Below are 57,671 nucleotides of genomic sequence, written 5' to 3'. Positions count from 1 at the left end.
CGCGGCCGGGCACGTCGGAGGTCCGCGGATCACCGCCGGGACGGCACGGGGTCGCCGCGGTCGCGTAACGTCGACCTTGCGCCGGAATCCCGAGACCGCGCGCAGAAGGATTACACGCGTGCCCGAAGAATGCATCCACGGTCTGGACATCGCTCTCTGCGACGTCTGCTCCCCCGCCAAGCTCCCCGAGCCGCAGGGCCGCACCCGGGCTCCGGTGCGCGTGCCCGGCACGTCCCGCGCGGCCACCGCTCGCGCCGCCGCCCGCGGCACCGCCCGCGAGAAGCCGCTCCCGCAGGTGGACATCACCGCGCAGCGCATCTACCACGTGACCCACCTCGACAACCTCGAGGCGATCGTCGCCGCCGGCGCCGTCCTGGCCGACCAGAACCTCGAGGGCCGCCCCGCGGTCGACGTCAGCGCCGAGACCACCCGCGAGCACCGCCGCGCGGTCCAGGTCAAGGACGGCGTCAGCGTGGCCGGCTACGTCCCGTTCTTCCTCTCCCCCGACGCCGCCCTCTGGGCCGACCTCCGCGGCGACCGCGTGCTGCCGCACTGGTCGCCCCGCGCGCACACCACCACGGCGTCGCAGTTCGTCGTCCTGGTCGGCTCGCTGTCCTCCGCCCCCGTGCTGAGCGACGGCGACGCGTCCCACGTGCTCACCCGCTTCACCGAGGGCGACGCCCTCGTGCGCACCTTCGCGCGGCTCCTCGTCGACGAGCCGGCGCTGCGCAGCGCCGAGGCGCTCGTGCCGGACCGCTTCCCGATCGAGGAGATCGCCGTCGTCGGCGTGCCGTCGGTCACCATGAAGAACAAGGTCAAGGCGATGTTCGAGAACAGCGGGGCCTCTCCCCGCGTCGCGGTCTACCCGCCCTGGTTCCACCCGGTCGCCGAAGAGGAGTGACGCTGCGGACTCGGAGTGACGCGGCGGAGTGACGCGGCGGAGCCGGCCGGGGCGGTCGGCTCCTACGCCCCGTCGAGCAGATCGAGCCGGTCGGCGAGGTAGCGCTCGAGCGGCATGAGGCCCTGCTCGCCCAGGCCGGGTGCCCAGCGGACCACCACCCGGTCGCCCCGGAGCGACAGCGGCTCCTGACCGTCGGCGAGGCTGTCGGCGTCGATCGCCAGGCGGCGCCAGCCGTGGTTGACGATCTCGCCCTCCTGGAAGGGCCCGTCGAAGGCTGCCTTGCGGATCTCCCGACGCGCCTCCTGCGACTCCGACTGGTTGTTGGCGTGCAGCGGTGCGACGGAGCGGGTGACCGAGCCGGTCGCGAAGACGTCGCCGTCGTGCCCGAGCAGCAGGACGCCGAGTCGCCAGGCCCGGGTGACCGGGGCCATCACGGGCGCGCGGCGGAAGCCGAGGATCGCGCGCGGCCGGCGGAGCTCGGCGAGGGCCTGATCGGGCACACCGCGGAGCTCGAGCTCGACGACGGTCTGTGCGAGCAGCTCCTGCAGCGCGGCGGCGGCGCTCGTCGCCTCGTCCGATGCCGTCATCGACCCGCGCTCCCGTCCGCTCCCCTGCACGCGACCGCGTCCGGCCGACTCCACCAGCCTAGGACGGCTGACGACGGGGGCGAGCCGGGGCGCGGAGACGCCGACGGCGCGCCCGCCCCGGAGGGTGGACGCGCCGTCGGGGCGGATCAGATCGCCGAGGCGAGGACCTCGTCGAGCTTCGCGGAGGCCTCCTCGTCGGTGGCCTTCAGCGCGAGCGAGAGCTCCGAGACCAGGATCTGGCGGGCCTTCAGCAGCATGCGCTTCTCGCCGGCCGAGACTCCGCCGGCCTGCTCGCGGCGCCACAGGTCGCGGACGACCTCGCTGACGCGGTAGACGCTGCCGCTCGCCATCTTCTCCTGGTTGGCCTTGAACCGGCGCGACCAGTTGCTGGCCTCCTCGGCCACGTCGCTGCGGAGCACGTCGTAGACGGCCTGCACGCCGGCGTCGTCGATGATCTCGCGGACCCCCACGAGCTCGGCGTTCTCGACGGGCAGGGTGATCGTGAGCTCGCTGGTGTGCACGTTCATCGTCATGAACGTCTTCTCGACGCCCTTGACCGAGCGCTTCTCGAGCCCGGTGATCGTCACCGCTCCGTGGTGCGGGTAGACCAGGGTCTCGCCGACCTCGAATGTCATCATGTCGTGCCTTTCATCGTGGGGCGTGGTGGGAGGGAGGAGGAGTCCGGGGCCCGCAGCGGCGCGTCGGCCAGCCAGGGCGGGAGGAGTGCGACGAGCTGCTCGACGAGCTCCTCGTCGGTGCCGTCGAGGCCGCCGGCGAGCCAGGCGCCGACCACGGCGAGCACGCCGCCGGCCGCGAAGGTCGCCGTCAGCTCGGGATCGACGCCGGCGGGGGCGTCGACGCGGGCGAGCACCTCGCGGTGCAGAGCGAGCACGGTGTCGAGCACGGCGTCGTCCGAGGCGACCCGGGCCGAGGCGCGGGCGCGGAGCCGGGCGTGGAAGGCGTGCCGGTCGACGAGTCGGTCGACGAGACGGACGTAGCCGCGTCGGAGCGCGCGGGCGCCGGTGCGGTCCGCGGGGTCGGGAGCGGCGACGTCCGCGACGACGAGGTCCTCGCGGAGGAGGGCGGAGGCGACGGCCGCCGCGTCCTCGAAGTGCGAGTAGAACGAGCTGCGGCTGATGCCCGCCTCGCGGACGATGTCGCTGACCGCGATGCCCTCGGCACGGCCGCCGTCGGTCTGCATGACGAGCCGCTCGACCGCGTCGAAGACCCGGCGGCGGGTGCGGCGCGTGCGCGGATCGGCCGACGCGGACCCCGCGGTGACGGGTGCCTCCACTCCGTGCGGAGAGGCGGCTCGAGCGGAAGACATCTCCGGCAGTCTACCACTTCCCGGACAGGTGTTCGGAAAGCCCGGAGAACTGGTGCGGCGGTCGGCTCCGGCTCGCGAGAAGCGGTTCGGCACGCGGGATCCGGTGGATCCGACGTGCCCGACGCGTTTCTGCGTGCCGGAGGCGTGAGCGGCTGCTCGCGCCATCACCTTCGGCACTCGGAACCGGCGTGGGCACGCAGAATCGAGCAGTTCCGACGTGCCGGACGTGATTCGGCGAGCCGGACGTGATTCGGCGAGCCGGACGTGCGCCCGGCCGCTCTCCGGGCCACCTCCGGCTCGCGAAACCGGCTTCGGCACGCGGGAACGAGCTGGTCCGACGTGCCGGACGTGATTCCGCGAGCCGAACGGGTACGCGGCCACTCGCCGCACCACCTCCGGCTCGCGAAACCGGCTTCGGCACGAGGGAACGAGCCGATCCGACGTGCCGGACGTCATTCTGCGAGCCGAACGGGCAGTCGGCTGCTCCGCGCGCCACCTCCGCCTCGCGAAACCGGCTTCGGCACGCGGGAACGAGCGGTTCCGGCGTGCCGGGAGCGATTCCGCGAGCCGGAGGTGCGCGGAATGGGCCGCGGCAGAACGGCGGAGTCCGAGACCGCGGTCAGCTCGCGGCGGTGCGGGTCGCGGCGAGGCGGCCGAGGCGGGTGCGCGCGGCGCGCTCGCTGGGCGAGACGCGGCCGAGGTAGAACTCGAGGGAGCGCATCAGCAGGCGGGTCGCGGTGATCGCGGGCCACCACGGGCGGCGGAGGCCGAGGAGGCGGCGCACCTCGGGCGACAGGGAGGCGGTGGCACCGGCGAAGAGCAGCGGGTAGATCACGCCGGCCTCCCCGGGGAGCTTCACCGTCCGGAGGAACTCGACCGCCTCGTGCACGCGCTCGTCGGGACGCAGCTCGCCCGCGAACCCGGCCAGCTGCTCGCGCAGCTCGGCGACGCTCTCGGGCGGGTTCTCGACCCCGAGCAGGCGGCCCGATGCGGCCCACTCGCGGACGTAGGCGTCGGCGCCGCCCGGGATCGGGCCGCCCCACAGCTGGTGCGCGCCGAGGAAGGCGTCGGTGAAGGCGTCGTGCACCCACAGCAGCAGCCGCGGATCCTGGGCCGAGTAGTGCCGCTCGACGTCGGCGGCGTCCTGGTAGGTGCCGACGATCCGCTCGTGCACGCCGGTCACCCAGCGGGCGGCTCCGGAGGTGGTGGCGGTGTCGCCGAAGCTGGTGGTGAGCACCCAGCGCACGGTGTTGTCGAGGCGGCCCATCGGGTCCTCGCGGTAGCGGGAGTGGTCGTGCACGCCGGCCATCGCGCCCGCGTGCAGCGTCTGCATCAGCAGCGCGCGGACGCCGGCGACCATCGTCGGCATCGCGCCGTTCACGGCCCAGACGGCGCTGCCGGGGCCGAAGAGGCCCGCGTCGTCGCCCGTCTCGAGGGCGGCGACCCAGTCGGGGCGGGGGCGGGGACGGCGTCGACTCATCCATCGAGTCTGCGCTCGGATCCTGGGTGCGACCGTCTCTTCCCTCACTCCGCCAGGGGTGCTACAGCGCATGAGGCGCCCGGGCCGCTGGGGTCGTCCGAGGTCCTCGGATGACGCCAGGAGGTGCCGGCCCGCCTCACTCCCCCAGCAGCTCCCGCAGGTCGTCGGCGGTGAGCGCCTGCGCGAACAGCTCGCCCTCGTCGAGCACGGCGGTGCTCAGCCGAGCCTTCCGCTCCTTCAGCCGGACGATCTTCTCCTCGATCGTGTCCTTCGCCACCAGCCGGTAGACGTTGACCCGGCGCTCCTGGCCGATCCGGTGCGCGCGGTCCACCGCCTGGGCCTCGGCTGCCGGATTCCACCAGGGGTCGAGGATGAAGACGTGGTCGGCCTCGGTCAGCGTGAGCCCGGTCCCGCCCGCCTTCAGGCTGATCAGGAACACCGGCGCGGCTCCGGAGCGGAACTCCTCGATCACCGCACCCCGATCGCGGGTGGAGCCGTCGAGCTGCACGAACGGGATCCCCCGCCGCCGCAGCCGCTCGGCCGCCCGCTCGAGGTACGAGGTGAAGGTGCTGAAGACGAGCGCCCGGCGCCCCTCGGCCAGCACGTCGTCGAGCTGCTCGATCAGCGCGTCGAGCTTGGCCGAGGGCACGTGCCGGTACGCGGGATCGACCAGCGAGGCGTCGAGGGCGAGCAGCCGGAGCAGCGTGAGCGAGCGGAACACGGTGAAGCGCTGGCGGTCGAGGTCGTCGACCAGCCCGAGGAGCTTCCGCCGCTCGCGCTGCAGGTAGCCGTCGTAGAGCACGCGGTGACTCGGGGCGAGGGTGACCTCGAGGGTCTGCTCCTGCTTCTCGGGCAGCTCGGGCGCCACCGCCTCCTTCGTCCGGCGCAGCAGGAACGGGCGGATCCGTCGGCGCAGCCGGTCGAGGCGCCGCCGCGCACCCTCGGAGTGCGAGACCGTGCGCCCCGCCGACAGGTCCGGCGAGACGATGCCGACCGGCTCGTCCGCGTGCAGGATCGGGCGGGTGAACTCCTCGCGGAAGCGGCGGAGCGACGGCAGGAGACCGGGCGCGGTCAGCGCGAGGACCGCCCACAGCTCGTCGAGCGAGTTCTCGAGCGGCGTGCCGGTGAGCGCGAGGGTGATCGGCGCGCCGACGCCGCGGGCGGCCCGGTGCGCCTGCGAGGACGGGTTCTTCACGAACTGCGCCTCGTCGAGGACGAGCGCCGACCACTCCCGCTCGGCCCACTGCTCGCCGGCCAGGCGGAGCACCGCGTAGCTGGTGACCACGACGTCGAGATCGCCGGGACGGGCGGCGAGGGTGTCGCCGCGCCCGTCCCGGGTGCTGGTCACCGCCGCGACCCGGAGCGACGGGGCGAATCGGGCCGCCTCCGAGAGCCAGCCGGGCAGCACCGAGGTCGGCGCGACCACGAGGAACGGCGCCGCGCGGACTCCGGCGGCGCGCGCCTCCTCCACCGCCTGCAGCATCATCGCGAGGGTCTGCAGCGTCTTGCCCAGCCCCATGTCGTCGGCGAGGATCCCGCCGAGACCGTGCCGGCGGCGGTGCACGAGCCAGGAGTAGCCCTCGCGCTGATACGAGCGCAGCTCGCCCGAGAGGCCGGCCGGCGGCTCGACGTCGACCGGCGCTCCGGCCGCCAGAGCGTTCTCGAGCACGTCCTTCCAGGCGTCGGAGGCGGTGCTCGCGTCGGCGAGCTCGTCCAGCTCCTCCCAGAGCGCGGTCTGGTGCCGGCCGATCCGCGGGCCGGTCTCCCACTCCTCCAGCTCGTCGGCGCGCTGCAGCAGCTCGCGGAGCCGGTCGAGGCCGGGATGCGCGAGCGAGAGGTAGGAGTGGTCGACGAGCCGGATCCGGTCGCCGCCGTTCGCGAGCGCGCGGAACAGCGGGCCGAAGGGGACGCTCGCGTCGCCGATCGTGACGACGACGCCGAGGTCGAACCAGTCGGCGCTCTCGGTGTCGGCCGCGGTCAGCGTGAGCGTGAGCGGTCCGTTCAGCAGACGGTAGTCGGGCTGCTTCCCCTCGCGCTCGATCCGCACGCCGCCGACGCCCTCGAGGAGCGGCAGCTGCTCGACGACGAAGACCGCCGCCGCCGCGCCGCGCAGGACCGCGGGCCGGTCGACGTCGGGGACCACGTCCGACTGCGCGGCGGCCAGGACGGTCCGGGCACGGCGGAGGATCGAGTCCTCGAACGCGTCGTCGCCGGCTCCGTCGAGCTCGCGCGCCCGGTCGGCGCTCCGCCGCCAGTGGAAGCCGACCCGGACGACGCGGCGCGGCTCGAACGAGACCGTGCAGACCAGCCGCGGCGGCTCGGGCTCGTCGAGCTCCAAGCCGGCGTCCGCGCCCCGCACGGCGACGCGGCCTCGCAGGGTCGGCAGGTGCTCCGCCAGGAACTCGCCGACGTCCTCCGCCGGGACGCTCGTCGGCTCGGGATGGCGGAGCAGCCGCAGCTCCTCGTCGTCGAGCGGCTGCGGGGTCGGCGCGAGCAGCAGCGCGGTCGGGTCGCCGGACTCCACCAGGTAGACGCCGTGTCGAGCGATGGGCCTGGCGGCCTCGAGCGGGCGCTCGCCGACGTCGAGCCGGAGGACGGGGGTGAGCTCCAGGGCGCCCGCCAGCTCGGACGCGACCAGGGCGACGTGCGCCGAGGCGGAGCGCGCGAGAGCACCCGTGCCGGTGGTCAGCAGCGGGATGCGCAGGCCCTCCGCCTGCTCGAGCAGCCGCCAGAGCAGGGGGCTCTCGTAGTCGTCGAGGTGGATCCAGTCCGGGTCCTGGCCGAGATGCACAGTGCGGGTCGCCCGGTGCAGCGCCGCGAACTCGGCGAACCAGCGCTGATGCGCCGGATCGAGCGAGAGCCGGTGGGTCTGGAAGTTCAGCGACTTCCAGGTGAGAGTCGAGCGGTTCCAGGCGCCGCCGCGGCCCGGCACGACCGGGCGGGTGGCGAGGCGGTGGTCGTCGCGCTCGGCGGGGTCGTAGGTCGCCGCGGTGACGCGCTCGCTCGTCGGCGCGCGCCACGGGTCGTCGGCGCGCCGGACGAGGCGGCGCAGCTCGAACTGCAGGCCGATCGGCGTGAGGGTCGGAGTCGGCTCTCCAGGGTCGCCGCCGCTGAGCTCGCCCACGCGGGCGCGCCAGGAGGCGGCGGACTTCTCGGGAGGCATCGCCCCATGCTGTCACGCCGGTCCGACACCGATCCGCGGTCGGTGCGGCGCCGGTCCCCGCGCCGGCCCGGGTCAGCGGCAGAATCGGAGGATGAGCAGCAACGACTCCCCCGAGCCCACCGTCCTCGCGATCGGCAGCGACGAGCTCCGCGTGGCGCTGACGACCGCGGGCGCCGAGATGACCTCCCTCCGCGACACCGAGAACCGCGAGTACCTCTGGCAGGCCGGCCCCGAGTGGCGCCGGCACGCTCCCGTGCTCTTCCCGATCATCGGGCGGCTGCCGGGCGACACCCTGCACCACGACGGCCGCGACCACCCGATGGGCCAGCACGGCTTCGCGCGCGACCGCGTCTTCGAGCTGGCCGGCGTCGGCGGCGACGAGGCCGTCTTCCGGCTGCGCAGCGACGACGCGACCCGCGCGGTGTTCCCCTTCGACTGGTCGCTGCTGATCGCCTATGCGGTGACCGGATCGACGCTGCGGATCACGCAGACCGTCGAGAACCGCGGCACGGAGCCGCTCGGCGCCTCGGTCGGCAACCACCCGGCGTTCGCTCTGCCGCTTCCCGGGGCCACCGGTGAGCACCGGATCCGCTTCGCGCAGCCCGAGCCGGAGGGCTTCCGCCGCGCTCCCGAGAACCTCCTCGTCGCCGAGCGCCACCCAGCACCGCTCGAGGACGGCGTGCTCACGGTGGACGACGCGCACTTCGAGGAGGGCGTGCTGATCTTCGACGAGCCGCGCCGGCGCACGCTGACGCTCGAGGCCGACGGCGCGCGCTCGATCGCGGTCGACACCGGCGACTTCGACGTCGTCGGAGTCTGGAAGCCGGTCGGCGCGCCGTTCGTCTGCATCGAGCCGTGGCGGAGCGTGCCGACGCCGGAGGGCTGGGACGGCGACATCGTCGACAAGCCGCGGCAGTTCGTGCTCGCCCCGGGCGAGCAGCGCGCCTTCTCCTACAGCATCACGCTCAGCTGAGGCTCCTCGCGCTGCAGCTGCGCGTCGAGGAGCTCGAAGCGGCGGATGATCAGGCCCTCGCGGGTCGCCCACGGGCAGATCACGAGCGTCTCGACGTGCAGCGCCTCCATGGCCGCCTCGGCGACGAGCGCACCGGCCAGCAGCTGCGGGGCGCGGAGCGTGGAGACGCCGGGCAGCGCCGAGCGGTCGGCCGCGCTGATCGCGGCGAGGCGGGAGGACCACAGCCGCAGGTCGACGAGGTGCAGCTCGCGGCGGGCGAGCGGGCCGGCGGCGCTGGGAGCGGCGCCGGCGATCCGGGCCAGCGAGCGGAAGGTCTTCGAGGTGCCCGCGACGAGGTCGGGCGTGCCGAGGGCGAGGAAGGCGCGGACGGGCTCGGCGAGCACCTCGCGGGCGTGCCGGCGGGCGGCCTTGACACTCGTCGCGGAGGCGGGGTCGCCGTCGAGGAGGTCGCGGGTGACGCGGCCGGCACCGAGCGGCACCGAGACGGCGAGCTCGGGCACCTCGTCGACGCCCATCGACAGCTCGAAGGAGCCGCCGCCGACGTCGAGGTCGAGGATCGAGCCGGCGCCCCAGCCGAACCAGCGGCGCACGGCGAGGAAGGTCGCGGACGCCTCGGCCTCGCCGCCGAGCTCCTGGAGGTGCACGCCGGTCTCGGTGCGGACGCGCTCGAGCACCGCGGCGCCATTGCCTGCCTCGCGGATCGCGGAGGTGGCGAAGGCGAGCAGGTCCTCCGCGCGGTGGCGGCGGGCGACCTCGTGCGCCTCCGCGACGAAGGAGATCAGCTCGCGCTGCCCCTCCTCCGTGATGTCGCCCGCGGCGTCGAGGTAGGCGACCAGCGCGAGGCTGCGCTTGTGCGACCGGTACGGCACGGGCCGCGCCCCGGGGTGCGCGTCGACGAGCAGCAGATGGACCGTGTTGGAGCCGATGTCGAGCACGCCGAGTCGCATGCCCCCACGCTAGCGCGGCCCGCAGCCGCCCTTGGACGGCGGCGACGCCCCCGAGGATCGGCACCGCAGCGTTGGGCGCGTGCATGCCGATCGAGTAGCCCGCGGAGCGGGCGTATCGAGCGGAGGGGGCGCCTTCGGCGCCATCGCAGGGCGGGGAAGAGACCGACGTGCATGCGGTGGTGGGTCTCGATACGCCCCTGCGGGGCTACTCGACCAGCATGCTGGGGCCCCTGCGGGGCTACTCGACCAGCATGCTGGGCCGCTGCGGGGCTACTCGACCAGCGTGCTGGGGCCGCTGCGCGGCTGCTCGATCAGCAGGAGCGGAAGCACCCACCCCCGCTCCGGAGCGTGGCGCCCCGGAGGGGTCGCCACCCCTGCAGACCGGCCGCCGCTCCGCAGGGTCACCGGCGATCCGCGTGCCAGCGGATCGTCGTACCCGGAACGCGACCGGCCCTTGCCAGCCCAACCCGCCGAGAAGCCGACCGCCGACGGACGACGAGGAACGAGGAGTCCGTCGCAGAAGGGCCCGGTCGCGACAGCGACCGGGCCCTTCTGCAGAGACTCAGTGGTCCCAGTTCTCCACCGGCTCGGAGGAGCTGGAGGAGCCGACGACGTGCACGCGCATGTCGTTGGTGGTGCCGGCGCGTCCGGGGGGCGACCCGGAGACGACGACGACGGTGTCGCCGGCCTTCGCGAGGTTCTCGCGGAGGAGGACGGCGTCGACCTGGGCGAACATGGCGTCCGTGTGGTTCACGCGGGGCGTGACGTAGGACTGGACGCCCCAGTTGAGCGCCATGCGGCGGCGGACCGAGGGCTCGGGGGTGAAGCCGATGATCGGGATGCCGTGGCGCAGGCGCGTCATGCGGCGGACGGAGTCGCCGGACTCGGTGAAGACGCAGAGGAACTTGGCCTCGACGAACTCGGCGACCTCGGCGGCGGCGAGGGTGACGGAGCCGCCCTGGGTGCGCGGCTTGCTGCCGAGCGGGGGGATCCGCTCGAGCCCGTGCTCCTCGGTCGACTCGACGATGCGGGCCATGGTCTGGACGGTGACGACCGGCCAGGCGCCGACGCTCGTCTCGCCGGAGAGCATGACCGCGTCGGCTCCGTCGAGGATGGCGTTGGCGACGTCGGAGGCCTCGGCGCGGGTGGGGCGCGGGCTCTCGATCATCGACTCGAGCATCTGGGTGGCGACGATGACGGGCTTGGCCCAGCGGCGGGCGAGCTCGACGGCGTGCTTCTGCACGATCGGCACGGCCTCGAGGGGCAGCTCGACGCCGAGGTCGCCGCGGGCGACCATGATGCCGTCGAAGACGTCGATGATCTCCTGCAGGTTGTCGACCGCCTGCGGCTTCTCGATCTTGGCGATGACGGGAGCCTTGCGGCCCTCCTCCGCCATGATCTCGTGCACGCGCACGATGTCGCTGGCGTTGCGCACGAAGGAGAGCGCGATGATGTCCGCGCCGAGGCGGATCGCCCAGCGGAGGTCGTCCTCGTCCTTCTGCGACAGCGCGGGCACGTTGACCGCGACGCCGGGCAGGTTGATGCCCTTGTTGTTCGAGATGTTGCCGGGGACGACGCACTCGGTGATGACGCGGGGACCCTCGACGGCGGTGACGCGGACCGCGACCTTGCCGTCGTCGATCAGGAGCATGTCGCCCGGGTTCACGTCGTCGGGCAGGCCCTTGAACGTGGTGCCCGAGAGCTCCTTGGTGCCGAGGACGTCCTCGGTGGTGATCGTGAAGACGTCGCCCTCGGCGAGGGGGTACGGACCGCCCTCGAACTTGCCGAGGCGGATCTTGGGACCCTGCAGGTCGACCATGATCGCGACGGCGCGACCGGAGTCCTCGGCGGCCTTGCGCACGAGGCGGTAGATGCCCTCGTGCACGTCGTAGCTGCCGTGGCTGAGGTTCATGCGGGCCACGTCCACGCCGGCGTCGATGATCGCACGAATGGTCTCGTACGACGACGTTGCCGGGCCGAGGGTGGCGACGATTTTCGCTCGTCTCATTGAGGGGGTGCTCCGTTGTTCTGCGCCCGAGGGCGCGTCGATAGCGGGGAGGGTGAGCTGTGAAGCTGGCGCGCGAAGACTATCGCGTCCGTGGGACTAGAGCGTGAAGCCCCGGTCGTTGGGCCCGACGGGCGCGGGCAGCTGGGTGGTGCCTTCGAGGTAGCGGTCGATCTCGGCCGCGACGGAGCGGCCCTCGGCGATCGCCCAGACGATCAGCGACTGGCCGCGGCCGGCGTCCCCGGCGACGAAGACGCCCGGGACGCTGGTCTCGAAGCGGTCGCCGCGGACCACGTTGCCGCGGTCCGTGAAGGGGACCTCGAGCTGGCCGGCGAGGTGCTCCGACTCCGGGCCGGTGAAGCCCAGGGCCAGGAGGACCAGGTCGGCCGGGATCTCGCGCTCGGTGCCCGCCTTGGGCACGCGGCGTCCGTCGAGGTACTCGGTCTCGGCCACGCGCACGGCGCGGACCTCGCCGACCTCGTTCGCGAGGAACTCGACGGTGGAGGCGAGGTAGACGCGCTCCCCGCCCTCCTCGTGGGCGCTGGCGACCTCGAAGACGGTCGGGTCCATCGGCCAGGGCTGGCTGTCCGGACGCTGCGACGGGGGCTGCGTGCCGATCGCGAGGTTGGTGACCGAGGCCGCCTTCTGGCGGTGCGCGGTGCCGATGCAGTCGGCTCCGGTGTCGCCGCCGCCGAGGACGACGACGTGCTTGCCCTCGGCCGAGATCTGCTCGAAGACGCGGTCGCCGGCGATGGCGTGGTTCGACTGCACCAGGTACTCCATGGCGAAGTGCACGCCGGCCAGGTCGCGGCCGGGGATCGGCAGATCGCGCGGGACCATCGCGCCGGTGGCGACCACGACGGCGTCGTAGCGCGCGCGCAGGTCGTCCCAGGTGATGTCCGTGCCGATGTCGACGCCGGCGCGGAAGCGGGTGCCCTCGGCCTTCATCTGGTTCAGGCGCAGCTCGAGGTGCTTCTTCTCCATCTTGAAGTCGGGGATGCCGTAGCGCAGGAGGCCGCCGATGCGGTCGTCGCGCTCGTAGACCGCGACGGTGTGCCCGGCGCGCGTGAGCTGCTGCGCGGCGGCGAGACCGGCGGGGCCGGAGCCGACGACGGCGACCGTCTTGCCGGTCAGGCGCTCCGGCGGGTGCGGCTGCACCCAGTCGTTGCCGAAGGCCTGATCGATGATCGAGACCTCGATCTGCTTGATCGTGACCGCGGGCTGGTTGATCCCGAGCACGCAGGACGACTCGCAGGGCGCCGGGCACAGACGGCCGGTGAACTCCGGGAAGTTGTTGGTCGCGTGCAGGCGCTCGATCGCCTGACGGCCCTCGCCGCGCCACATCAGGTCGTTCCACTCGGGGATCAGGTTCCCGAGCGGGCAGCCCTTGTGGCAGAACGGGATGCCGCAGTCCATGCAGCGGCCGGCCTGCCGGCGCAACACGGCGGTGTCGCCCTGCTCGTACACCTCTTTCCAGTCCATCAGCCGCACGGACACCGGGCGCCGCTTGGGCAGCTCCCGGTCCTGCACCTTCAGGAATCCCTTGGGATCAGCCACCGGTCACCTCCAGAATCCGTCCCCAGACGACGTCGCCGTCGGGGTCGAGCCCCTCTTCGACGGCGGATGCTCGCGTCGCGAGCACCGCGGCGAAGTCGCGGGGCAGTACCTTGACGAAACGCGAGACGGTTCCGTCGAAATCGTCGAGCATCCCCTGGGCCAGGGTCGACTCGGTTTCGGCCACGTGCCGCTCGAGCAGGTCGCGCAGGATCTCCACGTCGGCGCTGCCGAGCTCGGAGAGCGTCAGCTCGCCGGTGGCGATCGCGTCGCGGTTGACGAGCTCGCGGCTCAGGTCGTGGATGTAGGCGGTGCCGCCGGACATGCCCGCGCCGAGGTTGCGGCCGGTCGCGCCGAGGATGACGGCGAGCCCGCCGGTCATGTACTCGAGCGCGTGGTCGCCTACGCCCTCGACGACCGCCGTGGCGCCGGAGTTGCGGACCAGGAAGCGCTCGCCGACCATTCCGCGGATGAACATCGTGCCCTGGGTCGCGCCGTAGCCGATGACGTTGCCGGCGATGACGTTCGCCGACGCGTCGAAGGTGCTGCGGCGGTCGGGCCGCACCACGATCTGACCGCCGGAGAGGCCCTTGCCGACGTAGTCGTTCGAGTCGCCCTCGAGGCGCAGCGTGATGCCCGCGGGCAGGAACGCGCCGAGCGACTGCCCGGCCGAGCCGCGCAGGTTCACGGTGATGGAGTCGGCCGGCAGCCCGTTCTCGCCGTAGCGGACGGTCACCTCGTGGCCGAGCATCGTGCCGACGGCGCGCTCGGTGTTCTTGATCTCACGGTCGATCACCACGGTGCCGCGGTGGTCGAGGACGTTCGCGGCGAGGCGGATCAGCTCGTTGTCGAAGTGCTTCTCCAGCTCGTGCTCCTGCGCGCGGCCGTGGCGGCGCGGCTCCTCGGCGCGGAAGACCGGGCCGACCAGGATCGGCGTCAGGTCGAGCCCGCTCGCCTTCCAGTGCTCGATGGCGCGGTTGACGTCGAGCAGCTCGCGGTGGCCGACGATCTCGTCGATCGAGCGGAAGCCGAGCTGGGCGAGGTACTCGCGCACCTCCTGGGCGATGAACTCGAAGAAGTTGACGACGAACTCGGGCTTGCCGTTGAAGCGCTTGCGCAGCTCGGGGTTCTGCGTCGCGACGCCCACCGGGCAGGTGTCGAGGTGGCAGACGCGCATCATGATGCAGCCCTCGACGATCAGCGGGGCGGTGGCGAAGCCGAACTCCTCGGCGCCGAGCAGGGCGCCGATGACGACGTCGCGGCCGGTCTTCATCTGGCCGTCGACCTGCACCACGACGCGGTCGCGCATGCCGTTGAGCATCAGCGTCTGCTGGGTCTCGGCGAGGCCGAGCTCCCACGGCGTGCCCGCGTGCTTGAGCGAGTTGACGGGGCTCGCGCCGGTGCCGCCGTCGTGGCCCGAGACGAGGATCACGTCGGCGAGGGCCTTGGCCGTGCCGGCCGCGACCGCGCCGATGCCCGACTGGCTGACGAGCTTCGCGTGGATGCGCGCCTTCGGGTTCGCCCGCTTGAGGTCGAAGATCAGCTGCTTGAGGTCCTCGATCGAGTAGATGTCGTGGTGCGGCGGCGGAGAGATCAGGCCGACGCCCGCGGTCGCGTGCCGGGTGCGCGCGATCCACGGGTAGACCTTGGTCGGCGGCAGCTGGCCGCCCTCGCCGGGCTTGGCGCCCTGGGCGAGCTTGATCTGGATGTCGTCGGCGTGGGTGAGGTACATGCTCGTGACGCCGAAGCGGCCCGAGGCGACCTGCTTGATCGCGGAGCGGCGCTCGGGGTCGAGCAGTCGCTCGGTGTCCTCGCCCCCCTCGCCGGTGTTCGACTTGGCGCCGAGGCGGTTCATCGCGATGGCGAGCGTCTCGTGCGCCTCCGGCGAGATGGAGCCGTAGCTCATCGCCCCGGTGGAGAAGCGCTTGACGATCGACTCGACCGGCTCGACCTCGTCGATCGGGACGGGCGTGCGGCCCTCCGTGTCGAGGGTGAACATGCCGCGCAGGGTCATCAGCGACAGCGCCTGGTCGTCGACCATCTTGGTGTACTCGCGGAAGACGTCGTAGCGGCGGTTCCGCGTGGAGTGCTGCAGCCGGAAGACGGTGTCCGGGTTGAAGAGGTGCGGCGCGCCGTCGCGGCGCCACTGGTACTCGCCGCCGACCGCGAGGCGCTCGTGCGCGACGACCGCGCCGTCCTCGGGGTACGCGGCGCGGTGGCGCGCGGCGTTCTCCTCGGCGACGACCTCGATCCCGATGCCGCCGAGCTTGGAGGCGGTGCCGGTGAAGTACTGGTCGACGAAGACCTGGCTGAGGCCGACGGCCTCGAAGGTCTGCGCGCCGGCGTAGCTGGACACGGTCGAGATGCCCATCTTGGACATGATCTTGAGCACGCCCTTGCCGAGCGCCTTGATCACGTTCTTGACGGCCTTCTCGGGCGAGAGGTCCGAGATCATGCCGCTGCGGACCAGCTGCTCGCAGGTCTCCATCGCGAGGTACGGGTTCACCGCGGAGGCGCCGTAGCCGATCAGCGTCGCGACGTGGTGCACCTCGCGGACGTCGCCGGCCTCGACGACCAGCCCGACGCGCATCCGGTTCTCGGTGCGGATCAGGTGGTGGTGCACGGCGGCGAGCATCAGCAGCGAGGGGATCGGCGCGAGGTCCTTGGTGGAGTCGCGGTCCGAGAGCACGAGGAACTGCGCGCCGGCGGCGATCGCCTCGTCCGCCTCGGCGCACATCGCGTCGAGCCGGTCCTGCATGGCGCGGGGGCCGGCGTCGACGCGGTAGAGGCCGCGGATCGTCGTGGTGATGTGGCTGAGCGGGCGCGGCGCGATGTGCTGGATCTTGGCCAGCTCGTCGTTGTCGATCACCGGGAAGTCGAGGACGACCTGGCGGGCGTGCTCGGCGCCGGCCGAGAGCAGGTTGCGCTCCGGGCCGAGACCGAGGCGCAGCGAGGTGACGACCTCCTCGCGGATCGAGTCGAGCGGCGGGTTGGTCACCTGCGCGAACGCCTGGGTGAAGTAGTCGAACAGCAGCCGCGGGCGCTTGGAGAGCACCGCGACCGGGGTGTCGGAGCCCATGGCGCCGAGCGGCTCGGCACCGGCCTTCGCCATCGGCAGCAGCAGGAGCCGCACCTCCTCCTCGGTGTAGCCGAAGGTGCGCTGGCGCCGGTTGACCGACGCGGGCGTGTGCACGATGTGCTCGCGCTCGGGCAGGTCCTTGAGGTTGATGCGGCCCTTGTCGAGCCACTCGTCGAAGGGACCGGAGTCGGCGAGCTGCGCCTTGATCTCCTCGTCCTCGACGATGCGGCCCTGCTCGGTGTCGACCAGGAACATCCGGCCCGGCTGCAGCCGGCCCTTGCGGACGATCTTGGCGGGGTCGATGTCGAGCACGCCGATCTCGCTGGCGAGCACGACGAGGCCGTCGTCGGTGACGACGTAGCGGCCGGGACGCAGGCCGTTGCGGTCGAGCGTGGCGCCGACGAGGTCGCCGTCGGTGAAGACGATCGCGGCGGGGCCGTCCCACGGCTCCATGAGCATCGAGTGGTACTCGTAGAAGGCGCGGCGCTTCTGGTCGATCGCGGCGGCCTGGTTCTCCCACGCCTCCGGGACCATCATCATGATCGCGTGCGGCAGCGAGCGGCCGGCGAGCGTGAGCAGCTCCACCGTCTCGTCGAACGAGGCGGAGTCGCTGCGGCCGGTCGAGACGATCGGGAACAGCGGCGAGAGGTCGCCGAGCTCGGCGCTCTTCAGCTGCGACTGGCGCGCGCGCATCCAGTTGCGGTTGCCCTGCACCGTGTTGATCTCGCCGTTGTGCGCGATCATCCGGAACGGCTGCGCGAGCGGCCAGGACGGGAAGGTGTTGGTCGAGTAGCGGGAGTGCACCAGCGCGAGCTTCGAGGTGAAGCGCTCGTCCGAGAGGTCGGGGTAGAAGGGCTCGAGCTGGAGCGTGGTGACCATGCCCTTGTAGACGAGCGTGCGGCTCGAGAGCGACATGAAGTACACCTCGAGCTCGCGCTCGACGCGCTTGCGCAGGCGGAAGGTGAGGCGGTCGAGGCGGAGGCCGGCCAGCGGCACGCCGGCCGCGTCGGTCAGCTCGCTCGAGACGTAGAGCTGCTCGATCGCCGGCATGGCGGCGCGGGCGAGCGTGCCGATCTCGTCCGGCTGCACCGGGACGGAGCGCCAGCCGAGGACGGTGAGGTTCTCCTCGCGCGCCAGCTCGGCGATGGTCGACTTGACCCGCTCGCGCTCGAAGACGTCGACCGGGAGGAAGGCGTTGCCGACCGCGTACTGCCCGACGGGGGGCAGCTCGATGGCCGCGACGGCGCGCAGGAAGTCGTCGGGGATCTGGGTGATGATCCCCGCGCCGTCGCCGGTGCCGGCGTCGGAGCCGACCGCGCCGCGGTGCTCGAGGTTGCGCAGCGCGTTCAGCGCGGCGTCGATGATGTCGTGCCCGGCCGTCCCGCGCATGGTGGCGACCATGGCGAGACCGCAGGCGTCCTTCTCGGCCGCCGGGTCGTACATCCCCTGCGCGGACGGGGTGCCGAGGAACGGCACGGCGGGGACGCGGGGCGAGGGCTGAACGGGAGCCATGGGGACCGTCCTCACGAGAGTCGTAGCGGATCGGGACGTCGCTGGCCCGCGGTGTGGTGGTGGAGGAGCGGCTCCCCGATCGGGAGGGCCGTGCATTCGGTGGTCGCGGAGCGGAGGTCTGGCGCCGTCGTCGGGGTCGTGCGCTCGCTCCCCCGCGGCAGCGCTTGTGGCTGAGCCGCGGTGGGGCGGACGGACGGAGAGGTGAGCTGGATGCGGGGCCGCGGGGGTGCCGCGGACCGCGTCAGCTGCGGGAGACCGTCGACTTCTCGGCGTCGGTGCCGGAAGAAGGAGTGGTGGCGTCGGAGTCGGACTCGACGTCCTCGAATTCTACCGCAGCCGGGGCGGGCGTCCACTCGCGGCCGGGCCGATAGGCCGAGGTCTCGCGACCCGGGTGCTCGCGCCGCTGGATCACGACGAGGACCAGGCCGACGACGACGGCGGCCAGCGCCGCCCAGACGTTGGTGCGGATGCCCCAGAAGAACTCGCTCGGGTCGATCCGGATGGACTCGAACCAGACGCGGCCGATGCCGTACCAGATCAGGTAGGCGGCGAAGACGGTGCCCCACTGCAGCTTGAGACGGCGCTCGAGCAGCAGGATGACCGCGATGCCGACGACGTTCCAGAGGATCTCGTAGAGGAAGGTCGGGTGGAAGAGCGTGCCGGCGGGCAGGCCGACGGGGAAGGCCGGGTTGCTGCTCTCGATCTCGAGGCCCCAGGGCAGGGTCGTCGGGAGGCCGAACAGCTCGTGGTTGAACCAGTTGCCGAGGCGGCCGATGGCCTGCGCGGCGAGCATGCCGGGGGCGAGGGCGTCGGCGAAGGTCCAGAAGCGGACGCCGGTCCAGCGGCAGCCGATCCAGGCGCCGACGGCGCCGCCGATCAGGCCGCCGAAGATCGCGTTGCCACCGTTCCAGATCCGGATGATCTCCCACGGGTCCGCGCCGGCGTAGAAGTAGTCGCCGGGGTGCGTGAGCACGTGGTAGAGCCGCGCGCCGATGATGCCGAGCGGCACAGCCCAGATGATGATGTCGAGGACGACCCACGGCTCGGCGCCGCGGCGCTTGAGGCGGGCGTTCGTCATGATCGTGGCGACCACGATGCCGACCAGGATGCAGACGGCGTAGGTGTGGATCGAGAACGCGCGATCGAAGAGCGTGAAGTCGTACTGACTCCACGCCTCGGGCGGACTCGGGATGCTCAGCGGTACGGACACCGGTACGTCGACCTTTCGAAGGAGGGATCCCGCGGTCGCGGCGGCGCCGCGCCCCGACGGGCATCCCGAGTGTACTGGGAGGCGTCAGGCGCGCGGACGCGTGCCCTCTGCCAGACCGCGAGCCGTCTCCGCCACCGCGGCGACTCCCCCGGAGGCGAGCGCGCGCACGAGGGCCGAGCCGACGATCGCGCCGTCGGCGTAGGCGAGGATCTCGGCGACCTGGTCGCCGGTCGAGACGCCCACGCCGACGCAGGCGCTGTCCGACCCGGCGGTGCGCAGGCGCTCGACGAGCGTGCGGGCGGCGCGGTCGACGTCGGCACGCGCTCCGGTGATGCCCATCGTCGAGACGGCGTAGACGAAGCCGCGGCTCGCCTCGACGGTCGCGCGCAGGCGCTCGTCGCTCGAGGAGGGGGCGGCGAGGAAGACCCGGTCGAGGCCGAGGCGCTCGGAGACGGCCATCCACTCGGCTCCCTCGTCGGGGATGAGGTCGGGCGTGATCAGGCCGGAGCCGCCGGCCTCGGCGAGGTCGGTGGCGAAGCGCTCGACGCCGTACTGCAGCACGGGGTTGTAGTACGTCATCACCAGCACCGGCACGTCCACGCGGGCGCGGATCTCGCGGACCGCGTCGAAGCCGTGGCGCAGGCGGAAGCCGCCGGCGAGGGCGGCCTGGGTCGCCTCCTGGATGACGGGGCCGTCCATCACCGGGTCGGAGTAGGGCAGGCCGAGCTCGATCGCGTCCACGCCGTTCTCGGCGAGGGCCACTGCGGCGTCGATGCTCGTCGCGAGGTCGGGGAAGCCGGCGGGCAGGTAGCCGATCAGGGCGCCCGCGGCCTCGTGGTTGCGGCGGCGGACGGTCTCGGCGACGCTCGGGCCGACGCCGCTCACGACTGCACCGCGCCCTGGTCGACGAGTCCGAAGTAGCGCGCGGCGGTGGTCATGTCCTTGTCACCGCGGCCGGAGAGGTTGACCAGGATGGTCGCGTCGGGGCCGAGCTCGCGGCCGAGCTCGAGCGTGCCGGCGAGGGCGTGCGCCGACTCGATCGCGGGGATGATGCCCTCGGTGCGGCTCAGCAGCATCAGGGCGTCCATCGCGGCGGAGTCGGTGACCGCGCGGTAGTCGGCGCGGCCGATGCTGGAGAGCCAGGCGTGCTCGGGGCCGACGCCCGGGTAGTCGAGACCGGCCGAGATCGAGTGCGACTCGACGGTCTGGCCGTCCTCGTCCTGGAGCAGGAAGCTGCGGGCGCCGTGCAGGACGCCGGGGCGGCCCTTGCTGATGGTCGCCGCGTGGCGCGGGGTCTCGATCCCGTCGCCGCCGGCCTCGAAGCCGACCAGCCTGACCTCGGGGTCGTCGAGGAACGCGTGGAAGATGCCCATCGCGTTGGAGCCGCCGCCGACGCAGGCGGTGACCGCGGTGGGCAGGGCGCCGGTGAGGGCGAGGACCTGCTCGCGCGCCTCCTCGCCGATGATCTTCTGGAAGTCGCGCACCATCGCCGGGAAGGGGTGCGGGCCGGCCACGGTGCCGAAGACGTAGTTCGTCGTCTCGACGTTGGTGACCCAGTCGCGCATCGCGTCGTTGATCGCGTCCTTGAGGGTGCGCGAGCCGGTGGTCACCGAGACGACCTCGGCACCGAGCAGGCGCATCCGGGCGACGTTGAGCGCCTGGCGCTCGGTGTCGACCTCGCCCATGTAGACGACGCAGTCGAGCCCGAAGAGCGCGGCGGCCGTGGCGGTGGCGACGCCGTGCTGGCCGGCGCCGGTCTCGGCGATCACGCGGGTCTTGCCGATGCGCTTGGTCAGCAGCGCCTGGCCGAGCACGTTGTTGATCTTGTGCGAGCCGGTGTGGTTGAGGTCCTCGCGCTTGAGGATGATCCGCGCACCGCCCGCGTGCTCGGCGAAGCGCGGCACCTCGGTGATGATCGAGGGCCGGCCGGTGTAGCTGCGGTGCAGCTCGGTCAGCTCGGCGCGGAACGCCGGGTCGACCTTGGTGCGCTCGTACTCGGCGCTCAGCTCGTCGAGCGCCTTCACGAGCGACTCGGGGACGTAGCGTCCGCCGAAGTCGCCGAAGTAGGGACCGAGTTCGTCTCGGAGTGCCATGGCAGTGCCGCCTATCGGTGGATCGTGATCAGTGCGCCAGGAAGCCGGCGAGGGTGGAGACGGGGTCGCCGCCGGTGACGAGGGCCTCGCCGACGAGGACGACGTCCGCGCCGGAGCGGCGGTAGTGCGCGACGTCGTCGGCCGAGAGGACCGCCGACTCCGCGACCTTGACGGCGTCGGCCGGGAAGCGCTCGGAGAGCCGGCCGAAGAGGTCGCGGTCGAGCTCGAAGGTGGAGAGGTCGCGGGCGTTGACCCCGATCAGGCGCGCGCCGAGGTCGGCGGCCCGTTCGAGCTCGTCGCCCGAGTGGGTCTCGACCAGCGGGGTCATCCCGAGCTCGAGGACGAGGGCGTGCAGCTCGGCCAGCACGGGCTGCTCGAGCGCGGCGACGATGAGCAGGACGAGGTCCGCTCCGGAGGCGCGCGCCTCGAGCACCTGGTAGGGCTCCGCGATGAAGTCCTTGCGCAGGACCGGGATCGACACCTTCGCGCGGACGGCCTCGAGGTCGGCGAGGGAGCCCTTGAAGCGGCGCTCCTCGGTGAGGACGCTGATCGCGCTCGCTCCCCCGAGCTCGTACTGCCCGGCGAGCAGCGCGGGGTCGGGGATCTCGGCGAGGGCGCCGCGGGACGGGCTGGACCGCTTGACCTCGGCGATGATCCTGACGCGCTCGGCCGGAGCCAGCGCGGCGAGGGCGTCGAGGGCGGGCGGGCGCTCGGCGGCACGCCGCTCGAGGGCGGCGAGCGGGACGGTCTCGCGACGCCGGGCCGCGTCGGCCAGGGCGCCGGCGGTCAGATCGCCGAGCACTCTACGCGCGCGCCTTCGGGTTGGCCTTCGCGCCGTCGACGCCGTAGCCCAGGCGGGCCAGGATCACACCGACGAGGAGGCCGACCACGACGAGTCCGGCGGACAGCCAGACGACGAGGGGCAGGTCGAACCAGAAGGCGATCGTGCCGACCGTGAAGCCGACCAGCATGATGACGACGGCCGTCCACGCTGCGGGCGAGTGGCCGTGGTTGTCGTCGTCGTGCTCGGTGCTCATGGCTCTCCTCCTGGACGTGCGTGGGAACCAGAGCAGTCTAGCGGCTCGCGCCTGAAGGGCCTCGCCGACGGGCGGGTCCGCCGGGGGCCGCTCAGCGGGCGGACGTGGGGTCGTCGCCGCGGGACAGCTCGTCCCAGGAGACGACGGGATCGATGTCGCCGTCGTCGGTCTGCACGGTCGTCGCGCCGTGGCCGTAGCCGTCGGCGGGCTCGAACCGGGAGGCGCGCTTCTTCTTCGCGCCGGGCCAGCGGCGGACCGTGACGAGCACGAGCACGCCGATGACCGCGGTCAGCACGCCGGCCACCAGCGCGACGACCGGCCAGGCGGTGACGGAGGACGAGGCGACGAGCGCGGCGACCGACTCCCGGCCCGCGATCGCGGTCGCGTCGGTGACCAGCGACGAGCCGGCGCGCACGGGATCGGCGAGCGCGGTCGAGGCGGCCAGGACGACCGAGCCGCCGAGGACGATCTGCAGCAGCCCGAGGACGATCCGGAAGGCCGGCCCGGCGATGGCGAGCGCGGCCGCGAGAGCGAGCCCGGCGAGGGCCAGGGCCGACAGGGCCGGCGCGGCGACGGTGCCGACGACGGAGAGCGCCCGGCCGTCGCCGACGCCCGGGGTGAGCACGAGCGTTGCCCAGGGCTGGGTGGAGGCGGTGAGCTCGAGCGCGGCGAGCAGCACGATCCCGAGGATCGCGGAGTACTTGAGGCGCCGGCCGCTCACGCCTGCGGCCCGAGGTCCGTCACCGGGGCGAGCGGATCGACGTCGAAGCAGGAGTGCTCGCCGGTGTGGCAGGCGGCGCCGATCTGCTCGACCTGCACGAGCAGCGTGTCGGCGTCGCAGTCCAGCGCGGCCCCGCGGACGTACTGGGCGTGCCCCGAGGTGTCGCCCTTCCGCCAGTACTCCCGGCGGGAGCGCGACCAGAAGGTCACCCGGCCCTCGGTCAGCGTGCGGCGCAGCGCCTCGCGGTCCATCCAGCCGAGCATCAGCACCTCGCCGGTGTCGTGCTGCTGGATGACGGCGGGCAGGAGGCCGCTCGCGTCGAAGGTCGCGCGGTCGAGGACCGCGGTGAGGTCGTCGGGGGTCGTCGTGCCGTCGGTCGTCGTCTCGGTGCTCATCGGCGGATCTCGATCCCGGAGTCGTCGAGGGCGCGCTTCACGTCGCCGATCGTCAGCTCGCGATTGTGGAAGACGGAGGCGGCGAGCACCGCGTCGGCGCCCGCCTCGATGGCGGGGGCGAAGTGCTCGACGGCACCGGCGCCGCCCGAGGCGATCACCGGCACGGTGCTCAGCTCGCGCATCGCGCTGATCAGCGGCAGGTCGAAGCCCTGCTTCGTGCCGTCGGCGTCGATCGAGTTGACCAGCAGCTCGCCGGCCCCGCGCTCGACGGCCTCGGCCGCCCAGGCGAGCGCGTCGAGCGTCGTCTCGCGGCGGCCGCCGTGGGTGGTGACGACGAAACCCGAGGGCGTGGCGTCGCTCCGCTTGACGTCGAGCGAGAGCACCAGCACCTGCGCGCCGAAGACGTCGGCGATCTCGCCGATCAGCTCGGGGCGGGCGATCGCGGCGGAGTTGACGCCGACCTTGTCCGCGCCGTGCGCGAGCAGGCGCGAGACGTCCTCGACGGAGCGCACTCCCCCGCCGACGGTCAGCGGGATGAAGACCTGCTCGGCGGTCGCGCGGACGACCTCGTAGGTGGTGGAGCGGTCGTCGACGGTGGCCGTGACGTCGAGGAAGGTCAGCTCGTCGGCGCCCTGCTCGAAGTAGAGCCGGGCGAGCTCGACCGGATCGCCGGCGTCGCGCAGGTTCTGGAAGTTGACGCCCTTGACGACGCGGCCGGCGGCCACGTCGAGGCACGGGATGACGCGGACGGCGAGACTCATCGCTCCCCCTCCTAGAGGCGTGCGGCGTGGATCGAGGTGACCAGGATCGCGCGGGCGCCGAGGTCGTAGAGGCGGTCCATCACCTGGTTCATGTCGGCGCGCGGCACCATGACCCGCACGGCGACCCACTCGGGGTCGTGCAGCGGCGAGACGGTGGGCGACTCGAAGCCGGGCGCGAGCGCGGTGGCGGTCTCGAGCAGCGCGACGGGGCAGTCGTAGTCGAGCAGCACGTACTCGCGGGCGACGAGGACGCCCTGCAGGCGGCGCAGCAGGACCGGGATGCCCTCCGGCTCGCCCGCGCCGGAGACGAGGACGGCCGTGGACTTCAGGATGACCGGGCCGAAGATCTCCAGGCCCGCCTTCCGCAACGTGGTGCCGGTCTCGACGACGTCGGCGATCACGTCGGCGACGCCGAGCTGGATGGCCGACTCGACCGCGCCGTCCAGGCGGATGAGGGTGACCTCGACGCCGTGCTCGCGGAGGAAGCGGCCGACGAGCCCGGGGTAGCTGGTCGCGACGCGGAGGCCGTCGATCTGCTGCAGCTCGGTGTAGCGTCCGGCCGGACCGGCGAAGCGGAAGGTCGAGTCGGCGAAGCCCAGGCTGGCGATCTCGCGCGCCTCGGAGCCGGAGTCGATCAGCAGGTCGCGGCCGGTGACGCCGACGTCGAGCGCGCCGGAGCCGACGTAGGTGGCGATGTCGCGCGGGCGGAGGTAGAAGAACTCGACCCCGTTGCGCTCGTCGACGACGTGCAGCTCCTTGGGATCGCGACGGCCGGTGTAGCCGGCCTCGGCCAGCATCTGGCCGGCGGTCTCGGAGAGCGAGCCCTTGTTGGGGACGGCGACGCGCAGGAGCGCGGGCGGAGCGGTGGTGCCGGTGGTCTCAGGAGTGGTGGGGGTGGTCGTGGTCACGACGGGACGTCCTCTGGAGGTCGAGGGTGATTCGGTGAGCGGAGGCGCGACGGCGCCTCGGAGAGCGTGGGAGCGCGCGGCCACGTGGCGGCGGCGCACTCCGGCGATCGGCGGGACGCTCACAGATGTCGGTAGACGTCGGCCGTCGTCAGGCCCTTCGCGAGCATCAGCACCTGCAGGTGGTAGAGCAGCTGCGAGATCTCCTCGGCCGTGCGCTCGTCGCCCTCGTACTCGGCGGCCATCCACACCTCGGCGGCCTCCTCGACGATCTTCTTGCCGATGAAGTGCACACCGGCGTCGAGCTCGCGGACCGTGCCCGAACCCTCGGGACGCGCGGCGGCCTTCTCGCCCAGCTCAGCGAAGAGGTCGTCGAAAGTTTTCACCGGGGAAGTCTATACGCGGCGGCGGACCGGCGAGGGCGGCCGGGTCAGTGGCGGTGCAGGAGGGAGGACGCGGTGTCGCGGAGCGCGGCGATGGCGGCCTCGGGGTCGTCGGCGCCGAACACGGCGGAGCCGGCGACGAAGGTGTCGGCGCCCGCCTCGGCGGCGATCTCGATCGTGCCGGGGGCGATGCCGCCGTCGACCTGGAGCCAGACGTCGAGGCCGGTGCGGTCGACGACCTCGCGCAGCGCGCGCAGCTTGGGCATGGTCTCGGCCATGAAGGACTGGCCGCCGAAGCCGGGCTCGACCGTCATCACGAGCACCTGGTCGAATTCGGACAGCAGGTCGAGGTAGTCGTCGACGGGGGTGCCGGGCTTGAGCGCGATGCCGGCGCGCGCGCCGATCCCGCGGAGTCGGCGGGCCAGCGCGACGGCGTCGCGCGCGGCCTCGGCGTGGAAGGTCACGGAGTAGGCGCCAGTCTCGGCGTAGCCCGGCGCCCAGCGGTCTGGGTCGTCGATCATCAGGTGCACGTCGAGCGGGCGCGGCGAGACCTCCTGCAGGCGCTGCACCATCGGCAGGCCGAAGGTGAGGTTCGGCACGAAGTGGTTGTCCATCACGTCGACGTGCACGAGATCGGCCCCGGCAATCCGCTGCAGCTCGGCCTCGAAGTTGACGAAGTCGGCGGACAGGATGCTGGGGTTGATCCGTGCGGGCATGCTCCCCAGCCTAGGCGCGGCGGACGGGCCGTCAGGCCGGGCTGCGGCGCAGCAGCTGGATGAACATCGCGTCGGTCCCGTGCCGGTGCGGCCAGAGCTGCGCGTGCAGCGCGCCGTCGGCCAGCGGCAGCGGCTCGCGGGTGATGCCGTCGAGGACCGCGGGGGTGTCGACGAGCTCGAAGCCGCCGGGGTGGCGCTCCGCGGCGAGGGCGAGCACGCGCTTCGTCTCGCCGAGGTGCGGCGAGCAGGTGACGTAGGCGAGCAGTCCGCCGGGCGCGAGCGCGGCGAGGGCGGAGTCGAGCAGCTCGCCCTGCAGGGCGGCGAGCGGGGCGACGTCGTCGGCGGTCTTCCGCCAGCGCGCCTCCGGGCGGCGGCGGAGGGCGCCGAGTCCGGTGCACGGGGCGTCCAGGAGGATGCGGTCGAAGGCGCCCGGCTGCTCCTCGCCGACCGCCCGGCCGTCCCCGGTGCGGACCTCGACGGTCGGGTCGACCGCGGCGAGGGCCTGGCGGACCAGCCCGGCCCGCGCGGGGACGACCTCGTTGGCCAGCAGCGTCGCGCCGCCCGCGCGTGCCTCGGCGGCCAGCAGCGCCGCCTTGCCGCCGGGACCGGCGCAGAGGTCGAGCCAGCGCTCGCCCTCGCGGACGGGCTCCGCGCGGGAGAGTGCGAGCGCGGCCAGCTGGGAGCCCTCGTCCTGGACGCGCACGCGGCCCTCGTGCACAGGCGCGATCGCCTCGGGGTCGCCTCCGGTGCTGACGAGGCCGACCGGCGAGTAGCGGTCGGGCTCCGCGTCGGGCAGCTCGGCGGCCTCGGCGAGTCCGGGCAGGGCGACGAGGTTCACCCGCGGGGCCGCGTTGTCGGCGGCGAGCAGCGCCTCGAGCTCGTCGGCGGCGCCCTCGGCGGCGAGGGCGCGGCGCAGGGCCTTGACGATCCAGACCGGATGCGAGGTCGCCGCGGCGATCCGGTCGTCACCCGAGGTCGCCGCGTCCGCGACGCGCTGCTGCCACTCCTCGGCGCTCGAGCGGGTCACCGAGCGCAGCACCGCGTTCGCGAAGGCGACGGCGCCGCGGGAGGAGCCGCCCGCGACCAGCGCGACGCTCTCGTTGACGGCGGCGTGCGCGGCGACGCGGGTGCCGAGCAGCTGGTGCACGCCGAGCCGGAGCGCGTCGAGCACCGGGGCGTCGAGGGTCTCGACGGCGCGGCCGGCCGCGAGGGCGATCACCCGGTCGTAGTAGCCGGAGAGGCGGAGGGTGCCGTAGCAGAGCTCGGTGGCCAGGCCCGCGTCGGCCGGCGAGAGCCCCGCGGCGCGGATCCGGGCGGGCAGCACGAGGTTGGCGTAGGCGTCGCCGCCGCTGACCGCGAGCAGGACGTCGTAGGCGACCTGGCGGGCCGGCGCGACGCGGGTGCGGCCGCTCACGCGAGCACCGTGCTCTCGCGCAGGCCCCGGGCCCAGGCGGCGCCGGGCATCGGGGTCTTGCCGGCGGGCTGCACCGAGACGAGCTCGACGGCTCCGTCGCCCGTGCCGACCAGGGCACGGCCGGCATCGAGGAGCACGGCGCCGGGGGCGAGGGGAGCGTCCATCAGCGCCTCGTCGACGGCGAGCACCTTCAGCCGCGCGTCGCCGACCGCCGTCGACGCTCCGGGCTCGGGAGTGACCCCGCGGACGAGCGCGAGAATCCGTGCGGTCGGCAGGGACCAGTCGATCCGGCCGTCGGTCGCGTCGAGCTTGGGGGCGAGCGTGACCTCGCCCGACTGCGGCACGGCGACCGCAGTCCCGGCGGCGAGCCCGTCGACGACCTCGCCGGTCAGGGCGGCCCCGCGCTCGGCGAGCACCTCGAGCAGCTCGCCCGCCGAGCGCCCGGCGACCTCCTCCTCGATCCCGGCGAAGACGTCGCCCGCGTCCAGCTCGGCCACCAGCTGGAAGACGGCCGCGCCGATCCGCTCCTCCCCCGCCATCAGCGCGCGCTGGACGGGCGCCGCCCCGCGCCAGCGCGGCAGCAGCGAGAAGTGCAGGTTGATCCAGCCGAGGCGCGGCACCGCCAGCAGCCGCGCGCGGACCAGGCCGCCGTAGGCCACGATCACGCCGAGGTCCGGCTCGAGAGCCGCGATCCGGTCGGTGACCTCCTCGTCGAGGCGGTTCGCCTTGAGCACCGGCAGGCCGAGCTCCTCGGCGACCGCGGCGACGGGCGAGGGCGTGAGCACGCGCTTCCGGCCGACGGGCGCGTCGGCCCGAGTGACCACCGCGACGATCTCGTGCTCGGAGGCGGCGAGGGCGCGCAGGGTGGGGACGGCGGCGGCCGGCGTGCCGGCGAAGACGAGGCGCACGAGGAGCTCCTGAGCGTGGGGGTCGAGCGGAGAACGGGTCCGGGGGACGGGTCTAGAGGATGTCGGGGTCGTCCAGCCGGACGCGCAGCTTCGGTGCCGGCCGGAAGCGGCCCGGCGTGGTGGGCGGCCGGCGGCGGCGGGTCGCGTTGCGGATCACGGCGGACCGGAGGCGGGCGGCGACCTCCGCCCCGCGAGCGTAGTCGAAGCGCACGATCGCCCGGACGGAGCCGTCCTCGAGCCCGACCGGGCCGAGCACCTCGTGCCGGTCCGCCTCGTCGAGCGCGTCGAGCGCCTCCGTCACGGCGTGCGCGTCGCCGCTGACGGTCGCGAGCCGGACGGCCGGCGGGAAGCGCAGCTCGCGCCGCTCGATCAGCTCGGCGCGGAGGTACTCGTCCTGGCGCCAGGTCGCGAGGGCCGTCGCGAGGCGCCCGGCGACGCCGACCAGCAGCACGGGAGCGCCGGGGCGGGCCAGCGCGGCCGCGTTCGACCAGGTGCGCAGGGCGTCGTCGGCGACGCGCAGGCTCTCCCGCGCGAGCATCCGCTCGCCGTCGAGCAGCAGCACGGCGTGGTAGCCGCCGTCGGCTCGCGGCTCGCCGCCGCGGGTGGCGACGACGAGCGCGGGCGTCCCGGGCACGGTGAGGATCGGGTGGGCACCGTCCGCGACGACGACCTTGACGCCCGGGAACGCGCGACCGAGCTCCTCCGCCGTGCGGCCGGCGCCGAGGCTCACCAGGCGCAGTGCCGTCGCCTCGCAGACCGAGCAGTGCCAGTCGGCGGCGATCAGCCCGCACCAGCCGCAGCTCGGCCGGGCCCCCGCCGCGTGCACGGCGAGCGGACCCTGGCAGCGGTTGCAGCGCGCCACGGTGCGGCAGCGCGCACAGGCGACCACCGGCGCGTAGCCGGGGCGGGCCACCTGGACGAGCACGGGACCCGAGTCGAGGGCGATCCGCGCCTGCCGCCAGGCGGTCGACGGGATGCGCGCGGCCTGGTCGTGCTCGTCGGCGGCCGTCTGCTGCGCGGTCGGCACGACGTGTGGGCGCCGCGAGGGCCGCGGCTGCACCGGGGCGGCGAAGCCGAGGCCGACCAGCCGCTCCACCTCGACCGTGCGGGTGTTGCCGAGCAGGACCAGCCCGGCGCCGCTCTGCTCCTGCCGCACCAGCGCCACGTCGCGGGCGTGCGCGTACGGCGCGAGCGGCTCGGCGAAGAGCGGATCGCCGTCGTCCCAGAGCGCGATCAGGCCGAGCGCCGACGAGGGCGCGTAGAGCACCGAGCGGTTGCCGACGATGACCCGCGGACCCGGGGTGAGGCAGCGCAGGAACGCGGCGTAGCGGCCGGCGCCCTTCTGCCGGGCGTCGAGGCGCACGACCGCGTCCTCGGGCACGTGCTCGGCGAGGGCCTGCTCGAGCTGCTCCTGGTCGCGGTAGTCCGGCACCGCGAGGATCGCGTCGCGCCCGGCCGCCAGCGCGGTGCGGGCGAGCTCGGCGAGCGTCACCGCCCAGCCGCCCACCCACGCTCCGGAGGCGAGCTGCACCGGGGCGGGCACGGCGTTCACCGCGAGGCGACCGCCGTCGAGGAGGCGGTCGAACGTCTCAGCGGGGTAGCCGGTCACCGCGCCGGGCACGGTGCCGTCCGCGACCGGCTCGGCCGGAGCGGACTCCGCGTCTGATTCGGACGGGACGGCGGCCGCGTCCACCTCGGCGAGGGCGGCGAGGTGCGCCCGCTCGACACGCACGTGGCGCCGCGGCACCGCGAGGCGCAGGACGTCGCTCGCTCCCCCGGCGGCACGGTCGGCGACGCGCCGGGCGAGCGCCCAGACCTCCGGGGTCAGCACGACGAGCGGCGAGACGAGCTCCTCGAGCTCGCTCAGTGCTCCCGCGTGCTCGGAGCCCTCGCCGACCTCGACGACGAACGCGTCCGCGATCCGCCCGCCGGTGCGCAACGGAACCCGGACCCGGACACCGGGCCGGACGCCGTCGCGCAGCGCCTCGGGGATCGCGTAGTCGAGCAGCCGGTCGAGCTGCGGGAGCGGCGAGTCGAGGAGCACGCGCGCGACGCGCCCCGCCGGACCGGTCACCGCCTCCCCCGCCGCGTCGGCGCCTACGAGAGACCCGCGGCGGAGCGGAGGTCGTCGACGCGGTCGAGGCGCTCCCAGGTGAAGTCGGGCAGCTCGCGGCCGAAGTGCCCGTAGACCGAGGTCTGCGAGTAGATCGGGCGGAGCAGATCGAGCGCGTGGATGATCGCGGCGGGACGCAGGTCGAAGACCGAGCGGATCGCCTCGGTGATCTGCTCGTCGGGCAGGGTGCCGGTGCCGAAGGTCTCGACGTAGAGGCCGACCGGGGCGGCCTTGCCGATCGCGTAGGCGACCTGCACCTCCATCCGGCGGGCGAGCCCCGCGGCGACCGCGTTCTTCGCGACCCAGCGCATGGCGTAGGCGGCCGAGCGGTCGACCTTCGACGGGTCCTTGCCCGAGAAGGCGCCGCCGCCGTGGCGCGCGGCTCCGCCGTAGGTGTCGACGATGATCTTGCGGCCGGTGAGCCCGGCGTCGCCCTGCGGGCCGCCGATCTCGAAGCGGCCGGAGGGGTTGATCAGCAGGCGCACCGCGGAGGAGTCGAGGTCGACCCGCTCGAGGACGGGGCGGATCACGTGCTCCTCGATGTCGGCGTGGATCGTGGCGGTGCTCACGTGCTCGGCGTGCTGGGTGGAGAGGACGACCGTGTCGATCGTGGCCGGCGTCGTGCCGTCGTAGCCGATGGTGACCTGCGTCTTGCCGTCGGGCCGGAGGTAGTCCAGCTCGCCGGTCTTGCGGACCTCGGCGAGGCGCTCCGCGAGGCGGTGCGAGAGCCAGCTCGGCAGCGGCATGTACTCGGGGGTCTCGTCGGTGGCGAAGCCGAACATCAGGCCCTGGTCGCCCGCGCCCTGGCGGTCGAACGCGTCGTCGTCGGACGCGTCGCCGCGCACCTCGAGGGCCGTGTCGACACCCGCGGCGATCTCGGGCGACTGCTGCCCGATCGAGACGGAGACGCCGCAGGAGCGGCCGTCGAAGCCCTTGAGCGAGGAGTCGTAGCCGATCTCGACGATCGTGTCGCGGACGATCGCGGGGATCTCGACGTAGCCGGAGGTGGAGACCTCACCGGCGACGTGCACGAGCCCCGTGGTGACGAGCGTCTCGACGGCGACCCGGCTGCGCGGGTCCTCGCGGAGGAGCGCGTCGAGGATGCGGTCCGAGATCTGATCGCAGATCTTGTCCGGGTGACCCTCGGTCACGGACTCGGAGGTGAACAGGCGGAGGGGGCCGGAGGTCATGTCGAGCGTCTCATTCCGTAGGGCGCGGCAGCCGGAGCTGTCTCGATCCGGTGCAGTCCCGCACCGGGCTCGCCCTCTCACCGGGGGCGGACCGGGCCAGGGAGTCGCCCTAGCGCGCGACCACGTCGAGGACGCGATCGGCGACCGACGCCTTGCTGCCGGAAGCCTCGATCACTATATCTCCGGCCCGATCGAGGACCACCACGGTGTTGCTGTCGCTCTGGAAACCCTCGGCCCAGCCGACCCTGTTGAGGACGAGCAGGTCGCAGCCCTTGCGGGCGATCTTGGCGCGGCCGAGGGCGAGCATGGCGTCCCGGTCGGGCTCGGTCTCGGCGGCGAAGCCGACGATCAGCTGCCCGTCGGTCTTCGCGGCGGAGATCTCGGCGAGGACGTCCGGGTTCTTCACGAGCTCGAGGACGAGGCGGTCGCCCTGCTGCTCCTTCTTGATCTTGGCCTCGGAGACGTCGGCCGGCCGGTAGTCGGCGACGGCCGCGGCCATGATCACGATGTCGGCGTCGCGAGCGGCGGCGAGTGCGGCCTCGCGCAGCTCGAGCGCGGTGCCGACGGGGACCACCGCCACGCCCTGCGGCGCCTCGATGTCGAGGTTCGCGGCGAGGAGGGTGACCCTCGCTCCGCGCGCGGCCGCGGCGACCGCGAGCGCGACGCCCTGCCGGCCGCTGGAGCGGTTGCCGACGAAGCGGACCGGGTCGAGCGGCTCGCGGGTGCCGCCGGCGGTGACGAGGACGCGCAGGCCCTCGAGGTCGCGCCGGGCGGCGGTGGCGCGGGCGTGGACGGCGAGGGCCTCGGCGACGATCGTCGCCGGCTCCTCCATCCGGCCCGGGCCCGAGTCGGCGCCGGTGAGCTGGCCGACGGCCGGGCCGACGAGGTGGACGCCGCGGGAGCGCAGCGTCGCGACGTTCGCGACCGTGGCCGCGTTCGCCCACATCTCGGTGTGCATCGCCGGAGCGACCACGACCGGAGCGGTGCTGGCGAGCACCGTGTTGCCGAGCAGGTCGTCGGCGAGGCCGGTGGCGAGCTTCGCCAGGGTGTGCGCCGTCGCCGGGGCGATCACGATGAGGTCGGCCGCCTGGCCGATCGCCACGTGGCGCACCTCGGCGACGCCCTCGTAGAGCTCGGTGTGCACCGCGTTCCGCGAGATGGCCTCGAGCGTCGGCTTGCCGACGAAGCGAAGCGCCGCCTCGGTGGCCACGACGTGGACGTCGTGACCCTCGAGGACCAGCGCGCGGACGACCCCGACCGCCTTGTAGGCGGCGATGCCGCCGGTGATCCCGACGACGACGTTCAGCCGTGCGGCCCGTCTCGATGACCGCATGTCGCGGAGCGCCCCCGGTCGGGACTACTCGTCGAGGGGCTCGGCGACCGGACGGGCGACGAGCTTGTCCTCGTTGATCTCGTGCAGCGCGACCGAGAGCGGCTTGTCGTCGATGGTCGAGTCGACCAGCGGGCCGACGTTGTCGAACAGGCTGCCCTCGTGCAGGTCGGCGTAGTAGTCGTTGATCTGGCGCGCGCGCTTGGAGGCGAAGATGACGAGCGCGTACTTCGAGTCGACCTTCGAGAGCAGCTCGTCGATGGGCGGGTCGATGATGCCGAGGTTGTTGGCCATGGTGTCTCCTAGCGTGGCGCGAAGCGCCGATCTGCGGCTCCGGAGCGGCACGGCGCGCGATCACCGGGGAGGGCGATCGGGGCAAGGCCCGGAGGTGGTCGGTGGTCTCGGTCTCAGCGGCCCGGATCGGCGGGCGTGCTGTCGGCACGAGGCGACATCAATTCTACGACCTCGCGTGCCGCTTCGGGCACGGTGCTGTTCACGACGCAGAAATCGAACTCGTCCTGCGCGGCCAGCTCGACCTTCGCGGTGGTGAGCCGGCGCTCCTGCTCCTCGGGGCTCTCGGTGCCGCGGCCGACCAGGCGGCGGACCAGCTCCTCCCAGCTCGGCGGCAGCAGGAAGACCAGCCGGGCGTCGCCCATCCGCTCGCGCACCTGCCGCGCGCCCTGGATGTCGATCTCGAGCATGACCTGGCGGCCGGCGGCGAGGGCCGCGTCGATCGGGCCGCGGGGCGTGCCGTAGCGGTAGGCGTTGTGCACCGTCGCGTACTCGAGGAACTCCCCCGCCTCGACCATGCGGTCGAACTCGGCGTCGTCGACGAAGTAGTAGCTGACGCCCTCGATCTCGCCAGGGCGCGGGGCCCGCGTGGTCGCCGAGACGGACAGCAGGACGTCGGGGTAGTTCTCGCGGATGTAGCCGGAGACGGTGCCCTTGCCGACCGCGGTCGGACCGGCCAGCACGACGAGCCGGTTGCGCTCGCCGCGGCGCTGACGCGACTCGCGCTCCTCCAGGAACGCGCCGAGGCCCTCGACCTGACGGCGGCCGAGGCCGCCGAGGCGCTTGGACGGCGCGATGCCGAGCTGCTCCATCACCCGCGGGGTCTTCACCACGCCGAGGGCGGGGACGGCGCGCAGCAGCTCGCTGACGCGCATCCGACCCTCGACGCCGGTCGGGTCCTCCTGCGCGGCGGCGAGCACGGCCGTAGCGGGCCGGTCGCCGGCGGCGACGCCCTTCTTCACCTGGGCGCGGGCGCGGCGCGCGGCGATCGCGGCCTCCGAGGCGGCGCGGCGGTCGACCGCGGGCGGCGCAGGGCGGCGCGCGCCGGACGGCGCCTCGGCGGCGGGGTCGATCGGGCTGACGGCTTCAGCGGACAAGGGTCTCCTGGAGGTGTGCGGCTCGGCGGTCGATCTCGGCGGCGATCCCGTCGGGTCCGGCGCCGAGGACACTGCGCGATTCGCTCACGATCGTCGAGGCGGCCAGCGCTCCGAACAGCCGCGACGCGTCCGCGGTGTCGGCGCCCTGGTGGCCGAAGCCGGGCGCCAGCACCGGCAGTGCGGGGCGGAGCGGAGTGCCCGTGCCGATGCCGTAGTCGCCGAGCGCGACCGTGGCCCCGAGCACGACGCCGACCGAGCCGATCGACGAGCGCGCGTGTCCCGCGTTCCAGGATGCCACGTCGGCCAGCACCGCGTGCGCCACGGTCGAGCCGGCGGCCGGCCCGTCCTGCAGCAGCGCGCGCTGCACCGGCCGCGCCTCGGCGTTGGAGGTCGCGGCGAGGACGAAGACGCCCTTGCCCGCCTCCTCGGCCAGCGCGAGCATGCCCTCGAGCGAGCCGACGCCCTGGTAGGCGGCGGCGGTCATCGCGTCGGCCTCGAGCGGCGAGCCGGGGCGCAGCCACGCCTCGGCGTAGGCCGTGACGCTCGTGCCGATGTCGCCGCGCTTCGCGTCCGCGATCACCAGCAGGCCCGCGGCGCGCGCGTCGGCGAGGACGCGCTCGAGCGCCGCGTAGCCCGCCGAGCCGTGCCGCTCGAAGAACGCGACCTGCGGCTTGACCAGGCCGACCCGGCCGGCCGAGGCCTCGACGACGCGTCGGCCGAAGGACTCCAGGCCCGCTGCGCTGTCGTCCAGGCCCCAGGCGTCGAGCAGGAACGCGTGCGGATCGATCCCGACGCAGAGCTGCCCGAACGCGTCGAACGCGGCCTCGAGCCGGGCGCCGAAGGACTCGGCACCCGGCTGCGCGGCGGCGTCCGTCACGCCGTGCGCTCCGCCCGGCGGATCGCGTAGTCCTGCAGGCTGGTCACCTCGAACGGCTCGGCGGCGGCGTCGAGCGAGGCGACGGCCGCGGCGAGCTGGGCGATGGTGGTGAACAGCGGCTTGTCCGCGGCGACTGCAGCGGCACGGATCTCGTAGCCGTCGGCGCGGGAGGCGCCGCCGCTCGGCGTGTTGATCACGACGTCGACCTGGTCGCGGTTGACCAGCTCCACGATCGAGGGCGCGTCGTCGACGGCCTCCTCGCTGTACTTGCGCACCACCCGGGCCTGGATGCCGTTGCGGTTGAGCACCTCGGCGGTGCCCTCGGTGGCGAGGATCTCGAAGCCGAGCTGGCGCAGGCGCAGCGCCGGCAGCACGATCGAGCGCTTGTCGCGGTCGGCGACGGAGATGAACACGGTGCCGCTCGCGGGCATGCCGCCGTAGGCCGCCTCCTGGCTCTTCGCGAACGCCCGGGGGAAGTCGCGGTCGATGCCCATGACCTCGCCGGTCGAGCGCATCTCGGGGCCGAGCAGCGAGTCGACGATCTTGCCCTCCTTGGTGCGGAAGCGCTTGAACGGCAGGACCGCCTCCTTGACCGCGATCGGCGAGTCCATCGGCACATCGGAGCCATCGCGCTCGGGCAGCAGGCCCTCGGCCTTGAGCTCGGCGATGGTCTCGCCGACCATCAGGCGAGAAGCGGCCTTCGCGAGCGGGATGCCGAGCGCCTTCGAGACGAACGGCACGGTGCGCGAGGCGCGCGGGTTCGCCTCGAGGACGTAGAGCACGCCCTGGCCGATCGCGAACTGCACGTTGAGCAGGCCGCGGACGCCGACGCCCTCGGCGATGGCGAGGGTCGCCTCGCGGACCTTGTCGATCTGCTGGCGGCCCAGGGTGACCGGCGGCAGGGTGCACGCCGAGTCGCCGGAGTGGATGCCGGCCTCCTCGATGTGCTCCATCACGCCGCCGATGTAGAGCTGCTCGCCGTCGTAGAGCGCGTCGACGTCGATCTCGATCGCGTCGTCGAGGAAGCGGTCGACCAGCAGCGGGTGCGTCGCGTCGATGATGCCCTCGTCGGCCATCCGGGCGAAGTAGTCCTCGAGCTGCGGGGAGCCGTAGACGATCTCCATGCCGCGGCCGCCGAGGACGAACGACGGGCGGACGAGAACGGGGTAGCCGATCTCGACCGCGACCTCGAGGGCGCCCTCGAGGTCGGTCGCCGTGCCGTTGCGCGGGGCGAGCAGGCCGGCCTCGTCGAGGATGCGGGAGAACGCGCCGCGCTCCTCCGCGAGGTCGATGTTGGCGGGGGTGGTGCCGAGGATCGGCACGCCCTCGGCCTCGAGGCCGGCGGCGAGGCCGAGCGCGGTCTGGCCGCCCAGCTGCACGACGACGCCGACGAGCTCGCCGGACTGCGACTCCGCGTGGATGACCTCGAGCACGTCCTCGAGCGTCAGCGGCTCGAAGTACAGGCGGTCGGAGGTGTCGTAGTCGGTCGAGACCGTCTCCGGGTTGCAGTTGATCATGATCGTCTCGAACCCGGCGGCCGAGAGCGCGAAGGACGCGTGCACGCAGGAGTAGTCGAACTCGACGCCCTGGCCGATGCGGTTCGGGCCGGAGCCGAGGATGACGACCTTGCGACGATCGGCCGCGACGACCTCCGTCTCCTCGTCGTAGGAGGAGTAGTGGTACGGCGTCAGCGCCGGGAACTCGCCGGCGCAGGTGTCGACCGTCTTGTAGACCGGGCGGACGTCGAGGTCGTAGCGGGTGCGGCGCACCTCGGCCTCGTCGAGGCCTCGCAGCTGCGCGATCTGCACGTCGGAGAAGCCGTGGTCCTTCGCCAGGCGCAGCACGCCGGCGTCGAGGCCGTCGTGCTCGCGCACCAGCTCGGCGATCTCGTTGATCAGCACGATCTGGTCGAGGAACCACGGGTCGATCTTGGTGGCCTCGAAGGCCTGCTCGACGCTCGCACCGAGGCGCAGCGCCTGCTGCACGGTGACGATGCGGCCGTCGGTCGGGGTCTTCGCGATCTCGAGCAGCTCCTCGACCGAGCGCGACTGGTCGCCCCAGTGGAAGGAGGAGCCGCGCTTCTCGAGCGAGCGGAGCGCCTTCTGCAGCGCCTGCGCGTAGTTGCGGCCGATCGCCATCGCCTCGCCCACCGACTTCATGGTCGTGGTCAGCGTCTTGTCGGCGGCGGGGAACTTCTCGAAGGCGAAGCGCGGCACCTTGACCACGACGTAGTCGAGGGTCGGCTCGAAGCTCGCCGGCGTCACCTTGGTGATGTCGTTCGGGATCTCGTCGAGGCGGTAGCCGATCGCGAGCTTCGCGGCGATCTTGGCGATCGGGAAGCCGGTCGCCTTCGAGGCCAGCGCCGAGGAGCGCGAGACGCGCGGGTTCATCTCGATCACGATGATCCGGCCGTCGGCGGGGTCGATCGCGAACTGGATGTTGCAGCCGCCGGTGTCCACGCCCACGTCGCGGATGATCCGGATGCCGATGTCGCGCAGCTTCTGGTACTCGCGGTCGGTCAGGGTCAGCGCCGGAGCCACCGTGATGGAGTCGCCGGTGTGCACGCCGACGGGGTCGACGTTCTCGATCGAGCAGACGACGACCGTGTTGTCGGCCGTGTCGCGCATCAGCTCGAGCTCGTACTCCTTCCAGCCGAGGATCGACTCCTCGAGGAGCACCTCGGTGGTCGGGCTCTGGTGCAGGCCGTCGCCGACCATCCGCACGAGCTCGTCGACCGAGTGCGCGAAGCCGGAGCCGAGGCCGCCCATGGTGAAGGAGGGGCGGATGACCAGCGGGTAGCCGAGGTCCTCGGCGAAGCCGATCGCCTCCTCGACGGTGTGCGCGATGTACGACTTGGCGACGTCGGCACCCGCGTCGAGCACGAGCTGCTTGAAGATCTGGCGGTCCTCGCCGCGGTTGATCGCCTCGAAGCTCGCGCCGATCAGCTCGACGTCGTACTTCTCCAGGATCCCGAGGTCGTGCAGCTGGATCGCGGCGTTGAGCGCGGTCTGGCCGCCGAGGGTCGGCAGGATCGCGTCGGGGCGCTCCTTGGCGATGATCGCCTCGATCGCCTTCGGGGTGATCGGCTCGACGTAGGTCGCGTCGGCGAAGTCCGGGTCGGTCATGATCGTCGCCGGGTTGGAGTTGACGAGGATGACCCGGACGCCCTCCTCGCGCAGCACGCGGCAGGCCTGGGTGCCCGAGTAGTCGAACTCGACCGCCTGGCCGATCACGATCGGGCCGGAGCCGATGACGAGGACGCTTCTGATGTCTTCCCTGCGGGGCATTACTTCTGCTCTCCGGTGGTCGAGGCGGTGGTGGTGGTCGAGGTGGTGGAGTCTGCGGTGGCGGGCTCGGCGCCGCCCTGCTCGGCCGTGCGCTGCACGACCATGGCGCGGAAGCGGTCGAAGAGGTGGTTCGAGTCGTGCGGGCCGGCCGCCGCCTCCGGGTGGTACTGGACCGAGAACGCGGGGATGTCGAGGCAGCGCAGCCCCTCGACGACCGAGTCGTTGAGGCTGTAGTGGCTGACCTCGACCCGGCCGAAGCCCTCGGGCGAGTCGAGCTCGCCGTCGATCGGCGCGTCGACCGCGAAGCCGTGGTTCTGCGAGGTGATCTCCACCCGGCCGGTCAGCTTGTCGAGGACCGGCTGGTTGATCCCGCGGTGGCCGAACGGCAGCTTGTAGGTGCCGAAGCCGAGCGCGCGGCCGAGCAGCTGATTGCCGAAGCAGATGCCGAAGAACGGCAGGTCCGCGCGGAGCGTGGTGCGCAGCAGGTCGACGTGGCGGTCGGAGGCCTCGGGGTCGCCGGGTCCGTTGGAGAAGAACAGCGCCGAGGGCTCGAGCGCGAGCACCTGCTCGGCCGTGGTCGACTCGGGCAGGACGTGCACGTCGAAGCCGCGCTCGGCGAGGTAGTTGACCGTCGAGGTCTTCACGCCCAGGTCGATGACGGCGACGGAGCCGACGCGCTCGCCCTGCGCGGGCACGGTGTAGCGCTCCTCGGTGGAGACGGAGGAGGACAGGTTCAGGCCCGCCATCTGCGCGCCGCCGAGCACCAGGGCGAGCTGCTCCTCCTCGGGGAGGGCGAGGTCCTCGCCGGAGAAGACGCCGGAGCGCATCGAGCCGAGCGAGCGGATGTGGCGGGTGATCGCGCGGGTGTCGACGCCGGAGATGCCGACGATGCCGTCCTTCTCCAGGTCGTCGTCGAGCGAGCGCTGCGAGCGGAAGTTCGAGACCACGCGGGAGGGGTCGCGGACGACGTAGCCGGCGACCCAGATGCGGCGCGACTCCTCGTCCTCGTCGTTCATCCCGGTGTTGCCGATGTGCGGGGCGGTCTGCACGACGATCTGACCGGCGTAGGACGGGTCGGTCAGCGTCTCCTGGTAGCCGGTCATGCCGGTCGCGAAGACGATCTCACCGAGCGTGCGGCCGCGTGCGCCGTAGGCCTGACCCGAGAATCGTCGTCCGTCCTCGAGGACGAGGACGGCGGTGGGTTCGGTGCTGAGGCGTGTGGTTGGCACGGACTAGGAGCCCTTCTGGATCGAGTCGGAGCCGCCGTCGGCGGTCCCGGGGTGGGAGGGGGAGGAATCGGGGCCGGCGAGCCGGCGGAGCTCGTCGACCAGTCGTCGTCGGAGCGCGGGGTCGGCCACGCGGAGGTAGCTGTCCACGACCTCCTCGCCGCGAGGCGACCAGGAGAGCACGAGCAGCCCGCCCTCCTCGACCGCGCGGTCGATGGCGTAGGAGCCCTCGCCCGCGCCGCGGAGGAGCGCCGCGGGGATCACGGTCTCGCGCTCGCCGACCGGAGCGATCACCACGCCGCGCTCGTGCAGGCGGAGCGTCGCCCGGCCGCGGAAGCCGAGGCCCGGCAGCACCACGCGCTCGAGCGGCTGCTCGAAGCGGGTGGTCGCGACGTAGGGCAGCTCGACCGCCTCGCGCTCGGCGCCGAGCGACGCGGCGGGCACGGCCTCGGGGGCGAGCGCGGCCGAGCGGCGCCGGCGCGCGCGCCAGGACAGCGCCATGCCGAGGAAGACGAGGGCGACGGCCGCGGCGATGACGATCGCGATGGCGGTCCTATCCACGGGCGCCCCTCGCTGCCGCGGCGACGGTCGCCGCGTCGACGAGCTCGCCGTCGAGGACGGTCGGGACACCGCGGTGCAGCGTCGCGACGACGCGGCCCGGCAGCTCCCGGCCGAGGTACGGCGAGTTGGTGCTGCGCCCGCGCAGGTCGCCGGTGGAGAAGCGGCGGCGGACCTCGGAGTCGTAGAGGACGACGTTGCCCGCGGCGCCGACGGCGAGGCCGTGCTGGTAGCCGTCGAGCCGGCCGATCCGCGCGGGGGCGGAGGAGAGCACGCGGGCGACGTCGGACCAGCTCAGCCGGCCGTCCTCGACGACCGCGGCGTGCACGACGCTCAGGGCGCTCTCGAGGCCGACCATGCCGAACGCGGCGGCGTCCCACTCGCAGTCCTTCGCCTCGACCGGGTGCGGGGCGTGGTCGGTGGCGACGATGTCGATGGTGCCGTCGGCGAGGGCCTCGCGGAGGGCGAGCACGTCCTCGTCGCGCCGCAGCGGCGGGTTGACCTTGTACCGGGCGTCGTAGCCCGGGGCGCCGTCGATCCCCGCGATCAGCTGCTCGGAGAGGAGCAGGTGGTGCGGGGTCACCTCCGCCGTCACGTCGATGCCGCGGGCCTTGGCCCAGCGGATCACGTCGACGGAGCCGGCGGTGGAGACGTGGCAGACGTGCAGGCGCGAGCCGACGTGCTCGGCCAGCAGGACGTCGCGGGCGATGATCGCCTCCTCCGCCACCGCCGGCCAGCCCTGCAGCCCGAGGGCGCTGGAGACGGCGCCCTCGTTCATCTGCGCGCCGACGGTGAGCCGCGGCTCCTGCGCGTGCTGGGCGACGACCCCGTCGAAGGCCTTCACGTACTCGAGCGCGCGGCGCATCAGCAGCGCGTCCGAGACGCACTTGCCGTCGTCCGAGAAGACCCGCACCGCGGCACGGCTGCGGGCCATCGCGCCGAGCTCGGCGAGCGACTCCCCCGCGAGGCCGACGGTGACCGCGCCGATCGGGCGGACCGTGGCGTAGCCCGCGTCCTCGCCGAGGCTCTGCACCTGCTCGACGACACCGGCCGTGTCCTGCACCGGCGAGGTGTTCGCCATGGCGAAGACCGCGGTGAAGCCGCCCGCGGCCGCGGCGCGCGTGCCGGTCAGCACCGTCTCGCTCTGCTCGAAGCCGGGCTCGCGGAGGTGGGTGTGCAGGTCGACGAGGCCCGGCAGCGCCAGGAGCCCGTCGGCGTCGATCACGCGCGCGCCGCTCGAGTCGACGTCGGTGCCGATCTCGACGATCGTCCCGCCGTCGATCAGGACGTCGGCCGTCGTCTCGTCGGCGAGCGTCGCTCCCGAGAGGAGGATCCTCGTACCGGTCATCACAGGACCTCCCTTTCACCGGACAGCAGCAGGTACAGCGCCGCCATCCGCACGGACACCCCGTTCGCGACCTGCTCGAGCACCGTGGAGCGGCTCGAATCGGCGGCGGCCGAGGAGATCTCGACGCCCCTGTTCATGGGTCCGGGGTGCATCACGATGGTATCCGGGCCGAGGCGGGCGAGCCGCTCGTCGTCCAGGCCCCAGATCCGCGCGTACTCGCGGCCGTTGGGGAAGAAGCCGCTCGACATCCGCTCCAGCTGGATGCGCAGCAGCATCACCACGTCCGGCAGTCCGGAGTCGATCGCGTCGTCGAGGTCGAAGCGGATCGTGGCCGGCCAGTCGAGGGTGTCGACAGGGACGAGCGTGGGAGGCGCGACGAGGGTGACCTCCGCGCCGAGCGCGGTCAGCAGCCAGACGTTCGAGCGGGCGACCCGCGAGTGCAGGATGTCGCCGACGATCGTGACGGCGACGCCGTCGAGGCTCTTGCCGCGGGAGGCGGCGGCGCCGTGCAGCCGGCGGCGGATGGTGAAGGCGTCGAGCAGCGCCTGGGTGGGGTGCTCGTGCGTGCCGTCGCCGGCGTTGAGGATGGCGGCGTCGATCCAGCCGCTGGCCGCGAGCACCGCCGGGGCGCCGGAGGCGTGGTGGCGGATGACGACGCCGTCCGCGCCCATCGCCGCGAGGGTCTGCGCGGTGTCCTTGAGGCTCTCGCCCTTCGAGACGCTGGAGCCCTTGGCGCTGAAGTTGATGACGTCGGCCGAGAGCCGCTTCGCCGCGGCCTCGAACGAGATGCGGGTGCGGGTGGAGTCCTCGAAGAAGAGGTTGACCACGGTCTTGCCGCGCAGGGTCGGCAGCTTCTTGACCTCGCGGTTCTGCACGTCGGACATGTCCTCGGCGATGTCGAGGAGGCCGATCGCGGTGGCGCGGTCGAGGTCGCGGGTGGAGAGCAGGTGCCTCATCGGGTGCCTCCGTCCGGTGCGGACTCGATCGCGACGAGGTCCTCGCCGTCGGTCTCGACCAGGCGGACGTTGATCCGCTCGCTGAGGCTGCTGGGGAGGTTCTTTCCGACGAAGTCCGCGCGGATCGGCAGCTCGCGGTGGCCGCGGTCGACCAGGGCGGCGAGCCGCACGGCGCGCGGGCGGCCGATGTCGCTGAGCGCGTCCAGGGCTGCGCGGATGGTGCGGCCGGAGAAGAGCACGTCGTCGACCAGGACGACGGTGCGGCCGTCGATGCTCGCCGGGACGGCGGTGCGCGCGGGCGTCCGCGTCGGGTGGTGGGCGAGGTCGTCGCGGTACATCGTCACGTCGAGCGAGCCGGAGAACACCGGGTCGGCCCCGGGCTCGATCCTGGCGATCGTCTCGGCGATGCGCCGCGCGAGCGCGACTCCGCGGGTCGGGATCCCGAGGATCACCAGCGACTCCGCGCCGCGATTCGACTCGAGGATCTCGTGAGCGATGCGCGTGAGAGCGCGCGTGATGTCAGCGCTGCTGAGCACGATTCGTGCCGTCACACCGACCTCCTTCCCCGTCTCTCTGGACGGCCTTAAAGGAAATGCCTCCCCGAGTATAGGGGTCCGCCTGCCGCGGACGCGGAGCATGCAGATCGAGCGGCGAGGCGAAGGACTCAGCGGCGGTCCTTCCTGCTGGTCGAGTAGCCCCGCAGGGGCGTATCGAGACCCGCCGTCCTCAGCCGGGCGGATCTGCAGACCCACGTTGTGACGCTGGTGGATCTCGATATGCCCGCTCCGCGGGCTACTCGATCAGCATGCAGCGGGACCCGCGGGGGTCAGGCCGTCGCGTGCGACTCGGCGACGGAGGCGAGCAGGCCGTTGATGAAGCCGGCCGAGTCGTCGGTGGACAGCAGGGTCGCCGCCTCGACGGCCTCGGAGATCGCGACGCCGTCCGGGACCGCGTCGTTGTGCAGGATCTCCCACACGCCGATCCGGAGGATCGCGCGGTCGACCAGCGGCATGCGCGAGAGCGTCCAGCCCTTCGCGAGCTGCGCGATCAGCGCGTCGATCTCGTCGGCGTTGTCGATCACGCCGTCGACGATCTCGCGGGCGTACAGCCAGGAGGCCTCACGCGCCGGCTCGTTGGCCGCGCGCTCCGCCTCGGAGCGCAGCGACTCCGAGAAGGAGATCTGCCGCACGTCGGCGTTGTAGATGATGTCGAGGGCGCGCTTGCGCGCCTTCGTCCGAGCGCTCACAGAAGGCCCGGCTCAGCTGACGCGGCCGAGGTAGTCGCCCGTGCGGGTGTCGACCTTGACCTTGGTGCCCTGCTCGAGGAAGAGCGGGACCTGGATCTGGTAGCCGGTCTCGACGGTCGCGGGCTTGGTGCCGCCGGTCGAGCGGTCGCCCTGCAGGCCCGGCTCGGTGTAGGTGATCTCGAGGACGACGGACGCGGGGAGCTCGACGTAGAGCGGGTCGCCGTCGTGCAGCGCGAGGGTGAGGTTCTGGTTCTCGAGCATGAAGTTCGCCGCGTCGCCGACGACGGCCTCGGGGACCGTGATCTGGTCGTAGTCCGAGGTGTCCATGAAGACGAAGTCCGCGCCGTCCCGGTAGAGGTACTGGAAGTCGCGACGGTCGACGTTGGCCGTGTCGATCTTGGCGCCGGCGTTGAAGGTCTTGTCGACGACCTTGCCCGTCAGCACGTTCTTCATCTTGGTGCGCACGAACGCGCCGCCCTTGCCCGGCTTCACGTGCTGGAAGTCGATGACGTTCCAGAGCTGACCGTCGATGCTGAGGACGGTGCCGTTCTTGATGTCGGTGGTAGAGGCCATGCGAAGGGGGATCCGTTTCGTGGAAGTCTGCTGATCGGCCGATCCGGCCAACCCATCGAGTGTAGTCGGTCCGGCCCGCGAGCGGCCGGGCCGCCTCCCCCGGCCGGACGATGCGGGCACGGAGGTGCCCGGAGCAGACTGGAGGGACGCCCACGACCGAGGAGGTCGCATGACCCTCAGCACCGCTCACTCCGGGATCGTCTCCGCGGCGGCCCGCTCGGACTTCTTCGCACCGACGCTCCCGGGCCAGAACATCGTTCCGCCGTGGTTCGCGGTCGTCTTCGCGGTCGTGCCGATCGTCATCGTCGCGGTGATCGTCCTGATCATCGTGCTGATCGTCCGCAACGTGCGCCGTGCCAAGCAGCTCGGCGTCGACCCGACCACGATGCGGACGGACATGGCCGCCCGCTACCTCCGCCACGGCGTCGGCCCGGCGGGCTCCTCGCTCACCGACCGCCTGGCCGAGCTCGACCGGCTCCGCGCGGCGGGCTCGATCAGCGCCGAGGAGCACGCCCGCGCCCGCGAGGCCGCGTTCACCGGCGACCGCGGGCCGGACGACCGGCGGGGCTGACCCCGCAGGTGCCGCTACGCGCCGATCTCCTGGTAGGCCGCGAACAGCAGCGACGTCTCCGGTCCCTGCAGAATGCTCGGCCGCGCCAGGTCGTCGAGCACCACGAAGCGGAGCATGCCCGCGCGCGACTTCTTGTCGCGCTGCATCGCGGCGAGCAGCGTCTCCCACCGGCCGAGCGGGTAGCTCGTCGGCAGGGTGAGCGACTCGAGGACGCTGCGCTGGCGATCGACGACGGCGTCGCTGAGCGAGCCGGTGAGCCGGGAGAGCTCCGCTGCGAACATCATGCCGACCGAGACCGCCGCGCCGTGCCGCCACTGGTAGCGCTCGGCGTGCTCGACGGCGTGGCCGAGGGTGTGTCCGTAGTTCAGGATCTCGCGCAGGCCCTGCTCGGTGAAGTCCTCGCTCACCACGCGCGCCTTGATGCCGATCGACAGCTCGACCAGGCTGCGGAACTCCTCCGACGTCGGGTCGGTCGCGAGGTCCACGTCCGACTCGATGATGTCGAGGATGCGCGGCTCGGCGATCATGCCGTACTTCACGATCTCGCCGAAGCCGGCCAGGATCTCGTTGCGCGGCAGGCTCGTCAGCACGTCGAGGTCGGCGACGACGGCGCGCGGCGCGTGGAAGGCGCCGACGAGGTTCTTGCCCTCGGCCGTGTTGATGCCGGTCTTGCCGCCGACGGCCGCGTCGACCATGCCGAGCACCGTGGTCGGCACCTGCACGAGGTCGACCCCGCGGAGCCAGGTCGCGGCGACGAAGCCGGCCAGGTCGGTGATCGCGCCGCCGCCGAAGCCGACGACCGCGTCGGTCCGGGTGAAGTCCGACTGCCCCATCACCTGCCAGCAGAAGGCGGCGACCTCGACGCGCTTGGCGGCCTCGGCGTCGGGCACCTCGGCGAGGAGCACCTCGTAGCGCTCGAGGAGGCTCTCCCGGATCTCGGCGGCCAGAACCGCGAGGGTCGGCGGGTGCACGATCAGCACCTTGGCCGCTCGCGGGCCGATCGCGTCGGCGAGGCCGTCGAGGAGGCCGCGGCCGACCGTGATGTCGTAGCCGTTCGCTCCGGTGACGGTGAGGGCGGTGGCGCCGTCGTTCATGCTCTTCTTCCGGTCGGGCGGCCGGTGGGGGCCGCCGGTTCTGTGGTTCTGGTGGATTCGGTGGTGCCGGTGGACTCGGTGGTGCCGGTGGACTCGGTGGTGCTCGCAGCGGAGTCGCCGACGGCCGCCTCGCGCTCGCGCACCCAGGCGGTCACCTCGGCGGCCAGGGTCGTGATCGGGCGGCGCGAGGAGTCGACGACGGTGTCGGCGAGCGACTCGTAGACCGCGCGTCGAGACTCGTGGATGCGCGTCCAGTCCGCGACGCCGCCGCGCACCAGCGGGCGGCCGGAGCCGAGCCGGTCGCGCACGGCCTCGGCGGTCGTGGTCAGCAGCACGACGGGGACGCCGGCCAGGTCGGCGCGCGTGCCCTCGTCGAGCACCGCTCCCCCGCCCAGGCTCAGCACGACGGCGCGCCGGACGGCCTGCTCGACGACGCGGCGCTCCTCGATGCGGAACGACGCCTCGCCGTGCAGGTCGAAGTACGCGGCGATCGGTCCGTGCCGGCGCACGAACTCGGCGTCGGAGTCGACGAACTCGGCCGCGAGGGCCTTCGCGACCCGCTTGCCGATCGTCGTCTTGCCGGCGCCCATCGGGCCGATCAGGACGACGCGGGCGCGGGCCGCGCCGGTATCGTGACCCGCCATCAGCGGGCCCGCCCAGGTAGGTGCTCGGGCATCAGACGAGACCGAGCGCCGGGTCGCTGGCGGCGAGGGTGCGCAGCTCCTCCGGGATCGCGTCGAGATAGCCCTGCAGGTTGCGGCGGGTCTCGGTGACGCTGTCGCCGCCGAACTTCTCGAGCACCGCGTTCGCGAGCACCAGCGCGACCATCGCCTCCGCGACGACGCCCGAGGCGGGCACCGCGCAGACGTCCGAGCGCTGGTGGTGCGCGCCGGCCGCCTCGCCGGTGGCGACGTCGACCGTGCGCAGCGCGTGCGGGACGGTGGCGATCGGCTTCATGCCGGCGCGGACCCGCAGGACCGTGCCCGTGCTCATGCCGCCCTCGGTGCCGCCGGCGCGATCGCTCGAGCGGCCGATGCCGCCCTCGGCGACGAAGAGCTCGTCGTGCGCCTCGGAGCCGCGGCGAGTGGTGGTCAGGAAGCCGTCGCCGACCTCGACTCCCTTGATCGCCTGGATGCCCATCAGCGCGGCGGCCAGCTGCGCGTCGAGCCGGCGGTCCCAGTGCACGTAGGAGCCGAGTCCCGGCGGGAGGTCGTAGGCGAGGACCTCGACGACGCCGCCGAGGGTGTCGCCGTCGTCGTGCGCGCGGTCGACCTCGGCCACCATCAGGGCGCTGGTCGCGGCGTCGTGGCAGCGCAGCGGATCGGCGTCCAGCGCGTCGACGTCGGCGGGGGTCGGCAGGGCCGAGCCCTCCGGCACGCGGACCGGGCCGATGGCGAGGGTGTGGCTGACGAGGGTGATGCCGAGCTCGCCGAGGAATCGGCGGGCGACGGCGCCGAGCGCGACGCGGGCGGCGGTCTCGCGGGCCGAGGCGCGCTCGAGGACGTTGCGCGACTCCTCGAAGCCGTACTTCTGCATGCCGACCAGGTCGGCGTGACCGGGGCGCGGGCGGGTGAGCGCGGCGCCGCGGCCCTTGGGCAGCGTCTCGGGGTCGCGCGGCTCGGCCGCCATCACGTCGACCCAGCGCGCCCACTCGGTGTTGCCGATGCGCAGCGCGATCGGGCCGCCCGTCGTGCCGCCGTGGCGGATGCCGGACGAGACGTTCAGCTCGTCCTGCTCGAACTTCATCCGGGCGCCGCGACCGTAGCCGAGCTTGCGCCGGGCGAGGTCGGCGCGGACGTCGTCGAGGGAGACGGGGACACCCGCCGGCAGTCCTTCGAGGACGGCGACGAGTTCGGGGCCGTGGGATTCCCCGGCCGTGAGCCAACGGAGCATCCTCCGATTCTCGCACACGCGCCCGACCGGGCTCGCGCCCGGCGGCCCGCGGAGTCAGGCGGCGGAGTCCGCCGGGAGAGTCGCGCGCATCGCCGCGAGCACGGCGTCCTCGCCGGGCAGCGGCACGGCCGGATCGCCGGCGACGAACACCCGCACCTGCAGCAGCGCCTGGTGCAGGAGCATCCCCAGCCCCGAGACGACGGGCGAGCCGGCCGCTCTCCAGCGCAGCGCCAGCGGACTCGGCCAGGGCGAGTAGGCCACGTCGAAGAGCGTCGAGGCCGCGACCACCGCGTCCGGCACGGCCAGCTCGGCCGAGGCGCCGCCCGGCAGCGTCGAGACCAGCAGCGGCGCCGCGTCCGCGCCGTCCCAGTCCGAGAACGGGCGGACGTCGAGGGCGACGCCGACCGCGGCGGCGATCGCGGCGAGCGGCGCGGCCTTCTCCGGCGAGCGGAGCGTGACCGTCACCCGCGCCGCGCCCAGCTCGGCGGCAGCGGCGAGGGCGGAGGCGGCGGTCGCCCCTCCCCCGAGGATCTCGACGCGCTCGGCCGAGTGCACGCCCGCCTCGCCGAGCGCCCGGACGATCCCGGTCACGTCGGTGTTGAAGCCGCGCAGGCGGGGTGCGCCACTGGAGCGGTCGATCAGCACCGTGTTGACCGCGCCGGTCGCCCTCGCGACCAGGTCCTCCTCGTCGAGCAGCGGCCGCACCGCGTGCTTGAGCGGCATCGTCAGCGACAGGCCGTGCCAGAGCGCGATCGGATCGGCGACGACGGCGGCGAGCGTCGCCTCCGTCGCCTCGACCGTGGTGTAGCTCCAGTCGAGCCCGAGCACCCGGTAGGCCGCCGCGTGCAGCTCGGGCGAGCGCGAGTGCGCGATCGGCGAGCCGAGCACCGCCAGCCGGCGCCCGCCCGGCGCCGGCTCCGCGATCACTGGTACTCCGGGTGGTCCCGCATCCACGCCTGCCACTGCGCCACCGCGGCGTTGTGCTCCGCATCGGTGGTCGAGTACACCGTCTCGCCGGTCTCGAGGTTCACCGTGACGAAGTAGAGCCAGGTGCCGTCCGCGGGCTGCAGCACCGCCTGGATGGCGACGTCGCCCGGGTTCGAGATCGGCGCGGGCGGCAGGCCGTCGCGCTGGTACGTGTTGTAGATGTTGCTCGCGTCGTTGCGCTCCGCGTCGGTCGTGGTCACCCGGTCGGTGGCTCCGGTGCCGTAGGCGACGGTCGCGTCCGACTGCAGGCGCCAGCCCTGGTCGAGGCGGTTCTGGAACACCCGCGCGACCTTCGGGAAGTCGTCCGCGACGCGGGCCTCGCGCTGGACGAGCGAGGCGAAGACGACGGTCCGGTAGCGGTTCTCGACCGGCACGCCCGCCGCGTCGAGCGACTGGTACATCCGGTTCACGAGCGTCTGCAGGATGTCGTGCGGCGAGGTGCCCGGGTCGATGTCGTAGGTCGCCGGGAAGAGGAAGCCCTCGAGGCTCGTCGCCTCGGCGGGGAGCCCGTAGGAGCCCCAGTCGGCGGCCGCGTCCTCGAGGTCGGCGAGGGCGACGCCCGAGCCGTCCGCGATCAGCGGCAGCGCGCCCTTGAGCGAGGTGCCCTCCGGGATGACGAAGGTGTTCGCGAGCCGGGTCGAGTCGGAGTCGAGCAGCGCCGACAGCGCCGCCTTCGCGCTCATCTCCGCCTTCAGCGAGTACGCGCCCGGCTGGAAGACGGGCTCGGGGTTCTCCGCGAGGAGCAGCTCGTAGAACGGCGTGTAGGACTTGATGACGCCGTCCGCGACGAGGTTCTCCGCGATGGTGCTGCCGCCGTCGCCCTGATGGATGGTGAAGACCACCTCGCTCGTGCCGGTGCCGGTGAAGTCGGTCGGCTCCGGCTCCGCGAACAGCGCTCGGACGGGCTCGACGAAGATCGTCACCGCGATCGCGACCAGGGCCACGAAGACGCCGAAGGCGAGGAGCCCGCCGATCAGCCCGCGACGGCTGCGTCGGGGCCTGTTCTCGCGCTTCGCGCGGCGGCGGCGGGTGGAGGGGGCGGCGTCGGGGTGCGCGGCGGCGACGGCTTCTCCGCGGTCGCGCGGGGCGCCGACCTCGGGGCCGGCGAACAGGTGGTCGATCGAGTCGGGCGTCGTCCGCTCCGTCTCAGAAGCGGGGTGCTGCTCCGGGTCGTGCGGGAGCTGACTCTGCTGATCGGCCTCCGCGGCGCGGGCGGCGCGGCGGCTCGGGGGGACGTCGGTCACGGCTGGGTCGTCCTTCGTTCGGTTCGAGCGCGGATCCGGCGGGGGTACCGGACGAGCGCTCGGAATCGATGGCGTGCTGCAGGATCACCACGGCGGCGACCTGGTCGATCACGGCGCGGGAGCCGCGGGTGCTGCGTCCCGAGCGGTGCAGCGCGCTCTGGGCGCTCACCGTCGAGAGCCGCTCGTCCACGAGCCGCACCGGGGCGGTCGGGACGGCGGAGGCGAGGCGCGCCGCGAAGGCGCGAGCGTCGTCCGTCGAGGCCGTCTCGGCGCCCGACAGCGACAGCGGGAGGCCGACCACGATCGCCGACGCGCCGAACTCGGCGGCGAGGGCCGCGATCCGGGCGACGTCGGCGCCGTCCGGCGCCTCCGCGACGCGCGCGACGGTCTCCACCGGCACGGCGAGGAGGCCGTCGGCGTCGCAGCGCGCGACACCGATGCGGGAGCGGCCGACATCGATGCCGAGCCGGACGCCGAACCTCTCCATCTAGCGCGTCGCCTCCTCGACGACGGCGTCGAGCGCCGCGCCGATGGCGGACACGTCCGAGCCGCCGCCCTGGGCGAGGTCGTCCTTGCCGCCTCCGCCGCCGCCGAGGACGCCGGCCGCGCGACGGGCGAGCACGCCCGCCTTCCGGCCGAGCTCGCGGGCGGCGGGGGTGGTTGCCACGATCACGGCGGGCTTGCCGGCGACTTCGGCCGCGAGGGCGACGACCGCCGCGTCCTGGCCGAGGCGCTCGCGCACCGAGATGACGAGCGAGCGGAGCTCGTCGCCCGAGCCGGCCGTGCCGACGTTCTCGGCGACGATCGTCACGCCGTTGATCGAGCGCTTCGTGGCGGCGATCGCGGGGACCCGCTCGGCGAGGGCGCGGGCCTCGAAGGTCGCGATCCGCTTCTCGGCGGCCTTGAGGCTCGCGACGAGCTCGGCGATCCGGTCGGGCAGCTGCTCGCGCGGGGTCTTGAGCGAGGTCGAGATGGTGCTGACCAGGGCGCGCTCGGCGACGAGCTCGCTCAGCGCCTCGCGGCCGACGAGCGACTCGACGCGGCGGTTGGTCGAGCCGACCGAGGACTCGCTGATCAGGCTGATCAGCCCGATCTCCGCGGAGGTGCCGACGTGGGTGCCGGCGCACAGCTCGCGCGACCAGGGGCCGCCGATGTCGACGACGCGGACGACCTCGCCGTACTTCTCGCCGAAGAGCGCCATCGCGCCGAGCGCCTTCGCCTCGTCGAGCGGGAGCTCGCGGGTGACGACCTCGAGGTTGTCGCGGATGGCGCCGTTGGCGATGTCCTCGATCTCGCTGCGGGTCTCGAGCGAGAGCGCCTGGTTCCAGGAGAAGTCGAGGCGCAGGTAGCCGGCCTTGTTGAACGAGCCGGACTGGTGCGCCTGCGGGCCGAGGACCTGGCGGAGCGCGGCGTGGATGAGGTGGGTGCCGGAGTGCGCCTGGCGCGCACCGCGCCGCCAGTCGCGGTCGACGACGGAGGTGGCGGCGTCGCCGACCCCGACCTCGCCGCTGGCGACCTGGACCTTGTGGCTGATCAGGCCCTTGACCGGCTTCTGCACGTCGAGGACCTCGAGGTCGAAGCCGTTGCCGACGATGCGGCCGGCGTCGGCCTCCTGACCGCCCGACTCCGCGTACAGCGACGTCGCCTCGAGGATGACCTCGGCGATGTCGCCGGCGACCGCCTTCTGGACAGCGTGGCCGCCGACGATGAGGCCGAGGATCCGGGACTCCGTGTCGAGCACGTCGTAGCCGGTGAAGAGCGTCTCGCCCTTGGCGCGGAAGTCGGCGTAGACCGAGAGGTCGGCCAGGGCGTTCTTCTTCGACTTCGCGTCCGCCTTCGCGCGGGTGCGCTGCGCCGTCATCAGCGAGTCGAACGCCTCGCGGTCGACGCTGAGCCCCGACTCCTCGGCGATCTCGAGCGTGAGGTCGATCGGGAAGCCGAAGGTGTCGTGCAGGAGGAAGGCGGTGTCGCCGGGCAGGGTCGCCGCCTCGGCCTTCTTGGTCTTCAGCACCGCGAGGTCGAGGATCTCGGTGCCGGCCGCGAGGGTGCGCAGGAACGCCTCCTCCTCGCCGTAGGCACTGGTCGACAGGCGCTCGAACTCGGTGGAGACCTCGGGATACGCCGAAGCCATCGCGTCACGCGAGGCGGTGAACAGCTCGGGGAACGTCGCGGTGTCGACGCCGAGCAGGCGCATCGCGCGCACGGTGCGGCGCATCAGGCGGCGCAGGATGTAGCCGCGGCCCTCGTTGGACGGCGTGACGCCGTCGGAGAGCAGCATCAGCGAGGAGCGGACGTGGTCGGCGATGACGCGCATCCGCACGTCGTCCTCGTGCACGGCGCCGTAGCGGCGGCCGGAGAGCTCGGCGGCGCGGTCGAGCACCGGGCGCACCTGGTCGATCTCGTACATGTTCTCGACGCCCTGCTTGAGGAACGCGACGCGCTCGAGACCCATGCCGGTGTCGATGTTCTTGCTCGGCAGCTCGCCGAGGATGTCGAAGTCGACCTTGCTCGTGCCCTGCCCGCGCAGGTACTGCATGAAGACGAGGTTCCAGATCTCGACGTACCGGTCGTCGTCGGTGGCCGGGCCGCCGTCGATGCCGTAGGCGGGCCCGCGGTCGAAGAAGATCTCCGAGCAGGGCCCGGCGGGGCCGGGCTGGCCGGTCGACCAGTAGTTGGTGTCCTTGTCGAGGCGCTGGATCCGCTCGTCGGGCAGTCCGGCGATCTTCTTCCAGAGCGCGATGGCCTCGTCGTCGTCCTTGTAGACGGTGACCCAGAGGTCCTTCTCGTCGAAGCCGAGGTTGCCGTCGCTCTCACTGCCGGTGAGGAGCTCCCAGGCGTAGCCGATGGCCCCCTCCTTGAAGTAGTCGCCGAAGGAGAAGTTGCCGTTCATCTGGAAGAACGTGCCGTGGCGAGGGGTCTTGCCGACCTCCTCGATGTCGTTCGTGCGGATGCACTTCTGCACGCTCGTCGCGCGGTCGAACGGCGCGGGGACGACCCCGGTGAGGTAGGGCACGAAGGGCACCATGCCGGCGACGGTGAAGAGGAGGCTCGGGTCGTCGCTGACGAGGGAGGCGGAGGGGACCACGGTGTGCCCGCGGCTTCCGAAGAAGTCGAGCCAGCGGTTGCGGATGTCTGCGGTCTGCATGGGTTCCGTTACGTTTCGGTCGACCGGGTCGACGCGGGTGTCTGTCGGGTGGGGCGGTTCCAGCGGGTCGTGCGGGTCTGGCGGGTGCGCCGGGACGGGCGGGGCCTCAGCCCTCGCCGATGGCCGCCTTGAGCTCGGCCTCGCGCTGGTGGTAGCCCTCGGAGACGGCGTCGCCGAGCTCCTTCGCCGTGCGGTTGAGGTCCTCGAAGAGACGGGCACCCGCCTCGGTGCGCGCCACCTGGTGCGCGACCGCGAATCCGAGGCCGATCCCGATGACGATCAGCACGATGTTCTTCACAGCGATTCCTCCCACAGCGTTTCCTGCTCACGGCAGCCGGCCCGAGGGCGCGACGACCCCCTCGATTGTAGGGCGCGGGCAGGGGGCTACCTGGAGGACGACCTGCGGGTGCGCCGAGAGCGGCGCGCGGCGCCGCGTCCGACCGCGGCGCCCGCCTTGTCGGCGGTGCGGCCGGCGACGAGGACGGCGCGGACTCCGGCGGTGAAGCCGGCGAGCTTGATCAGCGGTCCGCCGATGGTCGCGGCCGTGAGGGCGACGAGCGCGTTCACGTTGCCGGTGACCTCGGCCACGTCCTTCGTGATGGTGTCGACGCGGGCCAGCTGCTGGTTCGCCTCGCGCAGCGTCGACGCCGACTCGTCGAGGATCGGGGTCAGGCCGTCGCTGGCCTGCTTGATGGCCTCGCTCGTGCTGTCGAAGACCCGTCCGAGCTTCCAGAGCGGGATCGCGGCGACCGCGACCAGGATCGCGAACACCCCCGCGGCGATGAGCCCTGCGATGTCTCCACCGGACACGATGACCTCCGTTTCGGCGCCGCCGGATGCGGCACCCCAGCCTACCGACGGTGCGCGGCGGCCCCGGCTCCCCCGGCGACGGCCGGCTCGAGCGCACCTCGGGCACGCGGAACGACCCCCGGCACGCCGGAACACGCGGATCCCGCGAGCCGGAGCTCGAACCACGAGCCGAACCTGCGTCCGGCGGACCTCCGGCACGCGGAAACTCCTCCGGCACGCCGGAGCACTCGGATCCCACGAGCCGGAGCACGAATCACGAGCCGAACCTGTGTCCGGCGGACCTCCGGCACGCGGAAACACCTCCGGCACGCCGGAGCACGCGGATCCCACGAGCCGGAGCTCGAATCACGAGCCGGACCGGCGCGGCCGCACGGCGGCGGCCATGAGCCGAACGGGCCCGGGAACGAGGAAAGGCCCCGGCAGGAGCCGGGGCCTTCCAACGGGGGTGCGCTGACTAGCGGGCCGCGTAGTACTCGACGACGAGCTGGACTTCGCAGGTCACGGGGACCTCGGCGCGCTTCGGGCGGCGCAGGAGCGTCGCCTGGAGCTTGTCGATCTCGACCTCGAGGTAGCCCGGGGTCTTGGGGAGGACGTCGACGTGTCCGCCGGCGGCCGCGACCTGGAAGGGCTCGGTGCCCTCGGAGCGGGTCTTGACGTGGATGACCTGGCCCGGCTTCACGCGGAAGGAGGGACGGTCGACCGTCTGGCCGTCCACCATGATGTGGCGGTGGGTGACGAACTGGCGGGCCTGCGCCGTGGTGCGGGCGAAGCCCGAGCGCAGGACGAGGGCGTCGAGACGCATCTCGAGGAGCTCGACCAGGTTCTCACCGGTCAGGCCCTGGGTGCGGCGCGCCTCCTGGAAGGCGATGCGCAGCTGCTTCTCGCGGATGCCGTACTGGGCTCGCAGACGCTGCTTCTCTCGCAGGCGGACCGCGTAGTCGGAGTCGGCCTTGCGCTTCGAGCGGCCGTGCTCACCGGGAGCGTAGGGACGCTTCTCGAGGTAGCGGGCGGCCTTCGGGGTCAGGGGGATGCCGAGGGCGCGCGAGAGGCGCGTCTTCGAACGGGTACGTGAGGTGGTCGACACTGTGGTCCTTCCAGAGTCTGAGAGGTTCGGTCGCAGTCCTCGTCCGCCGGCTCCGGGAGGAGGGCGGGCGCCGAGGTCGTGTCCCCCCGCGGGTGCGGGAGGCAGGGTGACCGCGGTGGCGGACTGCGCGATTCAGAGGGATGCGCTGCTCCGCTCGGCTACAGAGCGGTGGGCAACCTCGCAAGACTACCAGGCGCGGGGGCCGGCGTCACGCGCGGTTCCGGGTCCGCCGTCCCGGGCCGTCAGCCGCGGCCGCGGATGATCCGGAGCAGCTTCGCCAGCCGGGCCGACACGTCGCGCTCGTTGCCGTGCTCGGTCGGCGCGTAATAGCGGGCGCCGCGGAGCTCGTCCGGCAGGTACTGCTGCTCGAGGACGCCGAGCTCGGCGTCGTGCGGGTAGCGGTAGCCCTTGCCGTGGCCGAGCCGCTTGGCGCCCGGGTAGTGCGCGTCGCGCAGGTGCGGCGGCACCCGGCCGGCCTTGCCCGCGCGGACGTCGGCGATCGCCCTGTCGATGGCGGTGTAGGAGGCGTTCGACTTGGGCGCGGTGGCGAGGTGGACGACCGCCTGCGCGAGCGGGATCCGCCCCTCGGGCATGCCGATGAACTGGACCGCGTCGGCCGCGGCGATCGCGACGACGAGCGCCTGCGGGTCGGCCATCCCGATGTCCTCGGAGGCGGAGACGATGATCCGGCGGGCGATGAAGCGCGGGTCCTCCCCCGCCTCGATCATCCGGGCCAGGTAGTGCAGCGCGGCGTCGACGTCGGAGCCGCGGATCGACTTGATGAACGCGCTGATGACGTCGTAGTGCTCGTCGCCGTTGCGGTCGTAGCGCAGCAGCGCGCGGTCGACGGCCCGGGCGACCACCTCGACGGTGATCAGCGGGAGCTCGGGCTCCTCCGCCTCGGCGGGCTCGGCGGGGTCCTCGTCGTCCTCGTCCTCGTCGTCCCCCTCCACCGCGGACGCCCGCGCGACGCGGTCCGCCTCGCGCGCCTCCGACCTCGCGGAGGTGGCGGCGGCCTCGAGCGCCGTGAGGGCCCGGCGCGCGTCCCCCGACGCGAGCCGGACGATGCTCGCCCGCGCCTCGTCGTCGAGCCGCACCGAGTCGCGCAGCCCGCGCTCGTCGTGCAGCGCCCGGTCGACCAGGAGCCCGAGGTCCTCGTCGTCGAGGGTGTTCAGCGTCAGCAGCAGGGAGCGCGAGAGCAGCGGGGCGATCACCGAGAAGGACGGGTTCTCGGTCGTCGCCGCGATGAGGATCACCCAGCCGTTCTCGACGCCGGGCAGCAGCGCGTCCTGCTGCGCCTTGGTGAAGCGGTGGATCTCGTCGAGGAAGAGGACGGTCGACGTGCCGTAGAGGTCGCGGGTGGAGAGTGCCTCCTCCATCACCTGGCGGACGTCCTTCACGCCGGCCGTGACGGCGGAGAGCTCGACGAAGCGCCGGCCGCTGGAGTGCGCGACGGCCTGGGCGAGCGTCGTCTTGCCGGTGCCGGGCGGACCCCAGAGGATGACGGAGACGGCGCCGCGCTCACCCGTGGTGTCGGCCGCGAGGGCCACCAGCGGCGAACCGGGCGTCAGCAGGTGCCGCTGCCCCGCGACCTCCTCGAGGCTCCGGGGACGCATGCGCACGGCGAGCGGTGTCGCCCCGGAGCGGAGTCCGGCCTGCTGCATGGTCATCGCACCAGCGTAACGACGGCCTCCGACAGTCGGCCCCGGCGCCGACCCGGCACCCGGCGCCGCGGCGTCCGGCGAGGGCGCGGCGATTCTCGTAGGCTCGACGCGCTCCGCGCTCGCGCGGGGCCGCGCCGGACGCAGGCGCGACGCACGACGGCGGAGGAACACGTGGCCCAGGGCAGGACGAACGATCGCGAGGCGCGCACCCGGCTGAGGGCCTATCAGGCGCGGCAGACCCTGCACCGCACGCGTGCCAAGCGCCGGGTCCGCGACAACGTGATCGCGGCCGTCGCGGGCGTCATCGTGATCGCCCTCGCGGTCGTCGCGCAGCTCCTCTACTTCTCGGGCGGCCCGGGCACCCCGGTCGCCGAGCCGACGTCCTCCGAGAGCGCCACGCCCACGCCGACCCCCGAGGCGACCGGCCAGAACACCGGTGACGTCCCCTCCGCCGACATCGCCGAGGGCCGCGACTGGACCGGCACGATGTCGATCAACAGCGACGAGCTCGGCATCACCCTGGCCGGGGCGGCAGCACCGCAGGCCGTCTCCTCCTTCCTCTCCCTGTCGCAGTCGGGTTTCTACGACGGCGTCTCCTGCCACCGGCTCACCACCGAGGGCCTCTACGTCCTGCAGTGCGGCGACCCGAACGGCGACGGCACCGGCGGCCCCGGCTACAGCTACGGACCCGTCGAGAACGCGCCCGCCGACGGCGTCTACCCCGCGGGCACGATCGCCATGGCTCGCCAGGGCGGCAACGGCTACAGCCAGGGCAGCCAGTTCTTCGTCGTCTACCAGGACACCCAGCTCCCCGAGGACGCGGCGGGCGGCTACACGGTGGTCGGGCAGGTCACCTCGGGTCTCGATGCGCTGATCGCCGACGTGGTCGCGAAGGGCACAGCGGACGGCTCCGGCGACGGCGCTCCCGCCGAGCCGGTCACGATCGGCGGCATCACGCTGCAGTAGCCCTCGTGCGCGCCGCCGGCGAGCGGCGCGCACGACCCGCGGGACCGCGG

51 protein-coding genes are annotated in these 57,671 nt (G+C 73.1%); 4 read left to right on the top strand and 47 right to left on the bottom strand.

All coding sequences use genetic code 11. The features are described 5' to 3' along the window. Positions 1 to 118 precede the first annotated feature (118 nt). The gene (locus EDF36_RS11265) at positions 119 to 901 is read left to right on the top strand and encodes a DarT ssDNA thymidine ADP-ribosyltransferase family protein (RefSeq protein WP_159422559.1); all 783 of its coding nucleotides are present in this window, start codon (positions 119 to 121) and stop codon (positions 899 to 901) included. A gap of 62 nt (positions 902 to 963) precedes the next feature. On the opposite strand, the gene EDF36_RS11260 is transcribed toward EDF36_RS11265, so the two are convergent. From EDF36_RS11260 to EDF36_RS11240, 5 genes are all read right to left on the bottom strand, one after another. Beyond that, entirely contained in the window at positions 964 to 1,488 is a 525-nt protein-coding gene (locus EDF36_RS11260) for a hypothetical protein (protein WP_123704348.1), read from the bottom strand. A 146-nt stretch (positions 1,489 to 1,634) separates the two neighbouring features. Next, complete coding sequence (locus EDF36_RS11255; RefSeq protein WP_123446565.1) at positions 1,635 to 2,123, bottom strand: CarD family transcriptional regulator; 489 nt, start codon at positions 2,121 to 2,123, stop codon at positions 1,635 to 1,637. Then, on the bottom strand, positions 2,123 to 2,815 hold the full coding sequence (locus tag EDF36_RS11250) for a TetR/AcrR family transcriptional regulator (RefSeq protein ID WP_148060022.1): 693 nt from the start codon (positions 2,813 to 2,815) through the stop codon (positions 2,123 to 2,125). Before EDF36_RS11250 ends, EDF36_RS11255 begins: the two co-directional genes overlap by 1 nt. 619 nt (positions 2,816 to 3,434) lie before the next feature. Continuing rightward, positions 3,435 to 4,295, bottom strand: coding sequence for an oxygenase MpaB family protein (locus EDF36_RS11245; RefSeq protein ID WP_123733070.1), 861 nt, complete (start codon positions 4,293 to 4,295; stop codon positions 3,435 to 3,437). A 136-nt stretch (positions 4,296 to 4,431) separates the two neighbouring features. After that, entirely contained in the window at positions 4,432 to 7,458 is a 3,027-nt protein-coding gene (locus EDF36_RS11240) for a DEAD/DEAH box helicase (protein ID WP_123733069.1), read from the bottom strand. 91 nt (positions 7,459 to 7,549) lie between these two features. Here EDF36_RS11240 and EDF36_RS11235 point away from each other — a divergent pair, with 91 nt between their 5' ends. Then, complete coding sequence (locus EDF36_RS11235) at positions 7,550 to 8,431, top strand: aldose 1-epimerase family protein (protein ID WP_123733068.1); 882 nt, start codon at positions 7,550 to 7,552, stop codon at positions 8,429 to 8,431. Here the strand turns inward: EDF36_RS11235 and EDF36_RS11230 are convergent. From EDF36_RS11230 to efp, 31 genes are all read right to left on the bottom strand, one after another. Next, positions 8,410 to 9,378 carry a Ppx/GppA phosphatase family protein gene (locus EDF36_RS11230; RefSeq protein WP_123733067.1) on the bottom strand — a complete coding sequence of 323 codons (969 nt, stop codon included), beginning with the start codon at positions 9,376 to 9,378 and terminating at the stop codon, positions 8,410 to 8,412. The genes EDF36_RS11235 and EDF36_RS11230 overlap by 22 nt on opposite strands. A 562-nt stretch (positions 9,379 to 9,940) precedes the next feature. Further along, the gene (gene pyk, locus EDF36_RS11225; protein WP_123446241.1) at positions 9,941 to 11,386 is read right to left on the bottom strand and encodes a pyruvate kinase; all 1,446 of its coding nucleotides are present in this window, start codon (positions 11,384 to 11,386) and stop codon (positions 9,941 to 9,943) included. Between the two features lie 96 nt (positions 11,387 to 11,482). Further along, the gene (locus EDF36_RS11220; RefSeq protein ID WP_123446240.1) at positions 11,483 to 12,940 is read right to left on the bottom strand and encodes a glutamate synthase subunit beta; all 1,458 of its coding nucleotides are present in this window, start codon (positions 12,938 to 12,940) and stop codon (positions 11,483 to 11,485) included. Further along, entirely contained in the window at positions 12,933 to 17,528 is a 4,596-nt protein-coding gene (gltB, locus tag EDF36_RS11215; RefSeq protein WP_123733066.1) for a glutamate synthase large subunit, read from the bottom strand. Before gltB ends, EDF36_RS11220 begins: the two co-directional genes overlap by 8 nt. A gap of 241 nt (positions 17,529 to 17,769) precedes the next feature. Then, entirely contained in the window at positions 17,770 to 18,738 is a 969-nt protein-coding gene (gene lgt / locus EDF36_RS11210; protein ID WP_372487855.1) for a prolipoprotein diacylglyceryl transferase, read from the bottom strand. An 84-nt stretch (positions 18,739 to 18,822) separates the two neighbouring features. After that, entirely contained in the window at positions 18,823 to 19,623 is an 801-nt protein-coding gene (gene trpA, locus EDF36_RS11205) for a tryptophan synthase subunit alpha (protein ID WP_123733065.1), read from the bottom strand. Beyond that, entirely contained in the window at positions 19,620 to 20,831 is a 1,212-nt protein-coding gene (gene trpB / locus EDF36_RS11200) for a tryptophan synthase subunit beta (RefSeq protein ID WP_123446237.1), read from the bottom strand. Before trpB ends, trpA begins: the two co-directional genes overlap by 4 nt. 28 nt (positions 20,832 to 20,859) lie before the next feature. Continuing rightward, positions 20,860 to 21,633 carry an indole-3-glycerol phosphate synthase TrpC gene (gene trpC / locus EDF36_RS11195; protein ID WP_123446236.1) on the bottom strand — a complete coding sequence of 258 codons (774 nt, stop codon included), beginning with the start codon at positions 21,631 to 21,633 and terminating at the stop codon, positions 20,860 to 20,862. A 1-nt stretch (position 21,634) separates the two neighbouring features. Continuing rightward, positions 21,635 to 21,868, bottom strand: a complete 234-nt coding sequence (locus tag EDF36_RS11190) for a DUF6704 family protein (protein WP_123446235.1) — start codon at positions 21,866 to 21,868, stop codon at positions 21,635 to 21,637. Positions 21,869 to 21,959: 91 nt separating this feature from the next. After that, positions 21,960 to 22,589, bottom strand: coding sequence for a Trp biosynthesis-associated membrane protein (locus EDF36_RS11185; RefSeq protein WP_123733064.1), 630 nt, complete (start codon positions 22,587 to 22,589; stop codon positions 21,960 to 21,962). After that, complete coding sequence (gene hisI / locus EDF36_RS11180; RefSeq protein ID WP_123704366.1) at positions 22,586 to 22,984, bottom strand: phosphoribosyl-AMP cyclohydrolase; 399 nt, start codon at positions 22,982 to 22,984, stop codon at positions 22,586 to 22,588. Before hisI ends, EDF36_RS11185 begins: the two co-directional genes overlap by 4 nt. Continuing rightward, the gene (gene hisF, locus EDF36_RS11175) at positions 22,981 to 23,745 is read right to left on the bottom strand and encodes an imidazole glycerol phosphate synthase subunit HisF (protein ID WP_123733063.1); all 765 of its coding nucleotides are present in this window, start codon (positions 23,743 to 23,745) and stop codon (positions 22,981 to 22,983) included. Before hisF ends, hisI begins: the two co-directional genes overlap by 4 nt. An 11-nt stretch (positions 23,746 to 23,756) precedes the next feature. Next, entirely contained in the window at positions 23,757 to 24,653 is an 897-nt protein-coding gene (hisG, locus tag EDF36_RS11170) for an ATP phosphoribosyltransferase (protein WP_123733062.1), read from the bottom strand. Between the two features lie 119 nt (positions 24,654 to 24,772). After that, positions 24,773 to 25,036, bottom strand: a complete 264-nt coding sequence (locus EDF36_RS11165; RefSeq protein WP_055791842.1) for a phosphoribosyl-ATP diphosphatase — start codon at positions 25,034 to 25,036, stop codon at positions 24,773 to 24,775. A gap of 44 nt (positions 25,037 to 25,080) precedes the next feature. Further along, positions 25,081 to 25,749, bottom strand: coding sequence for a ribulose-phosphate 3-epimerase (gene rpe, locus EDF36_RS11160; RefSeq protein WP_123733061.1), 669 nt, complete (start codon positions 25,747 to 25,749; stop codon positions 25,081 to 25,083). Between the two features lie 31 nt (positions 25,750 to 25,780). Then, the gene (locus EDF36_RS11155) at positions 25,781 to 27,163 is read right to left on the bottom strand and encodes an RsmB/NOP family class I SAM-dependent RNA methyltransferase (protein ID WP_260300682.1); all 1,383 of its coding nucleotides are present in this window, start codon (positions 27,161 to 27,163) and stop codon (positions 25,781 to 25,783) included. After that, positions 27,160 to 28,071: a methionyl-tRNA formyltransferase gene (locus EDF36_RS11150; RefSeq protein WP_123733059.1), complete on the bottom strand. Its 912-nt coding sequence runs from the start codon at positions 28,069 to 28,071 to the stop codon at positions 27,160 to 27,162. The genes EDF36_RS11155 and EDF36_RS11150 overlap by 4 nt, the downstream gene beginning before the upstream one ends. A gap of 52 nt (positions 28,072 to 28,123) precedes the next feature. Continuing rightward, on the bottom strand, positions 28,124 to 30,145 hold the full coding sequence (locus tag EDF36_RS11145; RefSeq protein ID WP_123733058.1) for a primosomal protein N': 2,022 nt from the start codon (positions 30,143 to 30,145) through the stop codon (positions 28,124 to 28,126). A gap of 23 nt (positions 30,146 to 30,168) precedes the next feature. After that, positions 30,169 to 31,374 carry a methionine adenosyltransferase gene (gene metK / locus EDF36_RS11140; protein WP_123704384.1) on the bottom strand — a complete coding sequence of 402 codons (1,206 nt, stop codon included), beginning with the start codon at positions 31,372 to 31,374 and terminating at the stop codon, positions 30,169 to 30,171. Positions 31,375 to 31,483: 109 nt separating this feature from the next. Continuing rightward, complete coding sequence (gene coaBC / locus EDF36_RS11135; RefSeq protein ID WP_123733333.1) at positions 31,484 to 32,680, bottom strand: bifunctional phosphopantothenoylcysteine decarboxylase/phosphopantothenate--cysteine ligase CoaBC; 1,197 nt, start codon at positions 32,678 to 32,680, stop codon at positions 31,484 to 31,486. 51 nt (positions 32,681 to 32,731) lie between these two features. Beyond that, positions 32,732 to 32,998 carry a DNA-directed RNA polymerase subunit omega gene (gene rpoZ / locus EDF36_RS11130; RefSeq protein ID WP_123446225.1) on the bottom strand — a complete coding sequence of 89 codons (267 nt, stop codon included), beginning with the start codon at positions 32,996 to 32,998 and terminating at the stop codon, positions 32,732 to 32,734. A gap of 113 nt (positions 32,999 to 33,111) precedes the next feature. Next, entirely contained in the window at positions 33,112 to 34,068 is a 957-nt protein-coding gene (gene gmk / locus EDF36_RS11125) for a guanylate kinase (protein WP_123733332.1), read from the bottom strand. Between the two features lie 13 nt (positions 34,069 to 34,081). Further along, entirely contained in the window at positions 34,082 to 34,969 is an 888-nt protein-coding gene (gene pyrF, locus EDF36_RS11120) for an orotidine-5'-phosphate decarboxylase (protein ID WP_123733057.1), read from the bottom strand. After that, positions 34,966 to 38,256: a carbamoyl-phosphate synthase large subunit gene (gene carB / locus EDF36_RS11115; RefSeq protein ID WP_123733056.1), complete on the bottom strand. Its 3,291-nt coding sequence runs from the start codon at positions 38,254 to 38,256 to the stop codon at positions 34,966 to 34,968. Before carB ends, pyrF begins: the two co-directional genes overlap by 4 nt. Further along, positions 38,256 to 39,485, bottom strand: a complete 1,230-nt coding sequence (gene carA, locus EDF36_RS11110; protein ID WP_123704390.1) for a glutamine-hydrolyzing carbamoyl-phosphate synthase small subunit — start codon at positions 39,483 to 39,485, stop codon at positions 38,256 to 38,258. The genes carB and carA overlap by 1 nt, the downstream gene beginning before the upstream one ends. 3 nt (positions 39,486 to 39,488) lie before the next feature. Further along, positions 39,489 to 40,043 carry a hypothetical protein gene (locus tag EDF36_RS11105; RefSeq protein ID WP_123733055.1) on the bottom strand — a complete coding sequence of 185 codons (555 nt, stop codon included), beginning with the start codon at positions 40,041 to 40,043 and terminating at the stop codon, positions 39,489 to 39,491. Beyond that, positions 40,036 to 41,388, bottom strand: a complete 1,353-nt coding sequence (locus tag EDF36_RS11100; RefSeq protein WP_123733054.1) for a dihydroorotase — start codon at positions 41,386 to 41,388, stop codon at positions 40,036 to 40,038. Before EDF36_RS11100 ends, EDF36_RS11105 begins: the two co-directional genes overlap by 8 nt. Then, entirely contained in the window at positions 41,388 to 42,344 is a 957-nt protein-coding gene (locus EDF36_RS11095; RefSeq protein ID WP_123704396.1) for an aspartate carbamoyltransferase catalytic subunit, read from the bottom strand. Before EDF36_RS11095 ends, EDF36_RS11100 begins: the two co-directional genes overlap by 1 nt. Further along, positions 42,341 to 42,895 (bottom strand): bifunctional pyr operon transcriptional regulator/uracil phosphoribosyltransferase PyrR, encoded by a 555-nt coding sequence (pyrR, locus tag EDF36_RS11090; RefSeq protein ID WP_123733053.1) that lies wholly within the window; start codon positions 42,893 to 42,895, stop codon positions 42,341 to 42,343. Before pyrR ends, EDF36_RS11095 begins: the two co-directional genes overlap by 4 nt. A 275-nt stretch (positions 42,896 to 43,170) precedes the next feature. After that, positions 43,171 to 43,590: a transcription antitermination factor NusB gene (gene nusB / locus EDF36_RS11085; protein WP_123446217.1), complete on the bottom strand. Its 420-nt coding sequence runs from the start codon at positions 43,588 to 43,590 to the stop codon at positions 43,171 to 43,173. 12 nt (positions 43,591 to 43,602) lie between these two features. Continuing rightward, positions 43,603 to 44,163: an elongation factor P gene (efp, locus tag EDF36_RS11080; protein ID WP_123446216.1), complete on the bottom strand. Its 561-nt coding sequence runs from the start codon at positions 44,161 to 44,163 to the stop codon at positions 43,603 to 43,605. Between the two features lie 169 nt (positions 44,164 to 44,332). On the opposite strand from efp, the gene EDF36_RS11075 reads away from it, so the two are divergent. After that, positions 44,333 to 44,734 (top strand): SHOCT domain-containing protein, encoded by a 402-nt coding sequence (locus EDF36_RS11075; RefSeq protein WP_123733052.1) that lies wholly within the window; start codon positions 44,333 to 44,335, stop codon positions 44,732 to 44,734. Between the two features lie 14 nt (positions 44,735 to 44,748). On the opposite strand, the gene aroB is transcribed toward EDF36_RS11075, so the two are convergent. The 11 genes from aroB to EDF36_RS11020 form a co-directional block, all read right to left on the bottom strand. After that, positions 44,749 to 45,828, bottom strand: coding sequence for a 3-dehydroquinate synthase (gene aroB, locus EDF36_RS11070; RefSeq protein ID WP_123733051.1), 1,080 nt, complete (start codon positions 45,826 to 45,828; stop codon positions 44,749 to 44,751). Next, complete coding sequence (locus tag EDF36_RS11065) at positions 45,825 to 46,472, bottom strand: shikimate kinase (RefSeq protein WP_123733050.1); 648 nt, start codon at positions 46,470 to 46,472, stop codon at positions 45,825 to 45,827. Before EDF36_RS11065 ends, aroB begins: the two co-directional genes overlap by 4 nt. A 31-nt stretch (positions 46,473 to 46,503) precedes the next feature. Then, entirely contained in the window at positions 46,504 to 47,721 is a 1,218-nt protein-coding gene (gene aroC, locus EDF36_RS11060; RefSeq protein ID WP_123446212.1) for a chorismate synthase, read from the bottom strand. 54 nt (positions 47,722 to 47,775) lie between these two features. Then, the gene (locus EDF36_RS11055; protein ID WP_260300681.1) at positions 47,776 to 48,648 is read right to left on the bottom strand and encodes a shikimate dehydrogenase; all 873 of its coding nucleotides are present in this window, start codon (positions 48,646 to 48,648) and stop codon (positions 47,776 to 47,778) included. Next, positions 48,645 to 49,952: an endolytic transglycosylase MltG gene (gene mltG / locus EDF36_RS11050; protein WP_260300680.1), complete on the bottom strand. Its 1,308-nt coding sequence runs from the start codon at positions 49,950 to 49,952 to the stop codon at positions 48,645 to 48,647. The genes EDF36_RS11055 and mltG overlap by 4 nt, the downstream gene beginning before the upstream one ends. Next, positions 49,855 to 50,439, bottom strand: coding sequence for a Holliday junction resolvase RuvX (ruvX, locus tag EDF36_RS11045; RefSeq protein WP_123704408.1), 585 nt, complete (start codon positions 50,437 to 50,439; stop codon positions 49,855 to 49,857). The genes mltG and ruvX overlap by 98 nt, the downstream gene beginning before the upstream one ends. Beyond that, a complete protein-coding gene (gene alaS, locus EDF36_RS11040; RefSeq protein ID WP_123733049.1) occupies positions 50,440 to 53,097 on the bottom strand; it encodes an alanine--tRNA ligase in 2,658 nt (885 codons plus the stop codon). It lies immediately after the preceding gene. Positions 53,098 to 53,203: 106 nt separating this feature from the next. After that, on the bottom strand, positions 53,204 to 53,395 hold the full coding sequence (locus EDF36_RS11035) for a hypothetical protein (protein ID WP_123446208.1): 192 nt from the start codon (positions 53,393 to 53,395) through the stop codon (positions 53,204 to 53,206). An 86-nt stretch (positions 53,396 to 53,481) separates the two neighbouring features. Next, positions 53,482 to 53,907 carry a DUF948 domain-containing protein gene (locus tag EDF36_RS11030; protein WP_123446207.1) on the bottom strand — a complete coding sequence of 142 codons (426 nt, stop codon included), beginning with the start codon at positions 53,905 to 53,907 and terminating at the stop codon, positions 53,482 to 53,484. 454 nt (positions 53,908 to 54,361) lie between these two features. After that, positions 54,362 to 54,991, bottom strand: coding sequence for a 30S ribosomal protein S4 (rpsD, locus tag EDF36_RS11025; RefSeq protein ID WP_123446206.1), 630 nt, complete (start codon positions 54,989 to 54,991; stop codon positions 54,362 to 54,364). Between the two features lie 242 nt (positions 54,992 to 55,233). Next, positions 55,234 to 56,661 carry a replication-associated recombination protein A gene (locus tag EDF36_RS11020; RefSeq protein WP_123733048.1) on the bottom strand — a complete coding sequence of 476 codons (1,428 nt, stop codon included), beginning with the start codon at positions 56,659 to 56,661 and terminating at the stop codon, positions 55,234 to 55,236. Between the two features lie 165 nt (positions 56,662 to 56,826). Between EDF36_RS11020 and EDF36_RS11015 the strand changes: the two genes are divergently transcribed. Next, positions 56,827 to 57,621, top strand: a complete 795-nt coding sequence (locus EDF36_RS11015) for a peptidylprolyl isomerase (protein ID WP_123733047.1) — start codon at positions 56,827 to 56,829, stop codon at positions 57,619 to 57,621. Positions 57,622 to 57,671: the final 50 nt, after the last annotated feature.

The organism is Rathayibacter sp. PhB152, from assembly GCF_003751395.1.
GTDB classification, from domain to species: Bacteria; Actinomycetota; Actinomycetes; order Actinomycetales; family Microbacteriaceae; genus Rathayibacter; species Rathayibacter festucae.
This window is presented reverse-complemented; position numbering and strand designations above follow the sequence as displayed.

Bases quoted from the DNA above. Each gene is read 5' to 3' on its own strand.
- EDF36_RS11260 (WP_123704348.1), bottom strand. From the start codon at position 1,488: ATGACGGCATCGGACGAGGCGACGAGCGCCGCCGCCGCGCTGCAGGAG.
- EDF36_RS11255 (WP_123446565.1), bottom strand. From the start codon at position 2,123: ATGACATTCGAGGTCGGCGAGACCCTGGTCTACCCGCACCACGGAGCG.
- EDF36_RS11250 (WP_148060022.1), bottom strand. From the start codon at position 2,815: ATGTCTTCCGCTCGAGCCGCCTCTCCGCACGGAGTGGAGGCACCCGTC.
- EDF36_RS11245 (WP_123733070.1), bottom strand. From the start codon at position 4,295: ATGAGTCGACGCCGTCCCCGCCCCCGCCCCGACTGGGTCGCCGCCCTC.
- EDF36_RS11240 (WP_123733069.1), bottom strand. From the start codon at position 7,458: ATGCCTCCCGAGAAGTCCGCCGCCTCCTGGCGCGCCCGCGTGGGCGAG.
- EDF36_RS11235 (WP_123733068.1), top strand. From the start codon at position 7,550: ATGAGCAGCAACGACTCCCCCGAGCCCACCGTCCTCGCGATCGGCAGC.
- EDF36_RS11230 (WP_123733067.1), bottom strand. From the start codon at position 9,378: ATGCGACTCGGCGTGCTCGACATCGGCTCCAACACGGTCCATCTGCTG.
- pyk (WP_123446241.1), bottom strand. From the start codon at position 11,386: ATGAGACGAGCGAAAATCGTCGCCACCCTCGGCCCGGCAACGTCGTCG.
- gltB (WP_123733066.1), bottom strand. From the start codon at position 17,528: ATGGCTCCCGTTCAGCCCTCGCCCCGCGTCCCCGCCGTGCCGTTCCTC.
- trpB (WP_123446237.1), bottom strand. From the start codon at position 20,831: ATGGCACTCCGAGACGAACTCGGTCCCTACTTCGGCGACTTCGGCGGA.
- EDF36_RS11190 (WP_123446235.1), bottom strand. From the start codon at position 21,868: ATGAGCACCGAGCACGACGACGACAACCACGGCCACTCGCCCGCAGCG.
- hisI (WP_123704366.1), bottom strand. From the start codon at position 22,984: ATGAGCACCGAGACGACGACCGACGGCACGACGACCCCCGACGACCTC.
- hisF (WP_123733063.1), bottom strand. From the start codon at position 23,745: ATGAGTCTCGCCGTCCGCGTCATCCCGTGCCTCGACGTGGCCGCCGGC.
- rpe (WP_123733061.1), bottom strand. From the start codon at position 25,749: ATGCCCGCACGGATCAACCCCAGCATCCTGTCCGCCGACTTCGTCAAC.
- metK (WP_123704384.1), bottom strand. From the start codon at position 31,374: ATGACCTCCGGCCCCCTCCGCCTGTTCACCTCCGAGTCCGTGACCGAG.
- rpoZ (WP_123446225.1), bottom strand. From the start codon at position 32,998: ATGGCCAACAACCTCGGCATCATCGACCCGCCCATCGACGAGCTGCTC.
- carB (WP_123733056.1), bottom strand. From the start codon at position 38,256: ATGCCCCGCAGGGAAGACATCAGAAGCGTCCTCGTCATCGGCTCCGGC.
- EDF36_RS11100 (WP_123733054.1), bottom strand. From the start codon at position 41,388: ATGACCGGTACGAGGATCCTCCTCTCGGGAGCGACGCTCGCCGACGAG.
- EDF36_RS11095 (WP_123704396.1), bottom strand. From the start codon at position 42,344: ATGAGGCACCTGCTCTCCACCCGCGACCTCGACCGCGCCACCGCGATC.
- efp (WP_123446216.1), bottom strand. From the start codon at position 44,163: ATGGCCTCTACCACCGACATCAAGAACGGCACCGTCCTCAGCATCGAC.
- EDF36_RS11075 (WP_123733052.1), top strand. From the start codon at position 44,333: ATGACCCTCAGCACCGCTCACTCCGGGATCGTCTCCGCGGCGGCCCGC.
- aroB (WP_123733051.1), bottom strand. From the start codon at position 45,828: ATGAACGACGGCGCCACCGCCCTCACCGTCACCGGAGCGAACGGCTAC.
- EDF36_RS11065 (WP_123733050.1), bottom strand. From the start codon at position 46,472: ATGGCGGGTCACGATACCGGCGCGGCCCGCGCCCGCGTCGTCCTGATC.
- aroC (WP_123446212.1), bottom strand. From the start codon at position 47,721: ATGCTCCGTTGGCTCACGGCCGGGGAATCCCACGGCCCCGAACTCGTC.
- ruvX (WP_123704408.1), bottom strand. From the start codon at position 50,439: ATGGAGAGGTTCGGCGTCCGGCTCGGCATCGATGTCGGCCGCTCCCGC.
- alaS (WP_123733049.1), bottom strand. From the start codon at position 53,097: ATGCAGACCGCAGACATCCGCAACCGCTGGCTCGACTTCTTCGGAAGC.
- EDF36_RS11020 (WP_123733048.1), bottom strand. From the start codon at position 56,661: ATGACCATGCAGCAGGCCGGACTCCGCTCCGGGGCGACACCGCTCGCC.